This window comes from Mesorhizobium sp. M0771 (genome assembly GCF_040320155.1).
GTDB lineage: Bacteria > Pseudomonadota > Alphaproteobacteria > Rhizobiales > Rhizobiaceae > Mesorhizobium.
Genome location: NZ_JAMYPC010000003.1, coordinates 227,929 through 284,391, shown reverse-complemented (window position 1 = coordinate 284,391; position 56,463 = coordinate 227,929). Strand labels below are relative to the sequence as shown.

The window sequence follows — 56,463 nt, the reverse complement described above, 5'->3', positions numbered from 1 at the left end:
GCCGGTGCCGAAAAGTCCCAGGATTGGTCTTCAATGCGGTAGGTGCCGGAGCCGCTGGTCCAGTAGGTGATCTGGCCCATTTGCGGATGCTTGTGCGCGGCAACCTGGCCGAGATGAATGTTGCTGCGCGCAAGCACCGTCTCGACATGCAGGAAGCCGACATCAAGCGGCCGCACCGGCTCGCCATAGACAAAGAAATCAGGAATGGAATTGAGGCTCATGGCGCCGGAAAAAGTCCAATCGGTTTTGCCGTTACGTCCTAACCGATCCTTGCCAGGAGCGCTAGAGTTGATGCCATAAGTGGAGGAACATCATGCGATCGGAAGACTTTCGTGCCGACAATGGGCGCCCGTTCACCGGGGCCGAGTATCTGGAGAGCTTGCGCGACGGCCGCGAGGTCTACATCAACGGCGAGCGCATCGCCGATGTCACCACCCATCCGGCGATGCGCAATTCGGCGCGGTCGCTGGCGCGCCTCTATGATGCGCTGCACGATCCCAAGCGGCAGGGCACGCTGACCTCGCCTACCGATACCGGTTCGGGCGGCTACACCCACAAATATTTCCGCGTCGCCAAATCATCCGGCGAACTCGCGGCCCAGCAGACCGCGATCGCCGAGTGGTCACGCATGTCCTATGGCTGGATGGGCCGCACGCCCGATTACAAGGCGGCACTGATGAACACGCTCGGCGCCAATGCCGACTGGTACGGCCCGTTCAAGGACAATGCGCTCGCCTGGCACAAGCGTGCGCAGGAAGCCGTGCTGTTCATGAACCACGCCATCGTCAACCCGCCGATCGACCGCCACAAGCCGGCCGAACAGGTGAAGGATGTCTTCGTCCACATCACCAAGGAGACCGACGCCGGCATCTATGTCTCCGGCGCCAAGGTGGTGGCGACGTCCTCGGCGCTGACCCACTACAATTTCCTGGCGCAGAGTTCGGCGACGGTCACCGAAGATCCGTCGCTGTCGGTCATGTTCATCGTGCCGATGAATGCGCCGGGGGTAAAGATGTTCTGCCGCGTCTCCTATGAGCAGACGGCCAACACGGCGGCGGCTCCGTTCGACTATCCGTTGTCGTCGCGCTTCGACGAGAACGATGCCATCCTGGTGCTCGACAATGTCTTCATCCCCTGGGAGGACGTGCTGGTGCTGCGCGAGGCGCAGAAAATCCTGTCCTTCCATCCGGCTTCGGGCTTCATGCATGGCTATTGCTTCCAGGGCTGCACACGCTTTGCCGTCAAGCTCGACTTCCTCGCCGGCCTGCTGGCAAAGGCGCTGCGCGCCACCGGCGGCGATGCCTTCCGCGGCAACCAGGCGGCGCTGGGCGAGGTCATCGCGCTCAGGCACATGTTCTGGAGCTTTTCCAACGCCATGGCCTACAATCCGATCCCCTGGGCGAATGGCGCTGTCCTGCCCAACCTGGAAGCAGCCCTTGCCTACCGGACTTTCATGTCGGAAGCCTATCCGCGCGTCATCGACACGGTGCGCCGGGTGATCGCCTCCGGCTTGATCTACCTGCCGTCATCGGTGCGCGACTTCAACAATCCCGAGATCGACAAATACCTCGCGCAGTATGTGCGCGGTTCCAACGACATGGGCCATGTCGAGCGCATCAAGATCATGAAACTGTTGTGGGACGCGACCGGCACCGAGTTCGGCGGCCGCCACGCGCTCTACGAACTCAACTATGCCGGTGCGCCGGAAGAGGTGCGGCTGCAGGTGCTGAAGGGCGCCGAACGCGGCGGCCGGCTGAAGGCCATGGAAGAACTGGTCGACACCTGCATGGCCGACTATGACGAGAACGGCTGGACGGGAGATACCTGGCTCAATCCGCTCGCTTCTACGGCCGGGTGATGTCAGATGGCCACGCAGATTTCGAAGGCCGATTTCCGCGACGCCATGGCAAGGGTCTGCGCGCCGGTCAACATCGTCACGACAGATGGTCCGGCCGGGCGCGGCGGCTTCACCGCCACCGCCATGTGCAGTGTGTCGGACGAACCGCCGACACTGCTGGTGTGCATGAACGGCCGCTCGACGCAGGCCGCCATGTTCCTCGCCAACCGGCGCTTCTGCGTCAACGTGCTGACGCATGACCATATGCACCTAGCCGGCAAGTTCGCCGGCGCGACCAGGGACATGGAGGCACGCTATTCGGCGGCGCGCTGGCAAACGCTGGCCTCAGGCACGCCGGCGCTGTCCGATGCGATCGTCAATTTCGATTGCGAGATCGAGGATGTGCACATCGTCGGCACGCATAATGTCATGATCGGCCGCGTTATCGACGTCAGGCACGGCAGCGGCGGCTCGGCCTTGCTGTATGTCGACCGCAATTACACGCAGCCGACGCGGCTTGGCAGTTTTGGCGGCTGAGCGGGAGCAGTCAGTTCTCGCCGGCGATCAGGCTCTCCAGCAGATCGAGCAATTGCTCGAGCCTCTCATGTCCGAAGCGCTGTTCGATGTCGCGGTAGATGACGAGGCGTTCCGGCGACAAGGCATCGATAAGGGCGGAGCCCGCCGGGGCGATCGTCAGCACGACACGGCGGCCATCGCCTTCCGCCTTGTTGCGGGTGATGAATTTTCGGCCCTCGAGCGTCTTGATGATGCGTGTCAGGCTGGGCGGCAGCACCGAAGCGCGATCGGCAAGTTCCGTCGCCTCGACAGGGCCGGCCTCGCTCAGAACGCGCAGCACACGCCATTGCTGTTCGGTCACGTCATGCGCCGCCAGCATAGGGCGAAACCGCGCCATCACCACTTCGCGGGCATGGAGCAGCGCCATCGGCAGAGAACGACGGGTGTTTTCAGGCAGCAAGAAGCAGCGTCCCCAATGATGCGGGCGGTCGGCGGGACCGCACGCCAAAACCTGACCTTTCCATCCCGTATCGTCGCCTCAACTTGGATGCAAGTCTTGACTTCAGGGATGCTGCATGTAATTAACGCGTTAATTACAACAGTGGAACAATCCGGGGAACGAGACGCGGTGCCTCACTTTTCCATCGAGTATTCGGCCAACCTCGATGCCAAGGTCGACATGAGCGAATTGTGCGCGCTGGTGTTGCGCACCGTGCTCGGCACCGGGCTGTTTGAAACCGGCGCGGTGCGGGTGCGGGCCTTCCGTGCGGAAGCCTATGCCATCGCCGACAGCCTGCCGGAAAACGCTTTCCTCGACATGTCGTTTCGCATTGGAACCGGGCGCAGCGCCCAGGACAAGAAACGAACCGGGGAGGCGGTCTTCGCCGCGGTGAGCGAATACCTTGGCCCCCTGTTCGAGACCCCGCACTTCGCTCTTTCCCTGGAGATCAGGGAGATCGACCCGGTACTGAGCTGGAAGAAAAACGCAATCCATCCGCGACTGCGCGGCAAGTGACGGAAGCTGATATGTCCGACCTCGAAGGCAATCTGAAAAAGGCCGAGGCCTATCTGGCCCGTTTCAAGCGCGACGGCGTGCTGAACCAGATCGGCGGCGAAGCGGTGCCGGCGGTGGATGGCTCGACCTTCGAGAGCATGTCGCCGGTCGATCTCAAGCCGCTGGCCAAGGTCGCGCGTGGCAGTGCCGCCGATATCGACCGCGCCGCCAAGGCGGCAAAGGCGGCGTTCCCGGCCTGGGCCGCCATGCCGGGCGACGGGCGCAAGAAGCTGCTGCACAAGATAGCCGATGCGATCGAAGCGCGCGCCGAGGAGATCGCCTTCGTCGAGTGCATGGACACCGGCCAGGCGCTGAAATTCATGGCCAAGGCCGCGCTGCGCGGCGCCGAGAATTTCCGCTTCTTCGCCGACCGCGCGCCGGAAGCGCGCGACGGCGAGACGCTGCGCACGACAGGCCAGGTCAACATCACCACGCGCGTGCCGATCGGCCCGGTCGGCATCATCACGCCGTGGAACACGCCGTTCATGCTGTCGACATGGAAGATCGCGCCGGCGCTGGCGGCAGGCTGCACCGTCGTCCACAAGCCGGCCGAATTTTCGCCGCTGACCGCTCGCCTGCTGGTCGAGACCGCGGAGGAGGCCGGCCTGCCGAAAGGCGTGTGGAACCTGGTCAACGGCCTCGGCGAGCACGCCGGCAAGGCGCTGACCGAGCACCCTGACATCAAGGCGATCGGTTTTGTCGGTGAGAGCCGCACCGGCTCGATGATCATGAAACAAGGCGCCGATACGCTGAAGCGCGTGCATTTCGAACTGGGCGGGAAGAACCCGGTGATCGTCTTCGCCGACGCCGATCTCGAACGTGCGGCGGATGCGGCCGTGTTCATGATCTACTCGCTCAACGGCGAACGCTGCACCTCATCGTCGCGGCTTCTGGTCGAAGCCTCGGTCTACGACACATTCACGGATCTGGTTGCGGAGAAGGCAAAGCGCATCAAGGTTGGCCATCCGCTCGATCCCAAAACGGTTGTTGGTCCGCTGATCCATCCGGTGCACGAGGAAAAGGTGCTTTCCTATATCGAGATCGGCAAATCGGAAGGCGCGGTGGTAGCCGCCGGCGGCGACAAGTTCGCCGGTCCGGGCGGTGGCTGCTATGTCAGCCCGACGCTGTTTACCGGCGCCACCAACAGGATGCGCATTGCCCAGGAAGAGATTTTCGGGCCGGTGCTGACCGCCATTTCCTTCAAGGACGAGGCCGAAGCGCTGGCGCTGGCCAACGACACCCAATACGGCCTGACCGGCTATCTCTGGACGTCGGATGTCACCCGCGCCTTCCGCTTCACCGATGCGCTGGACGCCGGCATGATCTGGGTCAATTCGGAGAATGTGCGGCATTTGCCGACGCCGTTCGGCGGCGTCAAGAATTCCGGCATCGGCCGCGACGGCGGCGACCATTCCTTCGATTTCTACATGGAGACGAAGAACATCGCCTTCGCCACTTCAGCGCACACGATCCAGAAACTCGGCGGCTGACCGGAGGACATCGCATGCCACTGCCCAAACCAAACCTCTATCCCGCCTTCAACATCGTGCGCCTCAGCCATGTCGAACTGGCGGTCACCGACCTTGCGAAATCCCGCGCCTTCTATGTCGACACGCTTGGCCTGCAGGTTACCGACGAGACATCGGAAGCCATCTATCTAAGGGCGTTGGAAGAGCGCGGACACCACTGCATCGTGCTGAAGAAGGCCGGCAGCGCCGAAGCCCGCGATCTCGGCTTCAAGGTTTTTTCGGATGAGGATCTCGACAAGGCCGAGCATTTCTTCAAGGCAAAAGGCCTGCCGGTCGAGTGGGTCGAGCGACAGTACCAGTCGCGCACCTTCCGCACCCGCGACCCGCACGGCATTCCGCTCGAGTTCTTTGCCCAAATGGAAAGGCTGCCGCCGATTCATCAGAAATATGCGCTCTACAAGGGCGTGAAGCCGCTGCGCATCGACCACTTCAACTGCTTCTCGCCCAATGTCGACGAGTCCGTCGCCTTCTACAACGAGCTTGGCTTCCGCGTCACCGAATACACCGAGGATGCGAGTAGCGGAAAGCTGTGGGCGGCCTGGACGCACCGCAAGGGCGGCGTCCACGACATCGCCTTCACCAACGGTGTGGGTCCGCGCCTGCATCACGTCGCCTTTTGGGTGCCGACACCGCTCAACATCATCGACCTGCTCGACCTGATGGCGACGACGGGTTACCTCGCAAATATCGAGCGCGGCCCAGGCCGGCATGGCATTTCCAACGCCTTCTTCCTTTATGTCCGCGACCCGGACAATCACCGCATCGAGATCTATTGCTCGGACTACCAGACGGTCGATCCGGATCTGGAGCCGATCAAATGGGACCTCAAGGACCCGCAGCGCCAGACGCTATGGGGCGCGCCGGCGCCGAAAAGCTGGTTCGAGGAGGGCAGCACCTTTGCCGGCGCGGCCGCACGCCAACCGGATTTGACGGCGTCGCCGATCATCGCACCGTGACCACAGACGCGAACCTGACGGAGACCGGGATGACTGCACATGGGCGGCTCGCCACCTTCACCGTCGGCGGCAAGACGCGCTATGGCGTGGTCACAGATAAGGGCGTCGTCGACCTGTCGGCGCGGCACAGCCAGTGGCCGACGCTGCGCGAAGTGATCGAGGCCGGCGTGCTACGGCGGCTGGCGGAAGAGGCCGAAGCCCACGCCGTCGATTTTCCAGTCGGCGCCATCGCTTATGAAATCCCTGTGCCGTCGCCGGAAAAGATCATCTGCGTCGGCGTCAACTACCCGGACCGCAACGAAGAGTACAAGGACGGCCAGGCCGCGCCTTCCAACCCGTCGCTGTTCATCCGCTTCCCCCGCTCCTTCGTCGGCCACGACGCGCCGCTGGTGCGGCCGCCGGAATCGCCGCAGCTGGACTATGAGGGCGAGATCGTCATCGTCATCGGCAAGGGTGGACGACGCATCGCCGAGAGGGATGCGCTTGACCATATCGCGGCACTATCCCTGTGCAACGAAGGCACCATTCGCGATTGGGTACGGCACGCCAAGTTCAACGTCACGCAGGGCAAGAATTTCGACCGCACCGGCTCGCTCGGTCCGTGGCTGGTGCCGTTCACCGACGAGGCGCAGATTGCCGACATCGCGCTGACCACCCGCGTCAATGGCGAATTGCGCCAGCAGGACCGCACCAGCCGGATGATCTTCTCGTTCCGCAAGATCATCGCCTATGTCTCCACCTTCACCACGCTGGTGCCAGGCGATATCATCGTCACCGGTACGCCGACCGGCGCCGGCGCCCGCTTCGACCCGCCGATCTGGCTGAAGCCGGGCGACGTGATCGAAGTCGAAGCCGACGGCATCGGCGTGCTCCGCAACGGCGTCGTCGACGAGGCAGCATCGTGACCCCCGAGCAAGTTGAAGATGCCGCGGCAAGGCTGTTCGAAGCCGAGCGTTCGCGCCGCCAGATCCGTCTGTTCAGCCTCGACTTTCCCGACGCGACGATGGAGGATGCCTATCGCGTCCAGGCAGCGCTGGTGAAACGCAAGACCGATGCCGGGCTGACCCCGAAGGGCTGGAAGATCGGCCTGACATCGAAGGCGATGCAATATGCGCTCGCCATCGACACGCCGGATTCGGGCGTGCTGTTCGACGACATGTTCTTCAACGACGGCGCGACGATACCCGTCGGCCGCTTCATCCAGCCGCGCGTCGAGGCCGAGATAGCCTTCGTCATGAAGGCGCCGCTGAGGGGCCCAGGCGTGACCATCTTCGACGTGCTCAACGCCACCGATTATATCACGCCGGCGCTCGAAATCCTCGACACGCGCATCGAACGCGTCAATGCCGAGACAAAGAAGGCGCGCACTTTCTTCGATACGATTTCCGACAACGCCGCCAATGCCGGCATTGTCATCGGCGGCCGGCCGCAACGACCCGATGAAGCCGATATGCGCTGGATCGGCGCCATCGTCTCGCGCAATGCGGAGGTCGAGGAGACCGGGCTTGGCGCCGGCGTGCTCAACCATCCGGCGATGGGCATTGCCTGGCTGGCGGACAGGCTCGCCCGCTACGGCATGTCCATCGCGGCCGGCGAGGTGGTGCTGTCCGGATCGTTTGTGCGCCCGGTCGAGGCGCGGCCCGGCGATACCATCGTCGCCGACTTCGGCAGCTCGGGAACGGTCAGTATCCATTTCGCCAAGAGCTGACGGCTCTCATCGGCTCGTCAGTTGGGCTGTTCGCCGCGCAGGTAGTCAATCACCACATCGGCTGCGATGGTCGACATCCGCAAGCCGACATCCCTGGTGATGTCGCCTTCGACGCGGCTTTGCACCCAGCCAAGAAACGCGAAGGCACGCAAGGCGGCGAATAGAGGCAATGCGGCGATGTCCTGCGGGATCAGCGCACGCTCTTCCTGGTAGCCGTCAAGCAAAGCGGTTTCGATCAGCGGGTAGATCGCCTCCTCGCGGTTCTGGTAGAGGGCGACGGCAAGGTCGTACATGTGCCAGCCATGGCCGCAATCGTCGAAATCGATGATGCGCACCGCGCTGTCATGGATGAGCACATTTTCGCGCACCAGATCGGCGTGGATGATGCCGAAATTGCGCGCGCTGCGCTCATGTTCCGACAGCGCCTTCACTGCCTTGTCGCGCGCCTGCAAGACCAGCGCGCGGCGAGGACCATCGAGAAAGGGCGAGGTCTCGAACCGGCCCCAGACCGGGTTCGCACCGAAGAAGCCGTCGAAGTCCCAGGCATGGCGGACGAAGCCCGCGGGCGGCGTCCACGAGGCAGTGACATTGTGCATATGGGCGATGGTCCGCCCGATCGCCGTGAAGATCTGGACCGACTGGTCGGGCGTGTAGACCAGTGGCACGCCGCGTGCGCCCACGGCGCGCCCCTCCAGCCAACTCAGGCAATCGGCCTGCCGGGGCTGCGCCGAGGTGGCCGTGCTGACAAGCACGAACGGATCGCCGGCCTGTGTTGCGACGCAAGACGGCGTGGCGACGCCGGCGGATTGCAGGAAGCCCATCCATTGCAGTTCCGAACGCAGCGCGGCGTCCGTGTGGTAGCCGAGCCGGTGGATGCGCATGGCTGCCGGCTGGCCGTCCGGCAGCCGCACGCGGAAGACGGCGTTCTCGCGGTGCTTCAGAAGTTCCGGCTCAGAATTGCGGGCGCCCCAATGTTCGAGCGCACGCTTGGCGAGCTCCGTGACATCGGCTGCCGTTTCGGGCTCGGATTGGGTGCAAACAGAATTCACGCCGGCACTCCGCCGACTTCACCCAGCACCTCGTCCAGCAGGCCGATCAGGAAATCGGCATTGTCGCGCGAGAACGGCATGGGCGGGCGGATCTTGAGCACATTGCCGTGGATGCCGGTCTTGCCCATCAGCACGCCGCGATGACGCATGCGGTTGGCGACCTGCTCGGCAATGTCGGGCGCCGGTTCGCGCGTGTCGCGGTCGTGGACCAGTTCGGCGCCGAAGAACAGTCCGGCGCCCCTGACCTCGCCGATGCACTCATGCCGGTCGGCCAGCGGGCGCAGCAGGCCGAGCGCATAGGCGCCGACGTCTTGCGCGTTGGCGACAAGGTTTTCCTGTTCGATGACGTCGAGGACGGCATTGGCGACCGCGCAGGAGACCGGGTTGCCGCCAAAGGTGTTGAAGTAGCGGAAAGCGTCGCGGAAGGTCGCCAGTATCTCCTTGGTGGTGACCACGGCCGCGATCGGATGGCCATTGCCCATCGGCTTGCCCATGGTGACGATGTCGGGGACGAAGCCGGCGCGCTGATGGCCCCAGAAATGGCTGCCGGTGCGGCCGAAGCCGGGCTGCACTTCGTCGGCGATGACCAGACCACCGGCTTCGCGCACGGCCCCCAAGGCGTCGTCGAAAAATCCGGTGGGCAGAGCCGGGAAACCTTCATTGGCGAGCAGCGGACACAAGATGATGCCAGACAGGCCAATGCCATCCTGTGCGAGCGAGGCGATCGCTTGACGCACGGCGTCGCCAAAGGCCTTGCCATTGGCCATCGCATCGGGATGGCGATAGCTGTCGGGGGCCGGCACCAGCCTGACATGGGGGGCGCGGCCGCGGATCGGAGGCATGCGCGTGCTCAGCTGCGAAACCGCCGTCGTGTTGCCATGATAGGTGGCGTCGGTGGCGATGATGCCCATATTGCCGGAGGCGGCCTGCGCCATGCGCAGCGCGATGTCGTTGGCCTCGCTGCCGGTGCAGGTCAGGATTGCGGTGGCGAGGCTTGCATTGAAGGTCGCCGTCAGCCGCTCGACATAGTCGAGAATTGCGGTGTGCAGATAGCGTGTGTGGGTGTTGAGCAGGCTTGCCTGACGGCACAAGGCCTCGACCACATGCGGGTGGCAATGGCCGACATGGGCGACGTTGTTGTAGGCATCGAGATACTTGCGGCCGTCGGCATCGTAGAGCCAGACGCCTTCGCCGCGCACCAGGTGCACGGGCTCGTCGTAGAACAATTGCGATTTCGCGCCGAGCAGGCGGGCACGCCGCTTGACGAGCGCTTCCTCGCTCGGGTTCTTCTCAGATTGGGTCATTGCGTACCAAACTCCATTGCGTCAGCGGGTCCATCAGGCCCTCGACAGACCTGCATCGATGGCCTCGCCGATCTTTGCCACGTCGGCGGCGCCGATGATCAGCGGCGGCGACAGGATGATGTTGTTGCCGGACACGCGCAGCATGACGCCGGCGTCATAAGTGGCTTCCGAAACCACGGCCATGGTCTTCTTGTCCACCGGCTTTTTCGTCGTGCGATCGGAGACCAGCTCTAGCGCAGCCATCAGGCCCTTGTACCTGATGTCGCCGACGATCGCGTGCTTGGCTTTTAGCCCCTCCAGCATCGCCGCCAGCTCGATGCCGCGCGCGGCTGCGTTCTCGTCCAGGCGAAGCCGTTTGGTCTCGGCAAGTGCAGCCACCCCTGCCGCGCAGCCGACAGGATGGCCGGAATAGGTATAGCCATGACCGATCGCCCCGAAGCTGGTCTTGTCGGCCTCGAAGACGTCGGCGACCTTGGCGCCGATCAAGGTGGCGCCGAGCGGGAAATAGCCCGAGGTGATCGCCTTGGCGATGGTCATGAAATCCGGCTTCACGCCGGATAGCCGCGAACCCGACCAGGCGCCGGTGCGACCGAAGCCCGTGACCACCTCGTCGGCGATCAGCAGGATTTCGTGGCGGTCGCATATCTCGCGCACCAGCGGCATGAAGCTGTCATGCGGAACGATGACGCCGCCGGCGCCGAGAACCGGCTCCATGATGAAGGCGGCAATGGTGTCGCCGCCCTGGAAGGCGATCTCATCCTCCAGCGCTTTGGCGCACAGTTTGGCCAGCCGCGCCGGATCGGTCTCATCGAACGGATTGCGGAAGGTCCAGGGTGCGGGAATGTGGAAGACGCCGGGCATAAGCGGCTCATAGTTGCGGCGGAAATTGGCGTTGCCGTTGACTGACGCGCCACCGAAATGGGTGCCGTGATAGCCCTTCTTCAGCGCGAGGAATTTTGTCCGGTCGCCCTGGCCGCGGATCTTCCAGTATTGGCGGGCGAGCCGCAGTGCGGTTTCGACCGAATCCGAGCCGCCCGAGGTGAAGAAGGTCCGCACCATGCCTTCCGGTTCGAACCATTCGCTGAGTTCGTAAGCGAGCTCGATCGACGGGCCGGTCGACGTGCCGCGAAACCCGGAATAGTAGGGCAGGGCGCTGAGCTGGTCGGCGATGGCCTTCTTGATCGGGTCGCAGGAGTAGCCGAGATTGACGTTCCACAGTCCGCCAACCGCATCGAGCACGGTGTTGCCGTCGATGTCGGTGACCATCACGCCTTCGCCTTTCATGATCACCTTTGGCGGGTTGGCCCGCATCTCGGCCGGGTGTGCCATCGGATGCCAGATCGGCTTGGCGTTTTTCTCGGTGAGGAAATTGATGTCGCGCATCGCAAGGCTCCGCAAATGTCTCAGGAGATGAGGTCGAAATGGCCGAGGGCCTCGGCATAGGAAAGTGCCGGCCGCGCGACGTCGAAATGAACGGTGCGCATGCCGGCGGCACGGCCGCCATCGACATTGCGCTGCTGGTCGTCAACGAACACACAGGCGCCGGCAGGCAGGCCGAGCGCCTCGGTCACCAAGGCATAGGCGCGCGGATCGGGCTTGAGGATGCGGGTATAGGTGGCGTCGACGATGGTGTCGAACAGCTCGAGCAGCGGCAGCCGCTGACGGAAGCCGGCGCCATAGAACAGATCTAGCTCGTTGGACAGGATCGCCAGGCGAAATCCCGCCGCATGCACGGTCCGGATGGCGCGGACGGCTTCGGGCCGCACGATCTTTTCCGGCTCGGCTCCGCGTGCGCGCTGGACGAATGTCTCCATCGCCTGCCAGTCCTCGCCGACGAGCCGGCCGACTTCGCTGGTGCGGGTGCGCCAATAATCGCGCTCGCTGATCTCGTCGGCCTGCATGGAGCGCCACAGCGGATCTGAATCCGGGTCGAAAGGCCCGTGCCATTGCAGCGTTCCCGGCGCGAGGCCGAGCGCCTGTTCGGTCAAGGCATGGGTCTCGAAAAGGGTCCGGGTGACGACGCCGCCGAAATCGAGGACGAGCGCCTGGGCAGGAACAGCGCTCACGCAGCCACTCCCTTGGCCGGCATGCCGCGCGGGATGATGCCTTCCTCGACCCAGCGGTCGAAGATTTCGAGCGCCTTGCCGACGAACTCGTCGCTGTTGATGTGGGCGTCGATCTCGTGGAACTCGACGCCGGCGGGAATGGCCTTGCGCATCTCATCGGTGAACGCCGCGAGGGCTTCGGGTTCGTACAGCGGCTCGCCCTGCGCATCCCATTCCTGGATGCCGCCGGAGGGCAGGATGAAAGCGGAGCGCCCCTTCGACGCACCGAGCTTGGCGGCGATGGTCCTGGCGACTTCACGGCGGTCGGCGGCATCGACGGTGATCGAGCCGATCAACCTGTTATGAGCATGGAATGGCCGCTGCGCGAACTTTGTCGGCAGCGCCTGCCAGGTCGGCAAGTCGACCATGTCCACGGCGCCAGGGGCTGCGATCTGCGGAATGCCGCGGGCGCCGGCATTCTCCAGCCGGTCGGCGCCGGAGCTGACGACCGAACCGGCAAGATGATTGGTGATCTCCTGCAGGCTGAAGTCGAACACCGCGCAGAAATGGTCCTGGCTGGCGATCGATTCGAAGGCCCGGCCGCCCATCCCGGTGGTGTGAAAGACTGCGACGTCATAGCCGCGCCGCTCCAGCGCCGGCTTCAGCGTCTTCATATAGCGCAGGCAACTGCTGCCCAGCGAAGTCATGCCGATGGTCGGCCCGACCGCCGTGGCGGAAGCACGGGATGCAAGCACGATCTTCGCCGCACCGACGACCGCGCCGCAGGCCTGGGAAAGGACCAGCTTGCAGATGGTGTTGAGGCCGTAGAGCCCGCCTGCCCACAGGATCATCATCAGGTCGGGCGCGACACGCTCGGGCGGAATGAGGTGCGAGTAGGCGATGGTCGAGACGACGAATTTCGGCACGCCGAGCGGCAGGCACAGCGCGACATCGAGCGCCAAATCGGTTCCCATCGAACCACCGATGGCGATGAAGGCGTCGATCTCGCCGCGCTGGTGAAGCTGGCGCACCAGCTGAACGGCGCCGACGGCCATCAATGTCATGGCGGTGTTTTCGTCGCCGCTCGAGACGATTTCGGCCATCGTCACGCCAGCGGCCCGCGCAACGGCATGCTTGTCGTGATCGGGACTATAGGCGGGGGCGCCTAGCACGCTGACATCCATCATCACGGCGCGGCCACCGGATACCTCGATACACGCTTTCATGAACAGCAGTTCGTCGGTCTTGGTGTCGCCCGTGCCGATGACCAGGATTCGGGGCGTCGCCATATCTGCAGACATCAGGCCTGCCTCCTCAGGGTTTGCAGGTTTTCGCCATTGAGGCGCATCGAAATCTCCCGTGCCGCGGTCACAACCGCAAGCCCTCGTTCCACGATCGTAGCCGGTGTCGTCCTGGCCTTCGGGGCTGCCACCGCAATTGTCCCCAGCGCAAGACCATCGGCGGCCCGGATTGCAGCCGCGACGCCGATCACGCCGTCCTCATGGCCCTGGTCGCAGATCGAATAGCCGCGGTCGCGCGCCTCGCCGATCGACTTTGAAATGGCGGCCGGCTCGACGAGGGTATGATCGGTGAAGGCCTCAAGCGAACCTGTCAGGCATGCTTTCACGGTCGCGTTGTCGGCGAAAGCCAGATAGGCGATGCCGGAGGCGGTGGAATGCAGCGGCAGAAGCTGGCCGATATCGATGTTCACCCTGTTTGCCCAGCTTGAATGCTCGACATGGACGGTGATCAGTCTGTCGACGCCGAATTCCGACAGATGCACCGTCTCGGTTGTCGAACCCGCCAGATCCTGCGCCACGGGAATTGCCGTTTGCAGGAACGGGAAGCAGGCTTCGCGGATACGCGCCAGCCGCGACAGGCCGGCGCCGAGGCGATAGTGCCGCGTGCCGGCATCCTGCTCGACGAAACCATGGCCGCCAAGCGCCACCAGCCGCCGCCGCGTCGTCGCCTTGTCGAACGCACACCGCCGCGCGAGATCGGAAAGTCCGAACTCGGGCTCGTCCACCGTGAACAGCTCCAGAAGTGAAATCGCCTTGCCGACCGTACCCATCCAGCCTCCCGCTCGGATAGAAACTTAATGTGTGAATTAACTTGACAGGCATCGGCATTCTTTGCAAGTCTATATTCAAAATAAGGGTTCAAATAATGAACCGATGGCATTCAGGGAACAGGCCGAGCGGCCGCGAACCCAGGGGTTCGTAAAACTGGAGGGACAAATGTCAGCAGTTTCGGAACAGGCGCCCGTCAACAGGCTGCGCAAGAACAGTCTTGGCGTCGGCGCTATTACCTTCATGGTGATTTCGGCGGCGGCGCCGCTCACCGCGGTTGCCGGCGGCACGCCGCTCGGCATGCTTATGGGCAATGGGGCGGGCTTTGCCGGAACCTATCTTATCGTGACCGTGTTGCTGCTGCTGTTTGCGGTCGGCTACGTCGCCATGTCGCGCCATGTCGGCAATGCCGGCGCCTTCTATGCCTATGCCGCGCGCGGGCTCGGCGGTTTGCCGGCGGCGCAACCGCAATCATCGCGATCCTGTCCTACAACGCCATGCAGATCGGGGTCATGGGCCTGCTGGGGGCCGCGACCGCCGGCCTGTTCGCCGGCTGGGGCATCGACCTGCCCTGGTGGGTGTGGAGCTTCATCGCCGTCGCCATCGTCGCGGTGTTGGGCTACCGCCAGGTCGACCTGTCGGCCAAGATCCTGACGGTGCTGGTGCTGTGCGAATACATCGTGGTGCTGGTGCTAGACCTCGCCATCCTCAAGACCGGTGGCGACAGTGGTCTCTCGGCGGCGCCGTTCAGCTGGAGCCAGATCGTCAGCGGCTCGCCCGCCATCGCCATCCTGTTCTGTTTCGCCGCCTTCATTGGTTTCGAGGCGACGACGATCTACGCCGAGGAAGCCCGCGACCCCAAGGTGACGATTCCGCGCGCCACCTATTTCTCAGTGTTGCTGATCGGCGTCTTCTACATGGTCACGGCCTGGCTGATGGCGGTCGGCGCCGGCGTCGACAAATTGTTGCCCGCACTGCAGGCGCTTCAGGATCCGACGACTTTCCTGTTCGGCCTGTCCGACCGCTACGCCGGAACCATGCTGTCGCACGCCATGGGCATCCTGTTCGTGTCGAGCCTGTTTGCCGGCGTGCTGGCGTTCCACAACGCGGTTGCCCGCTACATCTACGTCTCGGGCCGCGAGAAGCTGTTGCCTGAAGCGATCGGCGTGACGCATTCAGTGCACCAGAGCCCGCATGTTGCTTCCGTCATCCAGAGCGTGTTGGCAGCGATCGTCATCGGACTGTTCGCGGTGCTCGGCCTCGATCCGGTTCTGGCGCTGTTTTCCTGGCTGACCAATGTCGCGACGCTGGGAGTCATCGTCATGATGGCGGTGGCCTCGCTCGCCGTGGTGATGTACTTCCGCGCCAACCCGTCGACGCAGGAGAATGCGCTGAAGACCACCATCCTGCCTGGGCTGGCCTTCATCGCTTTCGTCGTCATCATCTACCTGATCGTCATTAATTTCGGTGGCCTGTCGGGCGCCAGCGGCTCCCTCGGCGTGTTCCTGCCGGGGCTGGTGCTGATTGCCGCGGTGGTCGGCCTGCTGCTTGCCGGTGCGTTGAAGAGCCGGGATCCGGTTGCCTTCGAAAATCTCGGCGTGCCGCTGAAGGACTAGGACAAAGGACAAGGGGGTAGCGCGTTCGGCGCCGCCCCTTTCCATCGCAAAGGGAGTACCGGCGTTGAGCTTTGCCGAGAGCATCACCGTTGAGGCGTTGGAAGCCGATCCGTATCCGATCTATGCGGAACTGCGGCGCAGCGCGTCTGTCGCTTTCGTGCCGGCGGTCAATCTCTGGTTCGTCACCCGCTGGAAGGACGTCGAGACCGTCGCAAAGTCACCCGACATCTTCTCCGCCGTCGTCGGTACGTCTCCGGTCGAACGCTCGTTCGGCAAGCCGACCATCCTGACCACCGACGGCGAAACGCACAGACAGCTGCGCCAAGGCGTCGATCCGAAATACCGGCCGCGCACCGTCGCCGCCTATGCCGGCGATCTCGTACGGTCGATTGCCGAACCTTTTCTCGACCGGATCGCCGAACAAGGCTCCGCCGAGCTGATGGCGGATTATTTCGAGCCGGTGTCGACGCTCAGCCTGGCGCGCTCGCTTGGCCTTGCCGACATCGACATGCCGACGCTGCGCCGCTGGTTCTATGGCCTTGCGCAGGGCGCCATCAATTTCGAGAACGACCCGAAGCGGCAAGAGATCGCCGACGCGATCAGCGCCGAGGTCGGCGCAGCCATCCGGCCGACTCTGGATAGACTGGCGCGCGCACCCGACGACTCGGCGCTGTCGCATATGCTGCATGACGGCATGCCGGAAGGCACGACGCGGCCGATCGATTTCTTGATGCCAAGCATCAAGGTCATCCTGCTTGGCGGCATGCAGGAGCCCGGACATGGTGCCGGTTCGATCCTCGCCGGCCTGCTTGCGCATCCCGAACAATTGCGGCAGGTGCTCGCCGATCCCGAGACCTTTGTGCCCAGGGCTGTCGATGAAGGCTTGCGCTGGGTGGCGCCGATCGGCACCCAGACGCGGCAGACGACGCGGGCGGTCGAGCTTGGCGGCGTAACGATCCCTGCCGGCGCCGCGGTCGCTGCACTTGTCTCCTCGGCAAGCCGCGACGAGAGCCGCTTTGCCGATCCAGACCGCTTCGACATCAACCGCAGGGAAGGCAATCATGCCGCCTTCGGCTTTGGTCATCATTTCTGTTCGGGCCGGTTTTTCGCGCGCGAGCAGATGTGCCTTGCATTAAGGCTGCTGCTCCTGCGCTTCCCCGATCTCAGCCTGGTGCCGGGCAAGGTGCCGGTGTTTCGCGGCTGGGAATTCCGAGCGCCAACCACGTTGTATGTTTCCCTGGGAGTCCGCCACCAATGATCAGCCAGAATGCCATCGACGCTCTGCGCAAGACGGAGATCGGCGATCGGGGCTTGTTTATCGATGGCGTACAGGCCGCAGCGACGAGCGGCGCGACGCTGGCGGTGATTTCGCCGATCGACGGCCGCCCTTTTGCCAGCATCGCCGACGGCAATGCCGCCGACATCGATCGCGCGGTCCGATCGGCGCGAAAAGCATTCGAGAAGGGTTCATGGTCGCGCGCCGCCCCTGCCTTTCGCAAGAAGGTGCTGACGAAATTTGCCGAGCTGATCGAAGAACATGTCGACGAGCTGGTCGTGCTTGGCGTGCGCGACAACGGCACCGAGATCGGCATGGCCTACAAGGCCGAGCCACTGTCGGCGGCCGGCACCATCCGCTACTACGCCGAGGCGATCGACAAGGTCTATGGCGAGATCGCGCCGACGGCCGACAATGTGCTCGGGCTGATCCACAGGGAGCCACTCGGTGTCGTCGGCGTCATCGTGCCGTGGAACTTCCCGCTGATGATCGGTGCCTGGAAGATTGCGCCCGCACTGGCCACCGGCAACAGCGTCGTCGTCAAGCCGCCGGAGATCGCCTCGCTGACCTTGCTGCGGCTGGCCGAACTCGCAAGCGAGGCTGGACTTCCCGAAGGCGTGTTCAACGTCGTTACCGGTCATGGTGCTGTCGCCGGCGAAGCGATTGGCCTCCATATGGATGTCGACGCCATCGCCTTTACCGGATCGGGGCCGGTCGGCCGGCGGCTGCTCGAATACTCCGCCCGTTCCAATTTGAAGCGGGTCTTCCTCGAGCTTGGCGGCAAGTCGCCCAACATCGTCTTTGCCGACGCTCCGGACCTGAAGCAGGCGGCGGTCGTCTCGGCCAACGGCATCTTTCGCAATTCAGGCCAGGTCTGCGTTGCCGGCTCGCGTCTGCTCGTTCAGTCGTCGGTCTATGATCTTTTCATGGACGAACTTGTCTCGGCAACCACGCGGCTCAAGGTCGGCGACCCGCTCGATCTCGCCAGCGATATCGGTGCGGTATCGAGCGCCGAACAGCTGGACAAGAATCTCGGCTTCGTCGCCATGGCGCAAGCCGAAGGCGCCCGTCTCGTCGCCGGCGGCGAACGGATACTGACCGAGACCGGCGGCAGCTACATGGCGCCGACGATCTTCGAGAACGTGACGCAAGAGATGCAGTTGGCGCGCGAGGAGGTGTTCGGACCGGTGCTCGGCGTGATGCGCTTCGAGACCGAGGAGGAGGCGGTGCATCTCGCCAACTCCACTGTCTACGGGCTTGCCTCGGCGGTGTGGACCGCCAATCTTTCCACGGCCCATCGCATGGTGCGCGCCATCAACGCCGGTGTCGTCCACGTCAACACCTATGGCGGAGCCGATATCACCGTGCCGCTTGGCGGCGTCAAACAGTCCGGTTTCGGCCGTGACAAGTCGCTGCATGCGCTGGAGAAATTTGTCGACCTCAAGACCGCCTGGATTGCGCTCTGAGCCTCGCGGAAAGGCCAGCATATCTGCTCTTTTCGTCAAGCTTGGCCTCAGAACGCCACGCTGGTGCTGGTTGGCGGCGATCAGGTCGTCGCTATCGGCAAGCTCGACTAGCGTGGTGTCGCGGGTCCAGGCTTTGCGCGGAAAGCCGTGTTGCGACCGGCGGGTATCACAGCGTCCTACTCCGTTGTGCCGGCTTTTTTTCTGCGCCGATTGGTGTGCGACTGGGCGACGGCCATTCGTAATTCAGGTGTGACCTCCAAACGCGCATTCTCTGTCCCATGCGGGTCTTGCAGCCCCTGGACGTGGACGGTCGGGAATGGGAGCTCGATGCCCTGCTCCTTGAAGGCCTGGCGGAGGCGCAAAAAGAACCTGCCTTTCATGCTGAAGGCGCCTCCAGGTCTGGTCGTGACCTTGACCCTCAAGACGATGCCGTACTCGCCGAACTCCTGCACCCCCTGCATCTTGATCGGTTCGATCACCCAGTGTTTGAACTCCGGATCTTCCGCCAGTTCCAGGCCAATTCGCTTGATCAGTTTGCGAGCAAAGTCGATATCGGTGTCATAGCCAACGGTGATGTTGAATTTGTCGGTGACCCAGTCACGGCTCTGGTTCTGCACGGCGCCGAGTTCGCCGAAAGGTATCGTGAACAGCGGACCACGATGGTGGCGCAGCTTCACCGAGCGCAGCGAAAAGCTCTCCACCGTACCCCTGTAGCTGCCCGATGAAATGTATTCGCCGACACGGAAAGCATCGTCGAGCAGATAAAACACGCCAGAGATCACGTCCTTGACGATGGTTTGCGCGCCAAAACCCACGGCGACGCCGACGACGCCGGCGCCGGCGATCAGCGGGCCGATCTGGATGCCGATCGAAGCGAGCATCATCAGCACCGCCATCACGATGATCACTGCTAGCAGAATGTTCTGGATGATCGGCAACAGCGTGTGCAGCCGCGCCTGATGCGGATCGAGGGTGAGGATGTCTTCTTCGCTCACCACCGCTTGCGGTATCGCGACGCCCAGCTTTCGTTCGATCAAGGCTTTGATGATCGACCAGCCGAAATCGGCAGCAAGGGCAATGACCACGACGTTGATCAAGCCGCGCAATATGAGCATGGTGGTCGTATCGCTGCCGCGCATGGATTGCATGTCCAGGCCCAGTACGCGTGCGAGAAGGTAAGCCGCCGCGAGGATGAAAATCATCCGGATACCGCGATCGATGACAGCGATCGTCACCGCCGGGATCGTCGGCCGGCCGGCATCTTCCGAACCGGGCCGCAGGACGAAATTAACCCCGCGCTCTGTCAGCACAATTGCCAAAGGCAGGAAGAATGCGGTGAAGGTAAACCAGAAGAATGTGTAGAGGCCGGCAATGCGTTCGAGGAACAGAACGACGAAGTAAGCCGTCAACAACCATGTCACTGCCGTGTGACCGCTGTGGCGCGCGCCGTCTCGCTGCGTTCTTGGCCGACGCCAAATGGCCAGCAGGAAGAGCAACAGCAGGATGAAATCGGCGCCCACCGACAGGACCATCATTCCGTCCTGGTCTATGCCGAGACCCGGCAAGAGGACAAACGCGGCGGCGAAGAAGGCGAAAACGCCGACGATCCGGGGCAGCCAATAAGCCCAATGGTCAGCAGCTCCGTTGGTGATCGGCAGGGCACGAACCTCGATGGCGTGCTCGACCTCCATGAAAGAAGGGACGAGCGTGGCCATCACGTATAGGCGCACAGCCCACGTAAAGACCGCAGCCATCAGAAATGTCAGCACAATCTCGCGGATGAGCGCTGGCCAGTCGAACAGCATGAACGCACCGGCGCTGCCCAGCGCGAACGAGCCGATCATCATGCTGGAATAAAGCGTGCGGCCGCCGATCTTCTTGGCCCGCCCGATGGGCGTATCTCTGGGTTGCGCGATGATCCAAAGACGAAATGGACGGGTGAGCTTGTATATTGCCCAGGTGAGCGCCAGGCCGGCAGCGATAAAGATCGCAATCAGCACCAATATGCTGACGGGGCCCTTGCTGGACATATCGTCCATTGTCTGGGCCCGGACGCGCGCGAACTGGCCTGGCAGTGTGGGCACGGTTCGCACGATTTTCTCGATGTGATGCTTGATCCGATCGAGCGTCGAGGATGCCATTGTATTCATCTGGCCCGGTGCGGCCACGGCGTCGGCCGGCGGAGCGCCAGCCGCAGCAGGCGCTTCCGTTGATCCAGCGGCCGGATTTCGTTGCTCGGCCACCCAGGCCTTCACCGACGGATCGTCGAGAAGCTCGAACAGCTGTTTGACCTTGTCGGGCGCGACGGCGGCCGGTGACTGCGCCTGTGCCGGGCCAGCCAGCAGGAGGGCGATCCCAAGGACGAACGGCCCGGCAATCAGGGCAAACTTCGTCGTCAGGCCTCCGAGACGCCGTGCCGGGCGCGCCAGCTTGCTGGCTCCCAATCGTCGATTCATGAGCAGCATCGTGCGGTAACCTTCCGGTCAGATCGGCGAGCAAGGACAGCTATGTCCGTCGTTGCCCCCACCTTTAACAAGCCGATGTTGCGGTGCAAGTCTCATCGCACCTAGACCGTTGGGTAGGGCACCAGGCGACCGGCAAGGCTGTCATCACCAGTGCCAGCGTTGCGCTGCATTCCTTGTCCCGACCACCTAGACCGGGTCGTTGTCGGTCGGGGGTTGCTCCGCGGCGGGAGCCTGTGACCATGCCGCATTGCACAATTTTGCGACCTTGCCCACAATGCACGCATGGTCCGCAGCTCACTCGCCGTCCTGGTCATCGACGAAAACCGTATCCGCGCCGCGATCATCGAGGCAGGTTTGCGCGAGGCCGGCCATGAGCGGGTCACCGTCATCCACGACGTGACCGGCATTGCGCGGCGCATCGCCGAGATCGAGCCGGACGTCATCGTCATCGATCTGGAAAACCCGAACCGCGACATGCTGGAAAACATGTTCCAGCTGTCGCGTGCGGTGAAGCGGCCGATCGCCATGTTCGTCGACCGATCGGACCAGGCATCGATCGAAGCGGCGGTCGATGCCGGCGTTTCGGCCTATGTGGTCGACGGCCTCAGGCAAGAGCGCGTCAAGCCGATCCTGGACATGGCGGTCAGCCGCTTCAACGCTTTCTCGCGCATGGCGCGCGAGCTGGAAGAGGTTCGAGGGGAGCTTGAGAGCCGCAAGGTGATCGACCGTGCCAAGGGCATCCTGATGAAGTCGCGCGGCCTGACCGAAGAGGCCGCCTACACGCTGCTGCGCAAGACGGCGATGAACCAGAACCGCAAGATCGGCGACATTGCCCAGAGCCTGGTGACTGCCGCCGGGCTGCTCGGGCCGTCGGAGGACGAATGAGCATGAGCGCCGAGCACCAGATCACCGCCGGCTTCATGCCGCTCTTCGACAGTGCCGTGCTGGTTGCGGCGGGTGAGCTTGGATTTGCCGCACGCGAGGGCATTGATCTCACACTGCACCGCGAGACCTCCTGGGCCAACATCCGCGACCGCATCGCCATCGGCCATTTCCACCTGGCGCACATGCTGGGGCCGATGCCGCTCGCCTGCAATCTCGGGCTGACGCCGCTTGCTTCCGAGACCATCGTGCCGTTTTCGCTCGGGCTTGGCGGCAATTGCGTCACCATCTCCAACGCTGTCTGGGAAGGCATGGCGGCACACGGCGCCATACCCGATCTCGAGCCCGCGCGCGCGGGCGCAGCCCTCGGTGCCTTCATTCGCGACCGCGCCGGGGCTGGCGGCGATCCGCTGCGCTTTGCCGTGGTGCACCCGCATTCGGGGCATAATTACGAACTGCGCTACTGGCTTGCCGGGTGCGGCATCGATCCGGAGCGCGAGATCGAGATCGTCATCGTGCCACCGCCCTTCATGGCCGATGCGCTGGTCGCCGGGCGGATCGACGGCTACTGCGTCGGCGAGCCCTGGAACAGCGCCTCGGTCGCCGCCGGCACCGGCCATATCGTCACCATCAAGGCGCTGCTGTGGCGCAACAGTCCGGAGAAGGTGATCGGCGTGCGCAAGGCCTGGTCGCAGGAGAACCCGGTCGCGCTGGCAGCATTGCTGCGCGCGCTGCATCATTCGGCGCGCTGGTGCCAGGATCCGGGCAACCACGCCGAACTGGCTGGTGTGATGGCTCAAGCTGGCTTCCTCGGCCTGCCACCAGCTGTCCAGATGCCGATCCTGACCGGCCATCTTGAACTGGGCGGCGGCGCCGAACTGGATGTCGACGACTTCTTCCTGCCCTTCGACAAGGCGGCGAACTTTCCGTGGAAGAGCCATGCGCTGTGGTTCTATACGCAGATGGTGCGCTGGGGGCATGTCGAGCACACGCCGGAAAACCTTGCTATCGCCCGTGACTGCTACCGTCCGGACCTCTACCGCTCGGCGCTAAAGCCGCTTGGCGTTGCACTTCCCGGCGCCAATGCGAAGGTCGAGGGCGCGCTTAAGGTCGCCACGGCTGTCGGTGCGACTGGGGCAGGCTTGGTGCTTGGGCCGGACGGCTTCTTCGACGGTCAGACCTTCGACCCCGACGAGATCGACGGCTATATAGCGCGCCAGAAAGTCGCTCGCGCGGAAGCCTGATCATTCTCGCGCCATTCTTGTGCGTTGCACAAAAAATGTGCGTGCGATTGCTGTAATGAACAATCTTTGACCTGCTTGCGATGTCGCCTCGCGTGCCGGCGTCTGGCGCGTAATGTTGATTTCATTTAGGTTTTTCGTTTCACTCAGAACTGGCACGGTTCCTGCTTTGAATTAGCCAGACCCTTCGCGGGTCACGGAACAGGCGTCCAATGGCGGGCGCCACAGGCAAAGCTGCCGCTCAGGTCAACGACGCGATCCCGGATGTACGGACGCGCGAGGCCTGGACGGCGGCTTTTTTGTTTTGGGCCACTCGACGAAGCGTTCAACCGGAGATCACGATGAAAGAAAAAATAGGGAAATGGATCGGGACGGGAACATCGCTCAAGGATGTGACGCGCCGCGATTTTCTTGTCAGCAGCGCCATGACGGCCGGCCTGTTCGTGGCGGCCCGCAAGCTCTTCCCCTCGGGCGCCTATGCCGCCACGACCGCTCCGGAGGTCACCGGCGCCAAGCTCGGCTTCATCGCGCTGACCGACGCGGCGCCGCTGATGATCGCCAAGGAGAAGGGGCTGTTCGCCAAGTTCGGCATGCCCGACGTCGAGGTGATCAAGCAGGCCTCCTGGGGCGCGACGCGCGACAATCTGATGCTCGGCGGCGAAGCCAACGGCATCGACGGCGCTCACATCCTGACGCCGCTGCCCTATCTCATGCACACCGGCAAGGTGACGCAGAACAACCAGCCGATGCCGATGGCTATCGTGGCGCGGCTCAACTACGACTGCCAGGGCATTTCGGTTGCGCAGGAATACGCCGGCACCGGTGTCGGCCTCGACGCCTCCAAGCTGAAGGACGCCTTCGCCGCCAAGAAGGCGGCCGGCAAGGAAATCAAGGCCGCCATGACGTTCCCGGGCGGCACGCATGATTTGTGGCTGCGCTATTGGCTGGCCGCCGGCGGCATCGATCCCGACAAGGACGTCTCGACCATCGTCGTGCCGCCGCCGCAGATGGTCGCCAACATGAAAGTCGGCAACATGGACGTGTTCTGCGTTGGCGAACCGTGGAACGAACAGCTCGTCCACCAGGGCGTTGGTTTCACCGCCGCCACCACCGGCGAACTGTGGAAGGGTCATCCCGAAAAGGCGCTCGGCCTCCGCGCCGAATTCATCGACAAATACCCGAACGCCACCAAGGCGATCGTGATGGCCGTCATGGAGGCCCAGCAATGGTGTGAGGCCACGGAGAACAAGGACGAGATGGCCGCCATCATCGGCAAGCGGCAATGGATGAACGTGCCTGTCGCCGACATTATCGGCCGCCTCAAGGGCGACATCAACTACGGCAATGGCCGCGTGGCCACCGGCACTGACCTCTACATGAAATTCTGGAAGGGTGGCGTCTCCTATCCCTACAAGAGCCACGACAGCTGGTTCCTCGCCGAAAACATCCGTTGGGGAAAATTCGCGCCGACCACCGACATCAAGACGCTGGTCGATCAGGTCAATCGCGAGGATATCTGGCGCGAGGCGGCGAAGGATCTCGGCGTTGCCGCAGCCGATATTCCGGCCTCGTCGTCGCGCGGCGTCGAGACCTTCTTCGACGGCAAGATTTTCGACCCGGCCAACCCGTCGGCCTATCTCGACAGCCTGAAGATCAAGGCATCGGCTTGACCAGCGCAAACGGCGCGTTCCGCCGTTTGTCGCCCCAGCGCAACGGCGCTTCGCCGTTGTCGACCGCATCGACCCCGGAGTTATTGTCAGACATGTCCATCCAAGCCATTGAGGAAACCACGGTGAAGGCGTTCCCCGCGAAGCCTGCCGCGGTCATCGCTTTCACCGCCAGGGCGCGGCGCCGCTTCGACCCGATCGCGATCGCCGGCAGGCTGGCCACCGCCCTGGTGCCGCCGGTCATCGTTATCGCCTTCATGCTGGTCGTGTGGCAGATCGCCTGCTCGTCGCCGACCGCCAGCCTGCCGCCGCCCAGCCAGGTGTGGAACGAGGCCTATGACCTGATCGCGCATCCGTTCTTCAACAACGGCCCGCAGGATATCGGCCTTGCGTGGCGGGTGCTGATCTCTCTGCAGCGCGTCGCCATCGGCTTCGGCCTGGCGGCGATCGTCGGCGTCGCGCTCGGCGCCCTGGTCGGCCAGTCGATCTGGGCCATGCGTGGCCTCGATCCAGTGTTCCAGATACTGCGCACCGTGCCGCCGCTGGCCTGGTTGCCGCTGTCGCTGGCTGCTTTCCGCGATTCCAGCCCGTCGGCGCTGTTCGTTATCTTCATCACCTCGATCTGGCCGATCATCATCAACACCGCCGTCGGCGTGCGAAACATTCCGGAAGACTACCGCAACGTCTCGCGCATCCTGCGGCTCAACCAGTTCGAATTTTTCGTCAAGATCATGGTTCCGGCAGCTGCACCTTACATCTTCACCGGCCTCAGAATCGGCATCGGCCTGTCCTGGCTCGCCATCGTCGCCGCCGAAATGCTGACCGGCGGCGTCGGCATCGGCTTCTTCATCTGGGACGCCTGGAACTCGTCGCGGCTGCCCGACATCATCGTCGCGCTCGCCTATATCGGCGTCACCGGCTTCTGCCTCGACCGCCTGGTCGCTGCGGTCGGCGCTTTCGTCACCCGCGGCACAACGGCAAAGTGAGGAGAGGGCGATGACGGCCTATCTGAAGCTCGACCATATCGACAAATCCTTTGCCCGCGGCAGTCAGGTCAGCGAGGTGCTCAAGGACATCAGGCTGACCATCGACAAGGGCGAATTCGTCTCCATCATCGGCCATTCCGGCTGTGGCAAGTCGACCTTGCTCAATCTGATCGCCGGGCTGACCAAGGTTTCCGCCGGCGCCGTGCTGCTTGAAAACAAGGAGGTCGACAGCCCCGGACCCGAGCGCGCCGTGGTGTTCCAGAACCACAGCCTGCTGCCATGGCTCACCGTCTACGAAAACATCAGCCTGGCGGTGTCGAAAGTCTTTGGCCGTTCCAAGAGCAGGACCGAGCGACATGACTGGATCATGCGCAATCTCGATCTCGTGCAGATGGCCCATGCCAAGGACAAGCGGCCGGCCGAAATATCGGGCGGCATGAAGCAGCGCGTCGGCATTGCCCGGGCGCTTGCCATGGAGCCGAAGATCCTTTTGCTCGACGAGCCGTTCGGGGCACTCGACGCGCTGACGCGCGCCCATCTGCAGGATGCGGTTATGGACATCCATTCCAGGCTCGGCTCGACGACGATCATGATCACCCACGATGTCGACGAGGCGGTGCTGTTGTCCGACCGCATCGTCATGATGACCAACGGTCCGGCGGCGACAATCGGCGAGGTGCTTGCGGTGCCGCTGCTGCGGCCGCGTCGACGCGTCGAACTCTCTTCCGACCGCACCTTCCTGCGCTGCCGCGAAGCGGTGCTGAAGTTCCTCTATGAACGCCACCGCTTCGTCGAAGCCGCGGAGTAACGCCATGACCGAAAAACTCGTCATCATCGGCAACGGCATGGCCCCCGGGCGCATGCTGGAGCATCTGCTCGAACAGGCGCCGGGCCGCTACACCGTGACCATTTTCAACGCCGAGCCGCGGGTGAACTACGACCGCATCATGCTGTCGCCGGTTCTCTCCGGCGAAAAGGCCTATGAGGAAATCATCATCCACGGCGACGGCTGGTACATCGCCAACAACATCACCCTCTACAAAGGTCACAAGATCGTCGCCATCGACCGGGCGGCCAAGACAGTCACCTCCGATCACGGCGTCACCGAGCCTTACGACAAGCTCGTCATCGCCACCGGATCGGTGCCCTTTATCATTCCGGTGCCCGGCCATGATCTGCCGGGGGTGCTGACCTATCGCGACCTCGACGATGTTCAGGCCATGATGCTTGCCGCCCAGTCGCGCGCCAAGGCCGTGGTCATCGGCGGCGGCCTGCTCGGGCTGGAGGCGGCAGCAGGTTTGAACGCCCAAGGCATGGACGTCACCGTGCTGCATGTCATGCCGACATTGATGGAGCGTCAGCTCGATCCAGCCGCCGGCTATCTCCTGCAGCGCGCGGTGGAACAGCGCGGCATCAAGGTCATCACCAAGGCCAACACCCAGGCGATCACCGGCAACGGCAAGGTCGGGCAGGTGGAGCTTGCCGACGGCACTATTATCCCGGCAACGCTGGTGGTGATGGCGGTCGGCATCCGGCCGAATGCGGCGCTGGCCAGGGAGGCCGGCATAGCCGTCAATCGTGGTATTGTCGTCGATGCCGGCATGCGCAGCAACGACCCCGACATCTACGCGCTCGGCGAATGCGCCGAGGTCTACGGCCAGGTCTACGGGCTGGTCGCGCCGCTCTATGAGATGGCGCGCGTTGCCGCGAACCAGTTGGCCGGCAACGAGGCAGCGGCCTTCGTCCACATGGACACGCCGACCAAGCTCAAGGTCACCGGCATCGACCTGTTCTCGCTTGGCGACTTCGCCGAAGGCGAGGACCGCCAGGAGATCGTGCTGCGCGATGCCGCCGCCGGCGTCTACAAGCGCCTTGTGCTCAAGGACGACCGCATCATCGGCACCGTGCTTTATGGCGAGACGGCGGATGGGGCCTGGTTCAACGATCTCAAGAAGAAGCAGACCGACATATCGGAGATGCGCGACACGCTCATCTTCGGCCAGTCCTACCAGGGAGGTGCCCCGCTGGACCCTATGGCGGCCGTTGCAGCCTTGCCGGATGATGCGGAAATCTGCGGCTGCAACGGCGTTTGCAAGGGAAAGATCACCGGCGCGATCACGGCCAAGGGCCTGGCTTCGCTCGACGACGTGCGCGCCCACACCAAGGCATCGGCTTCCTGCGGTTCGTGCACCGGGCTGGTCGAGAAGCTGATGGTGCTGACCATCGGCGACAAATACAACCCGGCCGCCGTGCAACCGATGTGCGGCTGCACCACGCTCGGCCATGACGAGGTGCGCCGGCTGATCATCGCCAAGAGCCTGAAGACCATTCCCGCCGTCATGCAGGAGCTGGAATGGACGACCTCCTGCGGCTGCGCAAAATGTCGGCCGGCGCTCAACTACTACCTCGTCTGCGACTGGCCGAACGATTACGCCGACGACTATCAGTCGCGCTTCATCAACGAACGCGTCCACGCCAACATCCAGAAGGACGGCACCTATTCGGTGGTGCCGCGCATGTGGGGCGGCGTCACCAACGCCGCCGAACTGCGCGCCATCGCCGACGTCGTCGACAAGTTCGAGATACCGATGGTCAAGGTCACCGGCGGCCAGCGCATCGACATGCTGGGCATCCGCAAGGAGGATCTGCCGGCGGTGTGGGCCGATCTCGGCCAGGCCGGCTTCGTCTCAGGCCATGCTTACGCCAAGGGCCTGCGCACGGTGAAGACCTGTGTCGGCTCCGACTGGTGCCGCTTCGGCACGCAGGATTCGACCGGCCTCGGCATTCGCATCGAGAAATTCATGTGGGGCTCGTGGACCCCGGCCAAGGTCAAAATGGCGGTGTCGGGCTGTCCGCGCAACTGCGCCGAGGCGACCTGCAAGGATGTCGGCGTGATCTGTGTCGACAGTGGCTACGAGATCCATTTCGCCGGCGCCGCCGGCCTCGACATCAAGGGCACCGAAGTGCTTGGCCTGGTCAAGACCGAGGACGAGGCGCTGGAGCATATCGTGGCGCTGACGCAGATGTACCGCGAGCAGGGCCGCTATCTCGAGCGCATCTACAAATGGGCCAAGCGCATCGGCATCCCCGAGATCAAGCGCCAGATCATGGACGACGGTGCCAAGCGCAAGGCCTATTACGAACGCTTCGTCTTCAGCCAGAAATTCGCCCAAGTCGACCCGTGGTCGGAACGCGTCTCCGGCAAGGACAAGCACGAGTTCCGGCCAATGGCTTCTGTCGGGTTTGCGCAGGCTGCGGAGTGATTAAAATGGACTGGATCGCAATCGGCTCGCTCTCCGACATCCCCCGCCGCGGCGCGCGCTGCGTCGACACACCCGAGGGTAAGATCGCCGTCTTCCGCACGCAGGACGATCAGGTCTATGCCATCGACGACCATTGCCCGCACAAGGGTGGGCCGCTGAGCCAAGGCATCGTCCACGGCACCGCCGTCACCTGCCCCTTGCACAATTGGGTCATTTCGCTGGAGACGGGCAAGGCGCTCGGCGCCGACGAGGGCGTGGTGCGCACCATTCCTGTGCGGATCGAGGGCGAGCACCTGTTCATTGCGCTGAAAGCGCTGGCCAGCCGCGCGGCCTGAAGCATGGAACCTGGCGAAGCGCGCGAGGTGAGGACCACCTGCCCCTATTGCGGGGTAGGTTGCGGCGTGCTGGCGAAGGTAGCCCCCGGGCGGGGAGTGACAGGTCCCGGGGGCCCCCCCCCCCACCCCCAATTTGGGGTGCGGGGGGGGGGGGCGGGGCGGGGCGGGGGGGCGCGCGGGTCCTCTCCCCCCCCCCCCCCCCCCCCCCCCCCGACCATCCAGCCAATTTCGGTAGGCTCTGCTCGAAGGGTTCCGCGCTTGCCGAGACCATCGACCTCGACGGCAGGCTGCTCTACCCCGAAATCCACGGCCGCCATGCCGGCTGGGACGAGGCGCTCGATCTCGTCGCTTCGACCCTCTCGCAAACCATCGCCGAGCATGGTCCGGACTCCGTCGCCTTCTATGTCTCGGGCCAGTTGCTGACCGAAGACTATTATGTCGCCAACAAGCTGATGAAGGGCTTCATCGGCTCGGCCAACATCGACACCAATTCCCGCCTGTGCATGGCCTCGTCGGTTGCCGGCCACCGCCGCGCCTTCGGCTCCGACACCGTGCCGGGGACTTACGAGGATCTCGAGCTCGCCGACCTGATCGTGCTGGTCGGCTCCAATCTCGCCTGGTGCCATCCCGTGCTCTTCCAGCGCATCGCGACGGCCCGGGAAAAACGACCGGAGATGAAGGTCGTGCTGGTCGATCCTCGCCGCACCATGACCGCTGATATCGCCGACATGCACCTGGCGATCGCACCGGATGGCGACGTTGCTTTGTTCACCGGACTGCTCGCCTGGCTCGGCCGGCACAACGCGCTCGAGCGCGGCTATGTGACCGCACACACGACCGGCTTCGGCCAAGCTCTCTTCGCCGCATCGGCGCTCGACCTTGCCGGCATTGCCGCCGCCACCGGCCTGAGCGAGGACGAGCTCACCCGCTTCTACAACCTGTTCGCCGCGACTGCGAAAACCGTCACTGTCTACAGCCAGGGAGTGAACCAGTCGTCTTCGGGCACCGACAAGGTCAACGCCATCATCAACTGCCACCTCGCCACCGGCCGCATCGGCAAACCTGGGGCAGGGCCGTTTTCGGTGACCGGCCAGCCCAACGCCATGGGCGGCCGCGAGGTCGGCGGCATGGCCAACATGCTGGCTGCCCATATGGAGATCGATAACCCCGAGCACCGCGACCGCGTGCAGCGTTTCTGGAATGCGCCGGCCGTCGCCCAAAAGCCCGGTCTGAAGGCGGTCGAGATGTTTCAGGCGATCGCCGCCGGCCGCATCAAGGCACTGTGGATCATGGCCACCAACCCGGTCGATTCGATGCCGGATGCCGATGCCGTCGAGGCAGCGATCAAGGCCTGCCCGTTTGTCGTGGTTTCGGATGTGCTGGCGAGCACGGACACCGTGCGTCACGCCCATGTGCGGCTACCCGCCGCCGCCTGGGGCGAGAAGGACGGCACCGTGACCAATTCAGAGCGCCGCATCTCGCGCCAGCGCAGCTTTCTTGCGGTGCCCGGCGAGGCGCGGCCGGATTGGCAGATCATTGCCGAGGTGGGCAAGCGGATGGGGTTTGGCGAGGCGTTTGCGCATGTGACGCCGGCGGAGGTTTTCGCCGAACACGCCGCGCTGTCGGGTTTCGAGAATGACGGCGCGCGGGATTTCGATATCGGCGCTTATGGTGCGATCGATGCCGACGCCTATGAAGAATTGGCTCCGTTCCAATGGCCGGCGCCGAGCCCAGCCACCCCCCTCTGGCCTGCCGGCCATCTCCCCCGCAAGGGGGGAGATCAGCCGTCGCCTCGGCCTTCGCCAATTACCAACGATGCAGAAGATATGCCGGCGTCAAAGCTGCCAATCTCCCCCCTTGCGGGGGAGATGTCCGGCAGGACAGAGGGGGGTGTTCAAGCGGGACTTGACCCTTCCAGCACCCGCTTCTTCGCCAACGGCAATTTCTACAATCCCGACCGCAAGGCGCGCTTCATCGCCATTCGTCCCATCGTCGAGACACGCACCAGCCCGGACTATCCGCTGATCCTCAACACCGGCCGTGTTCGCGACCATTGGCACACGATGACCCGCACTGGCAAAAGCCCACGTCTCTCCCAGCACATGGCCGAGCCCTTCGTCGAGATCCACCCGGCGGATGCCACGCATCACGGCATTGGCGACGCCGACATCGTGCGCGTCTCCAGCCTGCGCGGGGATGTGCTGGTGCGCGCGCTGGTGACGGCACGCCAGCGCCGGGGGAGCGTGTTTGCGCCGATGCACTGGACCGATCAGTTTTCGGCAAAGGGCCGCCTCGACACGCTGACCGCGCCTCTGACCGATCCGGTTTCCGGCCAACCTGCGCTGAAACATGTCGGCGCCCGTATCGAGAAATTCGCCGCGAGAGCCTTCGGCTTCGCTGTGGTGCGCCGCAAGCCGGTGGCGCTCGCAGCAGATTACTGGGCCGTGGCCAAATGCAAGGGCGGCTGGCGGGTGGAGCTTGCCTTTGCCGGCGATGACATCGACTGGGCTGGTTTTGCTGGTTCGCTTTTCGATGTTCCCGTAGCCGACATGCTCGCCTATCACGACCGCGATACCGGCCAGCATCGCATTGCTGCCTTTGACGACCAGCACCTCGCCGGGGCTTTGTTTATCGCGTCGGGACCGGTGGCGGTTTCGCGGGGTTGGGCGGCACAGCAACTCCAGGAGGTTCACACCAGCCAGCGCGAACGCTTCAGGATCGTCGCCGGTCGCGCCGGCGCCGATCGGCCCGATGCGGGCGCGACCGTCTGCTCCTGTTTCAGCGTCGGGGTCAACCAGATCGTGGCGGCAGTGGCGGCCGGGTGCACGACAGTCGAAGCCGTAGGCGGCGCCCTGAAGGCCGGCACAAATTGCGGCTCCTGCCGGTCCGAGATCCGGGCGGTCATCCAGGCCAATCGGGTTCAGGCTGCGGAGTAGGTGCGGCTGGATCTGACGATATCCTCTTGGGCCACCATGGTCATCGATTGCGGAAGGTGGTGGCTGTCTAATCCAGCCGGTCGCGCAGGATGCTCCAGGGGAGCAGCATATTCGGTGCATAGCGCACGAGCTTGTGCAGCGGGATCGGCGCTGGCGGCGCGAAGGGGAGCGGCAGATCGCGGGCGTCCGTTCCGCTCGCCCAGTTGGCCAGCACCTTGCCCATTGCCGTGGTCATGGCGATGCCGCGGCCGTTGCAGGCGAAGCCTGCGATCAGGCCTGGGCCGAGGTCGATGAGACGCGGCAGGAAATCCGGCCCCACCGCCGCCACGCCTGTCCAGCTGTAGGCAAGCGGCGGCAGGTCAGGCAAATCGAGATGCCTGGCGAGCCGTCGCCAGATTGTTTGCGGCACCCGCGTCTCGGCGCCGGCTCCGACGACATGCATGCCGCCGCTGATCAGCCGGTTCTGGCCATCGCAGCGGCACGTGAACAGGTTGCGCCTGGTGTCGCCAACGCCCTGGCCGCCGGGCATCAGGCGCGCGCGTATGGCGCGCGACAGCGGCGCAGTGGCGATCTGGAAGACTTTCAGCGGGATATACGTCCGTGCCAGTGTCGGGTTCAGCTCTCCACCATAGGCGTTGGTGGCGACCAAGACCTTGCCCGCTCGCACAGTGCCGGACGCAGTCTTCAAGGCCCAGCCATCCGGCGTGCGGTCGATGGAAGTGACACGCGTCTGCTCGAAGATGCGTGCGCCAACCTTTTCCGCGGCGTCGGCCAGGCCGCGCGCATACTCGACCGGATTGAGGACGCCGCCCGAGTTGTCCATCCAACCGCCGGCGTAGCCGCCGATACCGGTGAGCGTCGTGACCGCCTTGGCATCGAGCGTTACGGTCGGCCTGCCCCGCGCCGCCCATTGCTCGGCGCGCGATCGCGTCTTTTCCAGCGCGGCGGACGAATGCGCCGGCTGGATCCAACCGTTCTGCACAGCGTCGCATTCGATGCCATGCCGCTTGATCAGGCCGAAGACGAGGTCAGCGCTTCCCGCGGCGAAATCGATCAGCCTCCCGCCGCGCTCGGGTCCGAGTTCGGCGATGATGTCGTCTGGATCCCGCTTGGCGAAGTTCGGAACGACGAAGCCGGCATTCCGGCCGGTCGCACCCCAAGCGATGAATTCGGCTTCGAGGACCGCGACCGAAAGCCCTTTCTCAGAGGCATGCAATGCCGTCGACAGGCCGGAAAAGCCGCCGCCCACAATCGCGAGATCGACGTCGAGTCCGCCTTGCAGCGCGCCCCGGTCGCGGCGGTTGCGGCTGACGGCATGCCAGAGCGAAACGCCATACGCTTGCTGCCGGATCATGGCATTCATGATCCGGCCTCGTTCTCGTTGGCCGCCGCCTTTGTCTGTGTGCCGGGCTTCGGTCGGCGCGGCCGGTCGCCGAACAATCCGTTAGGCCGGATCAGCAGGATGACGCAGAGCATGACGCCGATGGCGACGATCTGCAGTGAGGCCGCGCGTGCTTGCTGCTCGGGCGCAAACAGCACGCTGGTCAGCGTGCCCGACCCCGCCCATATCGCCCAGACCAGGATGCTGCCGGCAACGGCGCCGGCATTGCTGCCCGAGCCGCCGACGATCAGCATCACCCAGACCTGGAAGGTCAGGATCGGCAGATAGTTATCGGGCGCGATGAAGCCGGTGAAATGCGCCTGCAAAGCGCCGGCCAGCGCCATGATAGCGCCGCCGACGGCGAAGGCCTGGACGCGGTAGAAGCGCGCGCTCTTGCCCAGCGAAATCGCCGCTCGCTCGTCCTCGCGCAGCGCCTTGAGCACGCGGCCCCAGGGGCTGCGCGACAGGTGCTCCAGAGCGAGATAGGCGATCAGCGTCACAGCCGAAACGACGGCGAGGTTCGACAGGTTGAACAGCAGCGGCGTTTCGGCAAGGCCGCCGAACGGGCGCGGGATGAAACCGATGCCGAACGGGCCGCCGGTGAGTTTCTGCGCGTTGAGCGCGACCAGCTGCACGACGACGGCGACGCCGAAGGTGGTGATCGCCAGGTAGTCGGATCGCAGACGCAGCGTGGCCATGCCGGTAAGTGCTGCGGCGATACCGCCGACGACCATGGCGCCCGCCCAGCCGACCAGGATCGGCAGACCGAAGCCGCCGAAGCGCGCGGCATCGTCCGGGGTCGTCAGCAGCGCCGATGTATAGGCGCCGATGGCGACGAATCCGGCAAGGCCGACATTGAAAAGGCCAGTCAGCCCCCACTGCAGATTGAGCCCCAGTGTGACCAGCGAAAAGATCAGTGCGGTGGTCAGGAAGAAGGCGCCGTAGCCGAGCAGGTCCATCAGCGTTCCCTCACACCAAACAGGCCGATCGGCCGAACGAACAGCACCGCCATCAGGATGATGAAGGAGATTGCGGCGCGCCATTCGGCGCCGATCAGCTGCACCGCACCGGCTTCGGCAAGACCGATGATCAAGCCGCCGAGCACAGCGCCCGGAATGCTGCCGATGCCGCCGAGGATGGCTGCTGCAAACATCGGCAGCAGCATGTCGAAGCCCATGAACGGGCGGATCTGCACCAGAATGCCGATCATCACGCCGGCCACGCAGGCCAGCGCCCCGCCGATGATCCAGGTGACACGCACAACGGAGGCAACATCGATACCGACGATGCGGGCCAGCGCTGCATTCTGGCTCAGCGCCTGCATGGAGCGGCCGGTCTGCGTGCGTGTCATCAACAGATGCACGCCGAGCACCAGCACGGCGGTCAGCAGCAGAAGCGCGATCTGATCGGGCGTGATGCGGATGCCGAAGCCGACCGGCATGGCGATCTGGATCGCGCGGCTGAAATAGGTCGGCCGTGAGCTGAAGGTGAATTCGAGCAGGCTGCGCAGCGCCATCGAGGCGCCGAAGCTCGCCATCACCACGATGATGGCTTGCCCCTGCGAGCGAAGCCGCGAAAACAGCACCTTGTCGAGCAACAGCGCCAGCAGGGCGGTGAAAGTCATGCCGACAACCAGCGCAACCAGCAGCGGCCAGCCGAAAGACAGCGGTCCAATGGGCGCCACCTTGCCGAACATCGCGCCGATGGCGCTGACGACGGCGAGCGTCGCATAGGTGCCCCAGGCCATGAAGTCGCCATGGGCAAAATTCGAGAAGCGCAGGATCGAATAGGTCAGCGTCACGCCGATGGCGCCAAGTCCGATCATCGAGCCGGTCAGCAACCCATCGACGACAAATTGCAGGCTCATGCCGCGCCTTCCTTGCCGGCGTGAGACGGGCGTTGGCCGAGATAGAGTTCGGCGACGACAGGATCGTTCCACAATTCGGACGCCACACCCTCGTGCCGGTCCTTGCCTTCGACCAGCACATAGGCGCGGTCGCCGATGGCCAGCGCTGCCTTGGCGTTCTGTTCGACCAGCAGGATGGTGACGCCGGACCTGCGGATGCCGGCCAGCATCTCGAACACCATCGATACGAATTTCGGCGACAGGCCGGCCGACGGCTCGTCGAGCAGCAGCACCTTAGGATGGACGATCAGCGCACGTGCGACGGCGAGCATCTGCCGCTGTCCGCCCGACAGATTGCCGGCGGCGGTGCGGCGCTGGCGGACGAGGTCGGGGAAGGCCGCATACATTTCCTCGATGCGGGCAGGGATTTCGCGTCGCTCGAGGATGCCGCAGGCGACCTTCAGATTGTCCTCGACCGACATCAGCGGGAAGATGTTCTCCGTCTGCGGTACGAAGGCCAGGCCGAGCCGAACCATGGTGTGCGCGGGAGCGGCGGTGATGTCCTTGCCGTCCAGAAATACGGTGCCGCCGGTGATCGGGACAAGGCCGGCGATCGCCTTGATGAAGCTCGACTTGCCGGCGCCGTTGGGACCGAGCACGACGACGATCTCGCCCTTGCCGACGGTGATCGAGGCGCCGCGCACGATCGGCACGCCAAGCTCATAGCCGGCTTCGAGGTTGCGCACGTCGAGGACGGTCTCGTTCATGTGGCGCCCCCGAGATAAGCCTCGATGACGCGCGGGTCGCGGGCGACTTCCTCTGCCGTGCCTTCGCTGAGCAACTGGCCGCTCGCCATGACCAGCACGCGGTGGCAGAGCCGCGTCACCATGTCGATATTGTGCTCGATCAGCAGAAAGGTGATGCCGTGCGCGTTGATGTCGCGGATGCGGTCGATGATGATCTCGAGCAGCGTCGCGTTGACGCCGGCGGCCGGTTCGTCGAGCAGGATGATCGCCGGATCGGCCATCATGACGCGGGCGAGTTCGAGCAGCTTGCGCTGGCCGCCGGAAAGCACGCGTGCCGGCTCGTGCGCGAGATGGGTGAGAGTGACCAAATCCAGCAGCTCGAGTGCCTTTGCCCTGGCTGCTCTTTCCTGTGCCGCCACTCGCCACGGCGTGACGAAGTTGGCGAGCAATTTTTCGCCGGCTTGGCCCTGCGCCGCCAGCATGATGTTTTCGATCAGCGTCAGATTGGGCAGGGGGCGCGGGATCTGGAAGGTGCGGCCAAGACCACGGCCGATACGCAGATGAGCGGCTTCGCCGGAGACGCGCGTGCCATTGAGCAGGATATCGCCGCTGGTTGGCAATATGCTGCCCGCCAACAGATCGAACATCGTCGTCTTGCCGGCGCCATTCGGCCCGATCAGGCCGAGGATTTCGCCCGCTTTGACATCAAACGAGACATCGTTGACGGCGACAAGGCCGCCAAAACGCCTGACGACGTTTCGTGCCGTCAGAACTGGCGCACGGGTCTCCTGCCCTTGGCGCTCCGCTGCATCGCTCATCAAACCCTCTGGCCGAAGACGATCGTTGTCGCCTCCTGATTTTTGATTTGTGATCACACTTGCTTTGATCACGCTATTCGGCTTTAATTTCATTCGCAAGCCGAAAACGGGGCAAATGCCGGTAATGCAGAAGGCTGCCATCGAAAAGAACAACGAGACGATCGCAGCCCAGCTTACGCCGGTCGGCCGCGAGACGGTGCAGGATCGCGTCTATTCCGAGTTGCGCCGTGCTCTGATCGGTGGCCTTTTCGAGCCAAACCAGGTGCTGACCATCCGTGGTCTTGCCGATGCGCTGGTCACCTCGACCATGCCGGTACGCGAAGCGCTCGGCCGGCTGATCACGGAAAAGGCGCTGGAGGCGCTGCCCAACCGTTCCGTGCGCGTGCCGCCGATCACGCTGGAGCGCATCGACGACCTCCTGCGTGCCCGCTCCCTCATCGAAGGCGAAGCGATAGCGCTTGCCGCCAGGCGCATGAGCCCGCGCCAGATCGCATCGATCGAAGCCATGCTGGGCGAGTGGGACGAGATGCGGGCCCTGAAGCACAAGAAGGATATCGATCGCGAAGCGACGCTCAACCAGAGCTTCCATTTTGAGATCTACCGCTGCTGCGGCTCGGCTGTGCTGATCCCGATGATCGAAAGCCTCTGGCTTCAATCGGGTCCCTGCATCCGCGTCGCCATCTATGCCTTCTCCGAGGCAGGCGAGGTTGATACCGCCCACTATCATCGTCGAATTGTCGCGGCACTTGCCAAACAGGATGCGCAAGCGGCGCGCGAGGCGCTGGTAGCCGACATCAGCCGCCCCTTCGCCTTCCTGCGCGACAAACTTCAATCGGCGAAGGACTGACATGCCCAAGCCCGCCATCGGCATCACAGAACCACGCTCGAAGCTTTCCGTGACGGCGCTGCTATTGCCCGAAAAGGCGCCGGAGAATGCCGCCTTCCTGCTGGCGTATCTGGCGCAGCCACGCATCATCCCAGGCATCCATGCGATGTGGACAGGACCGGAAATCTCGTGCCCGGTTCCGTCAGCCGATCTCCACGGCCAGGCCTATGCCCAGTCTTTGCCACCGGAGAATGCAACGGTGACGCCGCAGCCCGGCGATATCGTGCTGTCCTATGTGCCGCCACGCGTGTGGGGCGGCAATCCCAATGCCATCTTCGATATCGGCCTGTACTACGGGCAGGGGGCGCGGCTGCTGTTCCCGATCGGCTGGCTGGCCGGCAGCGTGGTCGCGCAAGTGCTTGCCGGAGAGCGCGATCAGTTTGCCGCCGCCTGCGGCGTCATCCGCCGCAACGGCGCCTGTGACATCACCTTCAGCCTGGTGGAGGCCTGAATGGCCGACGACAGTTTCGAACTCTTCGATCTGCGCGTCGAAGCGGTCATCCCCGAGGGCAAGCCGGTCTATTGCGGCGCCAGGGCCGGCGACTATTTCGAACTCAAGGGCGAAATGCTCTCGCTGCCGGCAGGGCAGGGTTTTTCGATCTATTCGATCTCGGCCGTGTTGCCGCTCCTGGCGGCAAAGCAGCGCCCGACGCATGCAAATGACTGGATGACCTCGGATGCCGAGATCGCCTGTCCCGATCCCAATTGCGCCAGCCGGCTCCGCATCGTCAGGCTTGCCAAGCGGCGGTTCAGCCATGCCGAAACCACGGCCGTGCCGCTGCCGAAGGAGACCGACAAGGGATGACCGCCAGGACCATCGAACTCAGCCCCGGCTATGCGATCTCGCGAGTCATCCGCGGTGGCTGGCAGCTTGCCGGCGGGCATGGCGCCGTCGACCGCAGCCAGGCGGTGACCGACCTCATCGCCACTTTCGATGCCGGCATCTGGACCTATGACTGCGCCGACATCTACACCGGCGTCGAGGAACTGATCGGCGCCGCGCGCCTGCGGCTGGCCGGCGAGCGCGGTCTCGATGTTGCGGCCAGGATGAAGGTGCACACCAAGCTGGTGCCGGACCTCGAACGACTGGCAGGCATCAGCCGCGACTACATCAGGGGCATCGTCGATCAGTCGCTTCGCAGGCTCAAGACCGAGCGGATCGACCTCGTGCAGTTTCACTGGTGGGATTATGACCAGCCTCGTTACGTCGAGGCGATGGGTTGGCTCGACGAGCTTCGGCTGGAAGGCAAGGTGCGCAATCTCGGCACCACCAATTTCGATACGCCGAGGCTAGCCGAAATCCTCTCCGCGGGCATCCCGCTGGTCAGCCAGCAACTGCAATATTCAGTGCTCGACCAGCGGCCGGCAAACAGCCTTGCGGGCCTTGCCGCTAAGAACGGTGTCCGCTTCCTCTGCTACGGCTCGGTGGCGGGCGGCTTCCTCAGCGACAAATGGCTTGGCGTGGCCGAGCCCTCCACGCCGCTCGAAAACCGCTCGCTGGTCAAATACAAGCTGATCATCGACGACTTCGGCGGCTGGGAGCTGTTCCAGTCCCTGCTCAAGGCGCTGAAAGCGGTCGGCGATCGCCACGGCGTCGACATTGCCACCATCGCCTCGGCATGGGTGCTCGAGCAGCCGCAGGTCGCGGCCGTCATTGTCGGTGCGCGCAACCAGGCACATGCGCTGGCCAATACGAAAATCATGGACGTCGCGCTCGACGCCGACGATCGCGCGCGGATTGCTGCCGCCATCGCACAAGGCACCGGCCTCGCGGGCGATGTCTACGCGCTGGAGCGCGACCGTCATGGCCGCCACGGCTCGATCATGCATTACAACCTCAATGCGGGGAAGAAATGAGCGGAGAGCCTTCCCTTTTTTCGCGTGCCAGCGCTGAAATCATCGACCTGCATCGCTTCTTCGTCGACTGGTTTGTCGCCGCGCGAGCCGACGCTGTGGAGTTCGGCCGCTTCGAGGCTGTCATGGGCGAAGGCCTCACCATGGTGGCGCCGAATGGCCAGATCCTCGATCGCGACGCGGTCGTAGATCATGTCCGGACAAGCCGCGCCACTTGCGACGACGGTTTTGCCATATCGATCGAGGACATCAGGCCGGGTTGGCAGGACGCGGACACGATCGTCATCTTCTACATCGAGGCGCAACTGCGCGCCGGCAAACACAGTCGCCGGCAGTCCAGTGCGGTCTTCACCACCAGTTCATCGGCACCAAACGGCGTCGAATGGCGGCATCTGCATGAGACCTGGCTGCAGGCGCCGGAAGGCTGAACAGGCAAAAGTTCAAACAAGAAAAGGGGAACGGCAATGAAGAAGACGATACTTCAAATCACCACAGCACTGGCTCTCGTGACGATGGCCGGCGCCGCACACGCAGCGGACTGCAAGATCACCGTCGGCCTGGTCATGGAGCTCACCGGTCCGGCCGGCGAATACGGCCAGGCCGGCGCGAAGTCCGTCGAAATGGCCTTCCGCGACATCAATGAAGCCGGTGGCGTACGCGGCTGCGATCTCGCAACCGACACGCGCGACAGCCAGAGCCAGGGCAATATCGCGGTCGATGCCGCGACCCAGCTGGTACAGGTCAAGAAGGTGCCGGTGATCATCGGCGGCATCATCTCCTCGGTGTCGATCCCGATTTTGACCTCGGTCACCGGGCCGGCCAAGATCGTGCAGGTGTCGCCGGCTTCGTCCTCGCCGACGCTGACCGCCCTTGGCCGCGACGGCAAGACCAACGGCATCTTCTTCCGCACCATCACGTCGGATGCGCTGCAAGGCGTGGCCGCCGCCAAATACGCCATCGACAAGGGCTTCAAGAAACTGTCGATCATCCATGTCAACAACGACTTCGGCGTCAACATGGTGGCCGAATTCTCGCGTGCCTACAAAGCGCTCGGCGGCACCATCGTCTCCGACACGCCCTATAATGAAAAGCAGTCGAGCTATGCTTCGGAAGTGACGGCGGCGATGGGAGGCGAGCCGGACGGACTTTACCTCGTCAGCACGCCGGTCGACGGCGCAACGGTCGCCCGCACCTGGATATCGCAGGGCGGCGTGCAGAAATTCCTGCTCAATGACGGTATGAACAGCCCGGACTTCATCGAATCCGTCGGCGCCGATTATCTGAAGGATGCCTATGGTACCTCTTCCGGCACCAGCCCGACGGCATCCACCGACTATTTCCTGAAAAACTACAAGGAGTTTTCGGGCATCGAACCGTCGAACCCGGCAGCCGACCGTTCCTATGATGCCGGCGCCATTGTCGGCCTCGCCATTGCCATTGCCGGCTCCGAGGATCCAGCCAAGATCAAGGATGCCATGTACAAGGCGGTCGATCCTGCCGGCACACCGATCTATGCCGGCAAGGACGAGTTCGCCAAGGCGCTCGGCCTGATCAAGGACGGCAAGCCGATCCGCTATGAAGGCGTCATCGGTCCGGTCAGCTTCGACAAATATGGCGACATCACCGGTCCGTTCCGGCTGTGGAAGATCGTCGACGGCAAGGTGACGACCGACGGTGAAATGACAACCGACGACGTCAACGCGCTGCAGGCGAAATTGCAGTAGGCGCCGGTACATTGTCCGGCGCGATCTCCGTTCGATCTCTGGGAGATCGACGCCGGACAAGCAGTCCAACATCGGCGCTAGTTACGCGGTCAAGCGCGAAATCAGCCGGGTCAATATAACGACAGGCGGCTGGCCGGGCATGAAGACCTGCGGATTGGAGAGGGCGCCGACGATATGACCCACATAGTCTGATTTGTCGTAGCCGATTGACGATATCGGGTAGGCGTCGAAATTGGTCAGGGACACATTGTCGAAGCCATAGAGGCGGAAGCGGCTGGGCCGGTTATCGGGGAAATCCGCCCGGCAGACATCCAGAACACCCATGGCCATCGCGTCGGACGTACAAAAGACCGCATCGGGACAGCCGCGTCCCGTCAGGCCGGCGGCTGCCGCATAGCCCGACTCGTAGGAATAGTCTCCCTGGACCGTCTGCAGCAGTTCAATTCCATGATGCCGGAACGCTTCGAGGTAGTGGCCGATGCGCAGCTGTTCGACCCGCGAGGACGAACGGCCGGTCAGCAGGCTGGCCGTGCGCGCGCGCTTGGCCGCCGCATCCGCCACGGCCTCGGCGATGCCGACGCATTCATCGGGAATGACGGTGGGTGACAGATCGTCATGCAGTCCGTTCAGCATGATGACCAGGTCCGAGCGAAACATGCGCCGCACCGTCGCTGCATCGGCAAAGTCGGAGAACACCACGGCGGCATCGACATGATAGGCAACGCCATTGCGCAGAAAATCCTCGACCCCGTCCGCCGAGCCGATGCGGATGAGGATGACCTGCTTGCCGATCGACTGGATTGCGTCGAGCAGCCGGTCGAACAGGTCGAGATCTGAAAGGTCGTGAATGTGGTTGACCACGACGGCAACCAGATTGACGGTCTTGGTGGTCAGGCTTTGCGCCAGGAGATTGGGTTTGTAGCCTAGCTGCGCGGCGGCCTGCACGACACGTTCGCGTTTGTCCGCCGAGACCGGTCGCGGTCCGCTCGACAGCGCACGGCTGGCCGCGGCACGCGACACGCCTGCCAGCCGCGCGACATCGGCGATCGTTGCGACGGCGCCTCGAGTGTGCGCCGATCGGTTACCGGTAGTGGGTGTCACCACAGCGGGTTGAGCGCCGGCGGGTTGGAGTCCGGCCCCCACCACTTCTTGTAGGTCGTCTCATAGGTGCCCGACTGGATGAAGTCGGACACGAACATGTCGAGCCAGCGGACGAATTCGGGATCACCCTTGGCGACCGCGATGCCGATCGGATCGTTGGAATAGAGGCCAGGCAGCGTCACCAGGCTCGGTGTCTTGGTCGCGAGGTAATCGAGCAGCGAGGAATCCTCGATCGCCGCATCGACGCGCTTCTGTTGCAGCTGCAGAACCCCGTCGGGCGCGAACTGGTCGACATAGACGAGCTCTGCTTCCGGCACGGCCGCCTTGAGGAAGGTTTCGCCCGTGGTGCCGCGGCCGACGACAACCTTCTTGCCGGCGAGCCCCTTGAGGTCGGTTATCCCGGCATCCTTCTGGACGATGACGCGCAGCCCGGCCCGGTTGTAGGGGATGGTGAAGTTGACGGTCTTGGCCCGCTCGAGCGTTGCCGAGGTGTTTGCGACCGCGACATCGATCTGTCCCGACACCAGCATGGAAATACGGGCATCGCCCGAGACGTCGACGAACTCGACCGGCACCCCGAGCTTTTGCGCCAGCAGCGTCGCGACATCGACATCGTAGCCGACAGGGTTGTTTTGTGCATCGCGAAAGCCGATCGGCTCGCCGCCGAGCGATACGCCGATGCGAATGGTGCCGCGTGAGCGGATGTCGTCAATCATGCCGGCAAGGGCCGGAAAAGCCGAACCGGCCACGATGGCCAGCGCGGCGAAGGCACGCAGTACGGTTTTCATGGTTCCTCTCCTTATTTTCTAGTGACACGTTTTGCTGCCCGCAATTCGGGTGCGGGCATGGAATCCTTCCAGAGCCAGTAGCGGACCTCGCCCTCGCATCTGAAATTCACCACCTCGTGGTTCTGCTCGGCGTCGACGGCGTGGATGACCACTCCGGCCAGGAAGCCGGTGTCGAGTTCAGCCAGTTCCTCGACCGCCAGCGCGACCGCATCCGACAGGGATCGGCCAAGCTTCATGGCCAGCACGACGGTCCGTGCGGTGGCGCAGCGCATCGTCATCTCGCCGGTATGGGTGCACGCCGCCGCGCCATAGCGGCTGTCGGCGTAAAAGCCTGCGCCGGGAATGGGAGAATCGCCGAGCCGGCCCGGATATTTCCACGCCCAGCCCGAGGTCGAACTCGCGGCATGGACGCCGCGCCGCGCATCCGCCGACAGGAAGACGGTGGTGTCGCGGACCCGCTCGGGATCGGTGATAGTACGGCTGAGCGGCGCCAGATCGATATCGGGGAATTTCGCCAGCTGTTGCGGTGTGAGTTCCTGTTGCAGCCGCTCCCACCAGACGCGCTTGCTGTCCTCGAACAAGACTTCGTCTTCGGCAAAACCGATTTCGCTGGCAAAGCGCCGCGCCCCTTCGCCGGTCAGCATCACATGCGGCAGGCGCTTCATTACCTGCTGCGCCAGGGCAGCGACCGCCAAGGTCCTTGGCACGGCGCCGACTGAACCGACCTCTCTTGTATTGCCGTCCATGACGCCGGCGTCGAACTCCATCTCGCCCAGCATGTTCGGCCAGCCGCCATAACCGACGCTGCGAACCTTGACCTCTTTCTCCACCATGCCGATGCCGGCAACCATCGCGTCCAGGCTGACGGCGCCATCGCGCAGCATTTGCACCGAGGTTTCGAATCCCGGCCATGCTTCGTTGTTGGCTAACAGCAGCATTCCTAGTCCTTGCGCATCTTGGAGAGAAACTGCGCAACCCGCGGCTGCGCCCGGCCGCCGTCCGCGGCGAAGAAACGATCCGTTGGCAGATCGACCACCAGCCTGCCCTTGTCGAGGAAGACGATGCGGTTGGAAATCTCGCGCGCGAATTCGATCTCGTGGGTGACGAACAGCATCGTCGTGCCTTGCGCGGCGAGCTTTGCCAGGATGGCCAGCACCTCGGAAGTCATTTCCGGGTCGAGCGCGCTGGTCACTTCATCGAGCAGCAGATAGCGCGGCTGCATGGCGAGCGCCCGGCAGATGCCGACACGCTGGCGCTGCCCGCCCGACAACTGCGCCGGGTAGGCGTTGGCCCGATCGGCGAGGCCGACGGACTCGAGCAGCTTGCGCGCCAGCGCCTCGGCCTCAGGGCGCGGCATCTTCAGCACCTCGATCGGGGCGAGCGTAATGTTCTGAAGCGCGCTCATATGCGGATAGAGGTTGAACAGCTGGAAGACGGTGCCTGAGCGCTTGCGCGCCTCGGCCAGCTCCTTCGGCTTGCTGACATCGAAATCGTCGACCGTGATGCGGCCCGACTTCAGCTTTTCGAGGCCGTTGATGCAACGGATCAGTGTCGACTTGCCGGACCCCGACGACCCGAGGATCGAGACCACTTCGCCGGGCGCGATCGTCAGGTCGACGCCGTCCAGCACAGTGACCTCGCCGAACGCTTTGTGCACGTTTTCGATCTTGAGCATGTTAAAGCCCCCGCCAGGCGCTGTGCGCCCGCAGGCGGTTTTCAAGACGCTCGCCAAGCAGGGCGACCAGCTTTGCCGCGCCATAGTAGAGCAGCCCGACGACGGTCCAGACCACGAACGGCTTCAAGGTTCGCATGTTGAGGATGTGGCCAATCTTGGTCAGGTCGACGACGCCGATGACAGAAATCAGCGACGTCACCTGAAGCTGGTTGACCAGCAGCGCGACGAGCGGGCCGACCGCGAAGGCGGCAGCCTGGGGCGAAACGATATGGCGCAGGACCTGCCACCGGGTCAGGCCGAAGACACGCGCGGCCTCGACCTGCTCGCGTTCGATCGACTCGATCGCCGAGACCGCGATGACATAGACGAATGCCACGGTGTTCGCCGACAGAGTGATGGTCGCTGCGGTGACCGGCGTCACCCTTATATGCAACAGCGCCGGCAGGCCGAAGAACACCAGGAACAGCTGCACCAACACCGGCGAGTTCTTCAACAGCTCCGACAGGAAGGTGACGACCTGGGCCAGAACCGGCACACGGTAGAACCGCACCAGCGCCCAGCTCAGGCCAATCAGCAGTCCGATCAGAGAGGTGACGAGAAACAGCGCGACGTTGGTGCCGAGACCTTGCGCCAGCAGGATCAGGTCGTAGGAGGTGAAATCGCTGAACCGCATCAGCCGACCGCCTCCATCATGTCCCGATTGAGATGGCGGTGGAGCAGGGTGACGCCCAGCGAAACCAGATAAGTCAGGGCCGCATAGGCACAGAGCAGCACCACATAGACCTCGAAGGGCCGATAGGTCTGCGAGACCACGATCTGGGCTGAGCCGGTGAGATCGTTGAGCGTGATGGTCGAGAGGATCGAGGACGTAAGGATCATGTTGATGAGCACGGATCCGAGCGGTCGCACGGAGGTGCGCAGCGCAATCGGCAGCACGATGCGGGTAAAGATCTTGCGCCTGGACAGGCCGCTCACTTCAGCGGCGTCGATGATGCCCTGGTCGATGGCGAGGATGCCGGCTCGAATGATGTCGGAGGCATAGGCGCCGCCGGCAATGGAAAGCGCCACGACGCCGGTGGTGAAGGCGTCGATGTAAATGCCGAGCTCGGGCAGGCCGTAATAGAAGAAGAACAGCTGGACGATGAACGGCACATTGCGGAAGAGATCGACGTAGACGAAGGCGATCCGTCGAAGCAGTGCCGAGGCGGAGGTGCGTGCGATCGCCACCAACGCGCCCATGACGACGCTTCCCACCAGCGACAGCGCGCAAGCCGCCGCCGTAAGTTCGGCGCCGCGCGCCAGAAAACCCAGATGCGGGAGCAGAATGGACAGATCGAAATGCACCGGCGGTCCCCAGTGAAACCGGTTTCACTCTTTTGGCTTTCGCCTCGTCTGTCAAGATGCAGGGTCTGGTTGCCGGCCTGTGGATTGCATTCGTTGCGATGATTCCGGTTCGCCTCATGCGCGCTATGTCTCAAGCGCCGACAATTCGCCGCCGGCTTTCAACTCGACGACGCCGCCTATGCCAGCCGCGCGTCGCTGCGATGGCGGCTGGGGCGGCGCCCTCGGTTTTGCCGATCCCGGCGCCGGTGTCGGATTCGGCTACGTCACCAACCGCATGCTGGGTTTCGACGACTCCACGCCGCAAGGTGTTGATGATGCCGTTTACGACGAGCTCTGACGTAGGGGCGTTATGTGCGGATATTCGGGTTCCACATGGCGTCCGGCACGATCACCAGCTTGCCGACGAAGTCCTTGGCAATAAAGTCTGCCTGCGCCTTGTGAAAATCGGAGAGCCTGTAGACGCCGCCGACCAGCGGCCGGATTTTCTTCGCTTCGATGTATCCAATGATGCGGCGGAAGTCGGCGCGCGTGCCCTGGCTCGATCCGTGCAGTTGCAGCTGCTTGAGATACATGGTCCTGAGATCGAGCTGCACGACCGGGCCGGCGATGGCGCCGGCGGTGGTGTACCGGCCTTCAGGTCGCAGGATGCGCAGCAGGTCGTTGAAGATCGCGCCGCCGACGAGATCGGCGACCACATCGATCGGCTGGTCGCCAGTGGCTTCATTCACGGCGGCGGGAAGATCGGCAACCCCACGGGTAATGACCGCTTCGGCGCCGATGTCGCGCACCGCCTGCTCCTTGCCCTTGCCGACGACCGCATAGGGAATGGCGCCGCGCGCCCGCGCCAGCTGCACGATGCCGGAACCGACGCCGCCCGAGGCGCCGGTGACCAGCACGCGTTCGCCGGCTTTCAGCCCGGCGCGCTCCAGCATCTGTTCGCCGGTGAGGTAGGCGCAGCAGAAGGTGGCGAGTTCGACGTCGCTCATGTCAGTATCGACGAAATGCGCATTCTCGCCCGGCACCGTCTGGTACTCGGCGTACCCGCCGTCGCGACCGTGGCCCATATAGTCAATGTCGGCGAGGGAATCGTCGTCGCGGTTGTAGATCGAAAAATCGACCATTACCCGTTCGCCGATACGGCCCGGGGAAACGCCTTCGCCGACGGCAGCGATGGTGCCGACCGTGTCGGTGCCCTGGATGCGCGGGAAGGTAAGCGTGTTGCCTTGCCGCCGCCACGTCGACACGGCGGCAGCGTCCTCCTCCGTGCCATAGGCGCCCTGGCGTACCCAGACATCGGTGTTGTTCATACCGCAAGCGCTGACCTTAACCAGCACCTCGCCGGCGGCAGGCACAGGCACTTTCACATCGCTGCGATAGACGAGCTTTTCCGGTCCGCCATGCCCGGTGAGCAGCACGGCGGCCATGGTGGCGGGGAGGGTCTTGGTCATGGCATTCATGGGTCGATCTCAGAGATTGGAAAACACGCTGTTGACGGCATCGGCGGTTTTCGAAACGACGATGTCGGCTTCCTCACGCGTCAGGCAGAGCGGCGGCGCGAAGCCTAGTATGTCGCCCTGCGGCATGGCGCGGCCGATGACGCCGCTGGCGGCAAGTGCTGTCGCCACTTGCGGCCCGATCTTGAGCGAGGCGTCGAAGAACACCCGGTCGTCCTTGTCGGCGACAAATTCGACCGCCGCCAGCATGCCATCGCCGCGCACGTCGCCGACGTGTCTGTGCCCGCCGACAGCCTTGGTCAGTTCGGCGCGGAAATAAGCGCCGGTCTCACCGGCGTTCGTCACCAGGTCCAGTTCGTCGATCAGTTCGAGATTGGCGACACCTGCGGCGACGCAGATCGGATGCGCGGCATAGGTCCAGCCATGGCCGAGCGAACCGAGCTTGTCGGAGCCCTGCACCAGCACCTGCCACATCTTGTCGGCAACGATGACGCCCGACAGCGGCGCGTAGGCCGAGGTCAGCCCCTTGGCGATGGTGATGAGGTCTGGCTTGATGCCGTAATGGTCGGAGCCGAACATGGTGCCCAGACGGCCGAAGCCCGTCACCACCTCGTCGGCGACCAGCAGCACGTCATACTTCTTCAGCACCGCCTGGATCTTCTCCCAGTAGCCGGCCGGCGGCGGCACGATGCCGCCAGTACCGAGGATCGGCTCGCCGATGAAGGCGGCGACGGTTTCGGGACCTTCGGCCAGGATCATCTCTTCCAGTCTGTCGGCGCAATGCTGCGAGAACTGCTCCTCGCTCATCGAGCGGTCGGCGCGGCGGAAATAGTAGGGCGCTTCGGTGTGCAGGACCGGCGCGCGCGGCAGGTCGAAGGCGTTATGGAACAGGTCGAGCCCGGTCAGTGATCCCGTCATCACGCCCGAACCGTGATAGCCGCGCCAGCGCGAGATGATCTTCTTCTTCTCCGGCCGCCCAAGCACGTTGTTGTAGTACCAGATCAGCTTGATGTTGGTCTCGTTGGCATCCGAACCCGAGAGGCCGAAATAGACCCTCGACATGCCCTTCGGCGCGCGGTCGATGATCATCTTGGCCAGCGTGATCGAGGCCTCGGTCCCGTGGCCGACATAGGCGTGGTAGTAGGCGAGGTTCTTCGCCTGGGTGGCGATCGCGTCGGCGATCTTCTGGCGGCCATAGCCGACATTGACGCAATAGAGACCGGCAAAGGCATCGATGCTCTTCCTGCCATTGTTGTCCCAGACGGTGACGCCTTCGCCGCCGGCCATGATGCGGGTCGGCGATTCACCCCGCGCATGCGTGCCCATATGGGTCGAAGGATGGAAGAAGTGGTCGCGATCCCAGGCATTGAGTTCGTTGGATTGGTCGAGCATTTTTTGACTCCTTGAGAGATGGCCGGACGGACTTATGCGACGTCCAGGCAGAGGTACTTCAGATCGGCGAAAGCTTCGAGCCCATGGCGCGAGCCTTCGCGGCCGATGCCGGATTGCTTGACGCCGCCGAATGGGATCGGCGCGCCGGTGATCTTGACGCGGTTGATAGCGACCATGCCGTAGTCGAGCGCGCGGCCCAGGCGCTGCTGGCGGGCGCCGTTCTCGGTAACGACATAGGCAACCAGGCCATATTCTGTGGCGTTGGCACGGGCGATCACTTCGTCCTCACTGTCGAACGGCGTGACGGCGGCGACCGGCCCAAAGGTCTCCTCGCGCATGATCAGCGCTTCGTCGCTGACATCGGCCAGCAGCGTCGGCTGGTAGAACAGCGGCCCGGCCTGATGCCGCTTGCCGCCGGTGAGACAGCGCGCGCCACGAGCGATGGCATGGGCGACCTGCTCTTCGACCCTTGCGACGGCACGCTCATGCATCAGCGGCCCGATGTCGATCTTGTCGGTAAGGCCGTTGCCGGTGCGCAGCGCCTCGATACGCCTGGCAAAAGCGGCGCAGAAGCGATCGTAGATCGGGCGCTGGACATAGATGCGGTTGGCGGCGAGGCAGTCCTGGCCGGAGGTGGCGAATTTGGCATCGATGGCGATGCTCACCGCCTTGTCCAGATCGGTATCGGCAAAGACGATCAGCGGCGCGTGGCCCCCAAGCTCCATCACCAGCCGCTTCATCGTCGGCGCGCTTTGCGCCGCGATCAGCCGGCCGATCTCGGTCGAGCCGGTGAAGCTTATGGCGCGAACGCGCGGGTCTTCGCACATGCGGCCGACGATGGTTGCAGCCTTTCCGGTGATGACGTTGAAGACACCGGCGGGGATGCCGGCGCGCTCGCCAAGTTCCGCCAGCGCCAGCGCCGACAGCGGCGTCTCGGATGAAGGATGCGCGACGATGGTGCAGCCGGCGGCAAGGGCGGCCGCCGCCTTGCGGGTCAGCATCGCCGCCGGAAAATTCCAGGGCGTGACGACGCCGACAACGCCGAGCGGCTCTCGTCGCACCATCATTTCCGCTTTGGGCAGATGGCTGGTGACGCTCTCGGCGTTGAGGCGCTTTGCCTCTTCGGCATACCACTCGACGAAGGAGGCGGCGTAGTCGATTTCGCCAAACGAATCCTGCAGCGGCTTGCCCTGTTCCAGTGTCATCAGCAGGGCCAGATCATCCTTGGCTGCAACGATCAGCTCGAACCATTTTCGCAGAATTCTGGACCGCTCCTGCGGCAGCAGTGACCGCCAAGCCGGGAAGGCACGCGCGGCGGCACCGATTGCCCTTGTCGTTTGCTGCGCATCGAGCGCGGCGACAAACGCGACCGTCGCGCCTGTGGCCGGATCGGTGACTTCAAAGCTTTCGGCCGCTTCGCTCGCGGTCCAATGCCCATCGACATAGGCAAGCTCGCGCAGCAGCCGGCGGTCGGAGAGGCGGTCGAGCGCCTCATGGCGATGCGAGCGGGCAAAATGCGCGGACATGGTCGAGGCCTCCCGGTTCGGACGATGCGGGAAGACTATCCGTCACATGCAGACAGAGAGACTGTTTCGACGCCCTGAAGGAGAGAGACTCTCTCTATTGTGCCGTCCCGACAGACATTCTCTCCGGGCTTATGCCGACGCCGGCAGCAGATCGGCTATCGGCAGCACGATTTCGTCCTTCACCGTCTTGGTGACGATGTAGGTGAAGTAGCGGTCGATGCCGATCTCGCGCTCCAGCAGGTCGTCGACCAGCCGCTGATAGGCGTCGATGTCGCGCGTCATCACCTTGACCACATAGTCGACGCCGCCGCCCACCGACCAGCAGGCGACGATTTCGGGGATGTCGCGGATGACGCGTTCGAAGCGGTCGAAATCGGCCTGGCGATGGCTGGCCAGCGTCACCTCCATCAACACGGTGGCGACCGGCGCCACCACGCGCATGGCGATCCTGGCGTGGTAGCCCGAGACGATGCCTGCCTTCTCCAGCTTGCGCAGCCGCATCCAGCACGGCGTCGGCGACAGCCCGACCTGTTCGGCCAGCGCCAGCTTGGTGATGCGCCCGTCGCGCTGGATGGCGTCGAGTATCCTGAGGTCGACCGCGTCGAGTTTCGATGTCATCGGCGTCCGCTTTTTGTCGGCATCACCATGACGGCGCATTATTTCGATTGTCAATTGCACTGATTTCGATCTCTATTAAGTCATGACATTATGGCAACCCGACCCTGCGCTCATCCGCCGGCCAGCCTATCAAACGCTGGCCGACCAGTTCGCCCGCGCCATTCATGACGGGCGGCTGGCCAACGGCGCGCGGCTTCCAACGCATCGAAGGCTGGCAGACGATTTAAAACTGTCGGTGCAGACGGTCAGCCGCGCCTACGAAGAACTGATCCGGCGCGGCCTGATTTCGGGCGAGATCGGCCGTGGCAGCTTTGTCCAGACGCAGCGCCGCGACCCGGAGCCGCCCTATCTGCCGGAGCGCCTCGGCGAGGTCATCGATCTGTCAATCCTGAAGCCGGTCTGCGAGCCGATGCATTTGGAGCGGCTGAAGCAGGCGCTGGGCTGGCTGGCCGAAAACCTGCCATCCAGTTCGGCGTTGTCGTTCCGGCCCAACATGGTGTTCCCGCGTCACCGCGCGGTGGCTGTCGAATGGCTGAAACTGTGTGGGCTCGACACCTCCGCACAGAATATCAGCCTGACCAATGGCGCGACCGCCGGGATGACCGTGGCGCTGATGAGCGTTGCGCCGCCGGGATCGACTGTCGCCACCGAGGCTATCGGCCACCACACGCTGGTGCCGCTGGCGCGCTATCTCGGCTTCAACCTGGAAGGCCTGCCGATCGACGGCAATGGCCTGATCCCGGAGGCGTTGAACGAGGTCTGCCGGCTCACCGACATTCGCGCGGTATTCGTGCAACCGTCGGTGATCAACCCGACGGCGACGCTGATGGACGCTCGGCGGCGCGAAGAGATCGCCGCGGTCGCGCGCAAGCACGACATCGCCATCATCGAGAACGATGTGCTGGGTCCGCTGGTCGAGGACCGGCCGCCGCCGGTCGCCGCCTTTGCGCCGGAGCGCACGCTCTACGTCACTTCCTTCACCAAGATCACCGTACCTGGCCTGCGCATCGGCTATCTCGCGGCGCCCGACCGCTATGTCGCCGCCGTTGCCAACCGGCATCTGGTGTCGAACTGGATGGCGACGCCGCTGGTGGCCGAGATCGCCACCAAATGGGTGACCGACGGCACGGCGATGGAACTCGTTCGCTGGCAGCGCGCGGCATTGCGCCGCCGCCAGGACATCGCAGCCGAGGTGCTGGGCGGGGTTGGTTATCGCGCCAGGCGCGACGGGCTGCATGTCTGGTTGCAACTGCCCGCGGACCGTGCCGAGGAAAGCTTCGTCGCCCAGGCCCGCCTGCAAGGCGTGGCGATCGCGCCCGGCACCTCCTTCCGCATCTCGGATGCGCCCTGGCATCCGGCGGTGCGCATCTCGCTCGGCTCGACCACCGAGGGGGAACTGCGCGCCGGCCTCGGCGTTGTCACCAAGTTGCTGCTTGGCGATCCGGAGCATCTGCTGCTCGCAATCTAAGCGGGAATTGCTCTGGAATCATGCAGTGCCGGAAATATTGTCATGATTTTATTTTCCCAATTGACATGATTTGGCGCGTTCCGCATCGTTAAGGGCACAGGCTTCTCCAGCAGGGGAAATTCATTTGTCCTCACCCATCATCAAGGTCGACGCCATTTCGAAGAGCTTCGGCTCGTTCAAGGTACTGGACGGCCTGTCGATGCAGGTCATGCCCGGCGAGAAGCTGGCGCTGATCGGCCCGTCCGGCTCGGGCAAGACGACGATCCTGCGCATCCTGATGACGCTGGAGAAGATCGACGGCGGCCATATCCAGATCGATGGCGAGCAGCTCTACCACATGGAGCGCAATGGCCAGCTGCTGCCCGCCGACGAGCGGCACCTGACCAAGATGCGGCAGAAGATCGGCATGGTCTTCCAGCTGTTCAATCTGTTTCCGCACAAATGCGTCATGGATAACGTCACGCTGGCGCCGATGCTGACCAAGGGCACGCCTCGCGCCGCCGCTGAAAAGCGGGCCATGGAACTGCTCGACATGGTCGGCATGGCTGACAAGGCGAAGTCGATGCCGGCGCAGCTGTCCGGCGGCCAGAAGCAGCGCGTGGCGATTGCCCGTGCGCTGGCATTGTCGCCGAAGATCATGCTGTTCGACGAGGTGACGTCGGCCCTCGATCCGGAGCTGGTCGAGGAGGTGATGAATGTCATGCGCAAGCTCGCCGCAGAGACCGACATGACCATGCTGCTGGTCACCCACGAGATGGGCTTTGCCCACGACTTCGCCGACCGCGTGCTGTTCTTCGACCGCGGCAAGATCGTCGAAGAGGGCAAACCAGACGAGATTTTCCGCCATCCAAAGCAGGAGCGCACGCAAGGCTTCCTGAAGAAGATCATCGCGGCCGGACATCGTGTCTGACCGCTTTGCGGGGCGGAAGACCGCCCCAGACAAAACCAAGAAGACAACAAAGGAGTTGGGAACAATGAAGAAACTTGGCATTCTGGCCGGCGTCGCCGGTCTCGCACTGACGGCGGTGCTCGCCGCGTCGAGCACCGGTTCGGCCGATGACAGCAAGCTCGAGCAATTGAAGGCGCAGGGCTTTGCCCGCGTCGCGATCGCCAACGAGCCGCCCTATACGGCGGTCGCCGCCGACGGCAAAGTTTCGGGTGCGGCGCCCGACGTGGCGCGCGAGGTCTTCAAGCGTCTCGGTGTTGCCGACATCGTCGCTTCGATCTCCGAATATGGCGCGATGATCCCCGGCCTGCAGGCCGGCCGCTTCGACGTCGTCACCGCCGGCCTGTTCATGAAGCCGGAGCGTTGCGCGGCGGTCGTCTATTCCGAGCCGGTGCTGTGCGACGCCGAGGCGATGCTGGTGAAGAAGGGCAATCCGAAGGGCTTCAAGAGCTACGAGGACGTCGCCAAGGACACGTCAGCCACCATTGGCGCGCCCGGTGGCGGCACGGAGGAGAAGCTGGCGCTCAACGCCGGCGTGCCGCGCGAGCGCGTCATCGTCGTGCCGGACGGCCAGAGCGGCCTGAAGATGCTGCAGGACGGTCGCATCGATGCCTATTCGCTTCCCGTCCTGTCGATCAACGACCTCGTCAAGAAAGCCAACGATCCGAACCTCGAAGTCATCGCCCCGGTGGTCGGCGCGCCGGTCTATTGCGACGGCGCCGCCTTCAAGAAAGGCGATGAGGCCCTGCGCGACGCCTTCGATGTCGAGCTCGCCAAGCTGAAGAAATCCGGCGAGTTCGCCAAGATCGTCGAGCCCTACGGCTTCTCGGCCGCAGCCGCGATGTCGACCACGCGGGACAAGCTCTGCGCGGCGAAGTGATTTTTCCTTCTCCCCGTTCAACGGGGAGAAGGTGGCCCGAAGGGCCGGATGAGGGGCGGCGCCAAGTTCTGTTATGCTAGCGCTGCCCCTCATCTGCCTGCCCGTCCTCCGCAGCAGCTGCGCTGCAGCTTCGGAGGGTGGACTGGCATCTTCTCTCCGTGAACGGGGAGAAGGAAGCTAACCGCCAACGTTGGAACCCGAATGACCCAGTGGTCCGGCTACCTCGGCCTGATATTGCAGGGAGCGCTTGTCACCATCGAGCTGACGCTGATGGGGTCGGTGCTCGCCCTGATCATGGCCTTCCTCGCCGGCATGGGCCGCGTGTCGCGCTTCTTTGCGCTGCGCTGGCTGGCCACCGCCTATATAGAATTCTTCCGCGGCACCTCGATCTTCGTGCAGCTGTTCTTTGCCTATTTCGTGTTGCCGTTGATCGGCCTCGAACTGACCCCCCTGCAGGCGGGTGTGCTGGCGCTGGGCCTCAATGTCGGCGCCTATGCGGCCGAGGTGGTACGCGGCGCCATCCAGTCGGTCGGCCGCGAACAATATGAGGCCTGCATCGCGCTCAACCTCGGCCGCTGGCAAGGCATGCGCCATGTCATCCTGCCGCAGGCGCTGCTGGTCATGCTGCCGACCTTCGGCAACAATGCCATCGAACTGCTCAAGGCGACCTCCGTGGTGTCGCTGATCTCGCTCGCCGATCTCACCTTTCAGGCGCAGGTCGTGCGCTCGCAGACCGGTAACACGCTGGCGCCGTTCACCACCATCCTGATCATCTATTTCGCCCTGGCGCTGATCATCTCTTGGGGCGTGCGTTCATTGGAACGCCGCATGGCGCGCGGCCTCGACGGGGTGCGCGTCTGATGGATTGGGACTGGAACTTCGTCTGGGAGATCCTGCCGACGCTGATCCAGGGCGTGAAGATCACCATCCTGGCAACGCTGCTCGGCTCCGTGCTGGCCGCTGTCGTGGGTCTGGGCATCGCGCTAGCACGACGCTCGCCCAACAAGGCGCTGTCGCGCACCGTTGGTTGGGCGGCCGAATTCATCCGCGGCACGCCGCTTCTGGTGCAGCTCTATTTCATCTTCTACGTGCTGCCGGATTTCGGCATCCTGTTGCCGCCGCTGGTCGCCGGCGTCATCGGGCTCGGCCTGCACTACGGCACCTACACGGCGGAAGTCTATCGCGCCGGCATCGACAACGTGCCGCGCGGCCAGTGGGAGGCGGCCAAGGCCTGCAATCTGAGCGCCACGCAGACCTGGACCAACATCATCATTCCGCAAGCGATCCCACCGATGATCCCGGCGCTGGCCAATTATTTCATCGCGATGTTCAAGGAGACACCGCTGCTATCGGCAATCACCGTGCTGGAGCTGATGAACCAGGCAAAGAGCGTCGCCAACACCTACTATCGCTACATTGAGCCGATCACGCTGGTCGGCGCTTTCTTCCTCGTCATCAGCCTCTTCTCGGTCGTGCTGCTGCGCTGGCTGGAACATCGCTACGGCAAGATCGAAAGGTAATTCTCAAGATGAAACCGCTGCCCGAAATCAGGCTGATGCCGACAAGGCCGGCGCTCGATGCGCGCCCGCTGGAAAAGTGCGTCGGCCTGATCATCCTTGCCACCGACCACACCAGCGAACCGGATTTCCGCCGCATGGTGGCGAGCGAGCGCATCGGCGTCTATGTCGCGCGCATTCCCTACAAGAATCCGACGACGCCGGAAAACCTTCGCAAGATGCAGCCGGAGCTGGCGGCGGGCGCCGCGCTGATCCTGCCAGACGAGCCGCTCGACGCGATCTGCTACTCCTGCACCTCG

Annotated in this window: 53 protein-coding genes and 2 pseudogenes (2 of these 55 cut by a window edge); 31 read left to right on the top strand and 24 right to left on the bottom strand. The window is 63.9% G+C overall.

Annotated elements, in window-relative coordinates:
* Positions 1 to 221 carry the beginning of a helix-turn-helix domain-containing protein gene (locus NKI05_RS06765; protein ID WP_352792281.1) on the bottom strand. It extends 649 nt beyond the left edge of the window, so the window shows 221 of its 870 coding nt (coding positions 1-221); the start codon lies at positions 219 to 221; the stop codon falls past the left edge of the window.
* Between the two features lie 92 nt (positions 222 to 313).
* Between NKI05_RS06765 and NKI05_RS06760 the strand changes: the two genes are divergently transcribed.
* Together NKI05_RS06760 and NKI05_RS06755 are read left to right on the top strand one after the other, a co-directional pair.
* Positions 314 to 1,858: a 4-hydroxyphenylacetate 3-hydroxylase N-terminal domain-containing protein gene (locus NKI05_RS06760; RefSeq protein ID WP_023804440.1), complete on the top strand. Its 1,545-nt coding sequence runs from the start codon at positions 314 to 316 to the stop codon at positions 1,856 to 1,858.
* Between the two features lie 6 nt (positions 1,859 to 1,864).
* Positions 1,865 to 2,374 carry a flavin reductase gene (locus NKI05_RS06755; protein ID WP_023692271.1) on the top strand — a complete coding sequence of 170 codons (510 nt, stop codon included), beginning with the start codon at positions 1,865 to 1,867 and terminating at the stop codon, positions 2,372 to 2,374.
* Positions 2,375 to 2,384: 10 nt separating this feature from the next.
* Here the strand turns inward: NKI05_RS06755 and hpaR are convergent, their stop codons facing one another.
* Positions 2,385 to 2,780, bottom strand: coding sequence for a homoprotocatechuate degradation operon regulator HpaR (hpaR, locus tag NKI05_RS06750; protein WP_023695202.1), 396 nt, complete (start codon positions 2,778 to 2,780; stop codon positions 2,385 to 2,387).
* 201 nt (positions 2,781 to 2,981) lie between these two features.
* Here hpaR and NKI05_RS06745 point away from each other — a divergent pair, with 201 nt between their 5' ends.
* The 5 genes from NKI05_RS06745 to hpaH are packed head-to-tail and all read left to right on the top strand — an operon-like array spanning position 2,982 to position 7,600.
* Positions 2,982 to 3,368, top strand: a complete 387-nt coding sequence (locus tag NKI05_RS06745) for a 5-carboxymethyl-2-hydroxymuconate Delta-isomerase (RefSeq protein WP_023686935.1) — start codon at positions 2,982 to 2,984, stop codon at positions 3,366 to 3,368.
* 11 nt (positions 3,369 to 3,379) lie between these two features.
* Positions 3,380 to 4,897 carry a 5-carboxymethyl-2-hydroxymuconate semialdehyde dehydrogenase gene (gene hpaE, locus NKI05_RS06740; RefSeq protein ID WP_023815160.1) on the top strand — a complete coding sequence of 506 codons (1,518 nt, stop codon included), beginning with the start codon at positions 3,380 to 3,382 and terminating at the stop codon, positions 4,895 to 4,897.
* A gap of 14 nt (positions 4,898 to 4,911) precedes the next feature.
* On the top strand, positions 4,912 to 5,892 hold the full coding sequence (gene hpaD / locus NKI05_RS06735; RefSeq protein WP_023686936.1) for a 3,4-dihydroxyphenylacetate 2,3-dioxygenase: 981 nt from the start codon (positions 4,912 to 4,914) through the stop codon (positions 5,890 to 5,892).
* A 29-nt stretch (positions 5,893 to 5,921) separates the two neighbouring features.
* A complete protein-coding gene (locus NKI05_RS06730) occupies positions 5,922 to 6,797 on the top strand; it encodes a fumarylacetoacetate hydrolase family protein (protein WP_023815161.1) in 876 nt (291 codons plus the stop codon).
* Positions 6,791 to 7,600, top strand: coding sequence for a 2-oxo-hept-4-ene-1,7-dioate hydratase (gene hpaH, locus NKI05_RS06725; RefSeq protein WP_023818591.1), 810 nt, complete (start codon positions 6,791 to 6,793; stop codon positions 7,598 to 7,600). The genes NKI05_RS06730 and hpaH overlap by 7 nt, the downstream gene beginning before the upstream one ends.
* A 17-nt stretch (positions 7,601 to 7,617) precedes the next feature.
* On the opposite strand, the gene NKI05_RS06720 is transcribed toward hpaH, so the two are convergent.
* From NKI05_RS06720 to NKI05_RS06695, 6 genes are read right to left on the bottom strand one after another with little or no spacing between them, the layout of a single operon-like run.
* Positions 7,618 to 8,649 (bottom strand): phosphotransferase enzyme family protein, encoded by a 1,032-nt coding sequence (locus NKI05_RS06720; RefSeq protein ID WP_023682709.1) that lies wholly within the window; start codon positions 8,647 to 8,649, stop codon positions 7,618 to 7,620.
* Positions 8,646 to 9,953, bottom strand: a complete 1,308-nt coding sequence (locus NKI05_RS06715) for an aminotransferase class III-fold pyridoxal phosphate-dependent enzyme (RefSeq protein ID WP_023682708.1) — start codon at positions 9,951 to 9,953, stop codon at positions 8,646 to 8,648. The genes NKI05_RS06720 and NKI05_RS06715 overlap by 4 nt, the downstream gene beginning before the upstream one ends.
* 33 nt (positions 9,954 to 9,986) lie before the next feature.
* Entirely contained in the window at positions 9,987 to 11,336 is a 1,350-nt protein-coding gene (locus NKI05_RS06710; protein ID WP_023682707.1) for an aminotransferase class III-fold pyridoxal phosphate-dependent enzyme, read from the bottom strand.
* A 20-nt stretch (positions 11,337 to 11,356) separates the two neighbouring features.
* Complete coding sequence (locus NKI05_RS06705) at positions 11,357 to 12,019, bottom strand: HAD family hydrolase (protein WP_023682706.1); 663 nt, start codon at positions 12,017 to 12,019, stop codon at positions 11,357 to 11,359.
* Entirely contained in the window at positions 12,016 to 13,299 is a 1,284-nt protein-coding gene (locus tag NKI05_RS06700; protein ID WP_023682705.1) for a Tm-1-like ATP-binding domain-containing protein, read from the bottom strand. The genes NKI05_RS06705 and NKI05_RS06700 overlap by 4 nt, the downstream gene beginning before the upstream one ends.
* Entirely contained in the window at positions 13,299 to 14,069 is a 771-nt protein-coding gene (locus tag NKI05_RS06695; RefSeq protein ID WP_023682704.1) for an IclR family transcriptional regulator, read from the bottom strand. The genes NKI05_RS06700 and NKI05_RS06695 overlap by 1 nt, the downstream gene beginning before the upstream one ends.
* 166 nt (positions 14,070 to 14,235) lie before the next feature.
* Here NKI05_RS06695 and NKI05_RS06690 point away from each other — a divergent pair.
* The 3 genes and pseudogenes from NKI05_RS06690 to NKI05_RS06680 all read left to right on the top strand — a co-directional run bounded on the left by NKI05_RS06690 (position 14,236) and on the right by NKI05_RS06680 (position 18,425).
* Positions 14,236 to 15,683, top strand: a pseudogene (locus NKI05_RS06690) (APC family permease).
* 64 nt (positions 15,684 to 15,747) lie between these two features.
* Complete coding sequence (locus NKI05_RS06685; RefSeq protein ID WP_023682702.1) at positions 15,748 to 16,941, top strand: cytochrome P450; 1,194 nt, start codon at positions 15,748 to 15,750, stop codon at positions 16,939 to 16,941.
* Complete coding sequence (locus NKI05_RS06680) at positions 16,938 to 18,425, top strand: aldehyde dehydrogenase (RefSeq protein WP_023682701.1); 1,488 nt, start codon at positions 16,938 to 16,940, stop codon at positions 18,423 to 18,425. The genes NKI05_RS06685 and NKI05_RS06680 overlap by 4 nt, the downstream gene beginning before the upstream one ends.
* 176 nt (positions 18,426 to 18,601) lie before the next feature.
* Here NKI05_RS06680 and NKI05_RS06675 read toward each other — a convergent pair whose 3' ends face one another.
* Positions 18,602 to 20,890, bottom strand: a complete 2,289-nt coding sequence (locus NKI05_RS06675; protein ID WP_023714908.1) for a mechanosensitive ion channel family protein — start codon at positions 20,888 to 20,890, stop codon at positions 18,602 to 18,604.
* Positions 20,891 to 21,172: 282 nt separating this feature from the next.
* Between NKI05_RS06675 and NKI05_RS06670 the strand changes: the two genes are divergently transcribed.
* From NKI05_RS06670 to NKI05_RS06635, 8 genes and pseudogenes are all read left to right on the top strand, one after another.
* Positions 21,173 to 21,775, top strand: a complete 603-nt coding sequence (locus tag NKI05_RS06670) for an ANTAR domain-containing response regulator (RefSeq protein ID WP_023667842.1) — start codon at positions 21,173 to 21,175, stop codon at positions 21,773 to 21,775.
* Between the two features lie 2 nt (positions 21,776 to 21,777).
* Positions 21,778 to 23,016, top strand: a complete 1,239-nt coding sequence (locus tag NKI05_RS06665) for a CmpA/NrtA family ABC transporter substrate-binding protein (RefSeq protein ID WP_027050164.1) — start codon at positions 21,778 to 21,780, stop codon at positions 23,014 to 23,016.
* 338 nt (positions 23,017 to 23,354) lie between these two features.
* A complete protein-coding gene (locus NKI05_RS06660; protein ID WP_023667844.1) occupies positions 23,355 to 24,683 on the top strand; it encodes a CmpA/NrtA family ABC transporter substrate-binding protein in 1,329 nt (442 codons plus the stop codon).
* A 92-nt stretch (positions 24,684 to 24,775) separates the two neighbouring features.
* The gene (gene ntrB / locus NKI05_RS06655) at positions 24,776 to 25,666 is read left to right on the top strand and encodes a nitrate ABC transporter permease (protein WP_023747991.1); all 891 of its coding nucleotides are present in this window, start codon (positions 24,776 to 24,778) and stop codon (positions 25,664 to 25,666) included.
* A 10-nt stretch (positions 25,667 to 25,676) separates the two neighbouring features.
* Complete coding sequence (locus NKI05_RS06650; RefSeq protein WP_023751804.1) at positions 25,677 to 26,474, top strand: ABC transporter ATP-binding protein; 798 nt, start codon at positions 25,677 to 25,679, stop codon at positions 26,472 to 26,474.
* Between the two features lie 4 nt (positions 26,475 to 26,478).
* Entirely contained in the window at positions 26,479 to 28,929 is a 2,451-nt protein-coding gene (gene nirB, locus NKI05_RS06645; RefSeq protein ID WP_023686953.1) for a nitrite reductase large subunit NirB, read from the top strand.
* Between the two features lie 5 nt (positions 28,930 to 28,934).
* Positions 28,935 to 29,264, top strand: a complete 330-nt coding sequence (gene nirD / locus NKI05_RS06640; protein WP_023745647.1) for a nitrite reductase small subunit NirD — start codon at positions 28,935 to 28,937, stop codon at positions 29,262 to 29,264.
* A gap of 3 nt (positions 29,265 to 29,267) precedes the next feature.
* Positions 29,268 to 32,200: pseudogene (locus NKI05_RS06635) on the top strand (nitrate reductase).
* A gap of 67 nt (positions 32,201 to 32,267) precedes the next feature.
* Here the strand turns inward: NKI05_RS06635 and NKI05_RS06630 are convergent.
* From NKI05_RS06630 to NKI05_RS06610, 5 genes are read right to left on the bottom strand one after another with little or no spacing between them, the layout of a single operon-like run.
* Entirely contained in the window at positions 32,268 to 33,563 is a 1,296-nt protein-coding gene (locus tag NKI05_RS06630) for an NAD(P)/FAD-dependent oxidoreductase (RefSeq protein WP_023710024.1), read from the bottom strand.
* Entirely contained in the window at positions 33,560 to 34,543 is a 984-nt protein-coding gene (locus tag NKI05_RS06625) for a branched-chain amino acid ABC transporter permease (protein ID WP_023692250.1), read from the bottom strand. The genes NKI05_RS06630 and NKI05_RS06625 overlap by 4 nt, the downstream gene beginning before the upstream one ends.
* On the bottom strand, positions 34,540 to 35,448 hold the full coding sequence (locus NKI05_RS06620; protein WP_023745643.1) for a branched-chain amino acid ABC transporter permease: 909 nt from the start codon (positions 35,446 to 35,448) through the stop codon (positions 34,540 to 34,542). The genes NKI05_RS06625 and NKI05_RS06620 overlap by 4 nt, the downstream gene beginning before the upstream one ends.
* A complete protein-coding gene (locus NKI05_RS06615) occupies positions 35,445 to 36,194 on the bottom strand; it encodes a branched-chain amino acid ABC transporter ATP-binding protein (RefSeq protein WP_023692249.1) in 750 nt (249 codons plus the stop codon). Before NKI05_RS06615 ends, NKI05_RS06620 begins: the two co-directional genes overlap by 4 nt.
* Positions 36,191 to 36,991 (bottom strand): ABC transporter ATP-binding protein, encoded by an 801-nt coding sequence (locus tag NKI05_RS06610; protein WP_023692248.1) that lies wholly within the window; start codon positions 36,989 to 36,991, stop codon positions 36,191 to 36,193. Before NKI05_RS06610 ends, NKI05_RS06615 begins: the two co-directional genes overlap by 4 nt.
* Before the next feature lie 124 nt (positions 36,992 to 37,115).
* Here NKI05_RS06610 and NKI05_RS06605 point away from each other — a divergent pair, with 124 nt between their 5' ends.
* The 6 genes from NKI05_RS06605 to NKI05_RS06580 are packed head-to-tail and all read left to right on the top strand — an operon-like array spanning position 37,116 to position 41,455.
* Entirely contained in the window at positions 37,116 to 37,838 is a 723-nt protein-coding gene (locus NKI05_RS06605; RefSeq protein ID WP_023686960.1) for a GntR family transcriptional regulator, read from the top strand.
* Between the two features lies 1 nt (position 37,839).
* Entirely contained in the window at positions 37,840 to 38,328 is a 489-nt protein-coding gene (locus tag NKI05_RS06600) for a DUF3830 family protein (protein ID WP_023692247.1), read from the top strand.
* Positions 38,329 to 38,682, top strand: coding sequence for a TIGR04076 family protein (locus NKI05_RS06595; protein WP_023667858.1), 354 nt, complete (start codon positions 38,329 to 38,331; stop codon positions 38,680 to 38,682). It abuts the gene before it with no gap.
* Entirely contained in the window at positions 38,679 to 39,734 is a 1,056-nt protein-coding gene (locus NKI05_RS06590; protein WP_023699821.1) for an aldo/keto reductase, read from the top strand. Before NKI05_RS06595 ends, NKI05_RS06590 begins: the two co-directional genes overlap by 4 nt.
* The gene (locus NKI05_RS06585; protein WP_023667860.1) at positions 39,731 to 40,159 is read left to right on the top strand and encodes a hypothetical protein; all 429 of its coding nucleotides are present in this window, start codon (positions 39,731 to 39,733) and stop codon (positions 40,157 to 40,159) included. Before NKI05_RS06590 ends, NKI05_RS06585 begins: the two co-directional genes overlap by 4 nt.
* 36 nt (positions 40,160 to 40,195) lie before the next feature.
* On the top strand, positions 40,196 to 41,455 hold the full coding sequence (locus tag NKI05_RS06580) for an ABC transporter substrate-binding protein (protein WP_023692246.1): 1,260 nt from the start codon (positions 40,196 to 40,198) through the stop codon (positions 41,453 to 41,455).
* An 81-nt stretch (positions 41,456 to 41,536) separates the two neighbouring features.
* Here NKI05_RS06580 and NKI05_RS06575 read toward each other — a convergent pair whose 3' ends face one another.
* Genes NKI05_RS06575 through NKI05_RS06550 form a run of 6 tightly spaced genes read right to left on the bottom strand, consistent with a single transcriptional unit; the run spans position 41,537 to position 46,363 of the window.
* Complete coding sequence (locus NKI05_RS06575) at positions 41,537 to 42,559, bottom strand: LacI family DNA-binding transcriptional regulator (RefSeq protein WP_023815164.1); 1,023 nt, start codon at positions 42,557 to 42,559, stop codon at positions 41,537 to 41,539.
* Positions 42,553 to 43,344: a transporter substrate-binding domain-containing protein gene (locus NKI05_RS06570; RefSeq protein ID WP_023695228.1), complete on the bottom strand. Its 792-nt coding sequence runs from the start codon at positions 43,342 to 43,344 to the stop codon at positions 42,553 to 42,555. The genes NKI05_RS06575 and NKI05_RS06570 overlap by 7 nt, the downstream gene beginning before the upstream one ends.
* Before the next feature lie 11 nt (positions 43,345 to 43,355).
* On the bottom strand, positions 43,356 to 44,282 hold the full coding sequence (locus NKI05_RS06565; protein WP_023667864.1) for an isoaspartyl peptidase/L-asparaginase: 927 nt from the start codon (positions 44,280 to 44,282) through the stop codon (positions 43,356 to 43,358).
* A gap of 2 nt (positions 44,283 to 44,284) precedes the next feature.
* Positions 44,285 to 45,019 carry an amino acid ABC transporter ATP-binding protein gene (locus NKI05_RS06560; protein WP_023699816.1) on the bottom strand — a complete coding sequence of 245 codons (735 nt, stop codon included), beginning with the start codon at positions 45,017 to 45,019 and terminating at the stop codon, positions 44,285 to 44,287.
* Position 45,020: 1 nt separating this feature from the next.
* On the bottom strand, positions 45,021 to 45,692 hold the full coding sequence (locus NKI05_RS06555; RefSeq protein ID WP_023815165.1) for an amino acid ABC transporter permease: 672 nt from the start codon (positions 45,690 to 45,692) through the stop codon (positions 45,021 to 45,023).
* Positions 45,692 to 46,363 (bottom strand): amino acid ABC transporter permease, encoded by a 672-nt coding sequence (locus NKI05_RS06550; protein ID WP_352792280.1) that lies wholly within the window; start codon positions 46,361 to 46,363, stop codon positions 45,692 to 45,694. The genes NKI05_RS06555 and NKI05_RS06550 overlap by 1 nt, the downstream gene beginning before the upstream one ends.
* 178 nt (positions 46,364 to 46,541) lie before the next feature.
* Here NKI05_RS06550 and NKI05_RS06545 point away from each other — a divergent pair, with 178 nt between their 5' ends.
* Entirely contained in the window at positions 46,542 to 46,700 is a 159-nt protein-coding gene (locus NKI05_RS06545; RefSeq protein WP_196814892.1) for a hypothetical protein, read from the top strand.
* 10 nt (positions 46,701 to 46,710) lie between these two features.
* Here NKI05_RS06545 and NKI05_RS06540 read toward each other — a convergent pair whose 3' ends face one another.
* The 4 genes from NKI05_RS06540 to NKI05_RS06525 all read right to left on the bottom strand — a co-directional run bounded on the left by NKI05_RS06540 (position 46,711) and on the right by NKI05_RS06525 (position 51,353).
* Entirely contained in the window at positions 46,711 to 47,820 is a 1,110-nt protein-coding gene (locus NKI05_RS06540; RefSeq protein WP_023753982.1) for an alcohol dehydrogenase family protein, read from the bottom strand.
* A gap of 9 nt (positions 47,821 to 47,829) precedes the next feature.
* The gene (locus tag NKI05_RS06535) at positions 47,830 to 49,209 is read right to left on the bottom strand and encodes an aspartate aminotransferase family protein (protein WP_023682678.1); all 1,380 of its coding nucleotides are present in this window, start codon (positions 49,207 to 49,209) and stop codon (positions 47,830 to 47,832) included.
* Positions 49,210 to 49,241: 32 nt separating this feature from the next.
* Complete coding sequence (locus NKI05_RS06530; protein WP_352792279.1) at positions 49,242 to 50,735, bottom strand: NAD-dependent succinate-semialdehyde dehydrogenase; 1,494 nt, start codon at positions 50,733 to 50,735, stop codon at positions 49,242 to 49,244.
* Between the two features lie 129 nt (positions 50,736 to 50,864).
* On the bottom strand, positions 50,865 to 51,353 hold the full coding sequence (locus NKI05_RS06525; protein WP_023686966.1) for an Lrp/AsnC family transcriptional regulator: 489 nt from the start codon (positions 51,351 to 51,353) through the stop codon (positions 50,865 to 50,867).
* Between the two features lie 82 nt (positions 51,354 to 51,435).
* Here NKI05_RS06525 and ehuR point away from each other — a divergent pair, with 82 nt between their 5' ends.
* The 6 genes from ehuR to eutA form a co-directional block, all read left to right on the top strand.
* Complete coding sequence (ehuR, locus tag NKI05_RS06520) at positions 51,436 to 52,821, top strand: MocR-like ectoine utilization transcription factor EhuR (protein WP_023753984.1); 1,386 nt, start codon at positions 51,436 to 51,438, stop codon at positions 52,819 to 52,821.
* 124 nt (positions 52,822 to 52,945) lie between these two features.
* Entirely contained in the window at positions 52,946 to 53,731 is a 786-nt protein-coding gene (ehuA, locus tag NKI05_RS06515; RefSeq protein ID WP_023682675.1) for an ectoine/hydroxyectoine ABC transporter ATP-binding protein EhuA, read from the top strand.
* A 64-nt stretch (positions 53,732 to 53,795) separates the two neighbouring features.
* On the top strand, positions 53,796 to 54,647 hold the full coding sequence (ehuB, locus tag NKI05_RS06510; protein WP_023704762.1) for an ectoine/hydroxyectoine ABC transporter substrate-binding protein EhuB: 852 nt from the start codon (positions 53,796 to 53,798) through the stop codon (positions 54,645 to 54,647).
* A gap of 201 nt (positions 54,648 to 54,848) precedes the next feature.
* Complete coding sequence (gene ehuC / locus NKI05_RS06505; protein ID WP_023667875.1) at positions 54,849 to 55,508, top strand: ectoine/hydroxyectoine ABC transporter permease subunit EhuC; 660 nt, start codon at positions 54,849 to 54,851, stop codon at positions 55,506 to 55,508.
* Positions 55,508 to 56,167, top strand: a complete 660-nt coding sequence (gene ehuD, locus NKI05_RS06500) for an ectoine/hydroxyectoine ABC transporter permease subunit EhuD (RefSeq protein WP_023709687.1) — start codon at positions 55,508 to 55,510, stop codon at positions 56,165 to 56,167. Before ehuC ends, ehuD begins: the two co-directional genes overlap by 1 nt.
* Before the next feature lie 8 nt (positions 56,168 to 56,175).
* Positions 56,176 to 56,463: the start of an ectoine utilization protein EutA gene (eutA, locus tag NKI05_RS06495; RefSeq protein ID WP_352792278.1), read on the top strand. 492 nt of this gene lie beyond the right edge of the window; 288 of the gene's 780 nt are visible here — the first part of the coding sequence; the start codon lies at positions 56,176 to 56,178; its stop codon lies off the right edge, out of view.

Bases quoted from the DNA above. Each gene is read 5' to 3' on its own strand.
- NKI05_RS06760 (WP_023804440.1), top strand. From the start codon at position 314: ATGCGATCGGAAGACTTTCGTGCCGACAATGGGCGCCCGTTCACCGGG.
- NKI05_RS06755 (WP_023692271.1), top strand. From the start codon at position 1,865: ATGGCCACGCAGATTTCGAAGGCCGATTTCCGCGACGCCATGGCAAGG.
- hpaR (WP_023695202.1), bottom strand. From the start codon at position 2,780: ATGGCGCTGCTCCATGCCCGCGAAGTGGTGATGGCGCGGTTTCGCCCT.
- hpaE (WP_023815160.1), top strand. From the start codon at position 3,380: ATGTCCGACCTCGAAGGCAATCTGAAAAAGGCCGAGGCCTATCTGGCC.
- hpaD (WP_023686936.1), top strand. From the start codon at position 4,912: ATGCCACTGCCCAAACCAAACCTCTATCCCGCCTTCAACATCGTGCGC.
- NKI05_RS06730 (WP_023815161.1), top strand. From the start codon at position 5,922: ATGACTGCACATGGGCGGCTCGCCACCTTCACCGTCGGCGGCAAGACG.
- NKI05_RS06715 (WP_023682708.1), bottom strand. From the start codon at position 9,953: ATGACCCAATCTGAGAAGAACCCGAGCGAGGAAGCGCTCGTCAAGCGG.
- NKI05_RS06710 (WP_023682707.1), bottom strand. From the start codon at position 11,336: ATGCGCGACATCAATTTCCTCACCGAGAAAAACGCCAAGCCGATCTGG.
- NKI05_RS06700 (WP_023682705.1), bottom strand. From the start codon at position 13,299: ATGTCTGCAGATATGGCGACGCCCCGAATCCTGGTCATCGGCACGGGC.
- NKI05_RS06695 (WP_023682704.1), bottom strand. From the start codon at position 14,069: ATGGGTACGGTCGGCAAGGCGATTTCACTTCTGGAGCTGTTCACGGTG.
- NKI05_RS06680 (WP_023682701.1), top strand. From the start codon at position 16,938: ATGATCAGCCAGAATGCCATCGACGCTCTGCGCAAGACGGAGATCGGC.
- NKI05_RS06675 (WP_023714908.1), bottom strand. From the start codon at position 20,890: ATGCTGCTCATGAATCGACGATTGGGAGCCAGCAAGCTGGCGCGCCCG.
- NKI05_RS06670 (WP_023667842.1), top strand. From the start codon at position 21,173: ATGGTCCGCAGCTCACTCGCCGTCCTGGTCATCGACGAAAACCGTATC.
- NKI05_RS06665 (WP_027050164.1), top strand. From the start codon at position 21,778: ATGAGCGCCGAGCACCAGATCACCGCCGGCTTCATGCCGCTCTTCGAC.
- NKI05_RS06660 (WP_023667844.1), top strand. From the start codon at position 23,355: ATGAAAGAAAAAATAGGGAAATGGATCGGGACGGGAACATCGCTCAAG.
- ntrB (WP_023747991.1), top strand. From the start codon at position 24,776: ATGTCCATCCAAGCCATTGAGGAAACCACGGTGAAGGCGTTCCCCGCG.
- NKI05_RS06650 (WP_023751804.1), top strand. From the start codon at position 25,677: ATGACGGCCTATCTGAAGCTCGACCATATCGACAAATCCTTTGCCCGC.
- nirB (WP_023686953.1), top strand. From the start codon at position 26,479: ATGACCGAAAAACTCGTCATCATCGGCAACGGCATGGCCCCCGGGCGC.
- nirD (WP_023745647.1), top strand. From the start codon at position 28,935: ATGGACTGGATCGCAATCGGCTCGCTCTCCGACATCCCCCGCCGCGGC.
- NKI05_RS06630 (WP_023710024.1), bottom strand. From the start codon at position 33,563: ATGAATGCCATGATCCGGCAGCAAGCGTATGGCGTTTCGCTCTGGCAT.
- NKI05_RS06620 (WP_023745643.1), bottom strand. From the start codon at position 35,448: ATGAGCCTGCAATTTGTCGTCGATGGGTTGCTGACCGGCTCGATGATC.
- NKI05_RS06615 (WP_023692249.1), bottom strand. From the start codon at position 36,194: ATGAACGAGACCGTCCTCGACGTGCGCAACCTCGAAGCCGGCTATGAG.
- NKI05_RS06610 (WP_023692248.1), bottom strand. From the start codon at position 36,991: ATGAGCGATGCAGCGGAGCGCCAAGGGCAGGAGACCCGTGCGCCAGTT.
- NKI05_RS06605 (WP_023686960.1), top strand. From the start codon at position 37,116: ATGCAGAAGGCTGCCATCGAAAAGAACAACGAGACGATCGCAGCCCAG.
- NKI05_RS06600 (WP_023692247.1), top strand. From the start codon at position 37,840: ATGCCCAAGCCCGCCATCGGCATCACAGAACCACGCTCGAAGCTTTCC.
- NKI05_RS06595 (WP_023667858.1), top strand. From the start codon at position 38,329: ATGGCCGACGACAGTTTCGAACTCTTCGATCTGCGCGTCGAAGCGGTC.
- NKI05_RS06590 (WP_023699821.1), top strand. From the start codon at position 38,679: ATGACCGCCAGGACCATCGAACTCAGCCCCGGCTATGCGATCTCGCGA.
- NKI05_RS06585 (WP_023667860.1), top strand. From the start codon at position 39,731: ATGAGCGGAGAGCCTTCCCTTTTTTCGCGTGCCAGCGCTGAAATCATC.
- NKI05_RS06580 (WP_023692246.1), top strand. From the start codon at position 40,196: ATGAAGAAGACGATACTTCAAATCACCACAGCACTGGCTCTCGTGACG.
- NKI05_RS06570 (WP_023695228.1), bottom strand. From the start codon at position 43,344: ATGAAAACCGTACTGCGTGCCTTCGCCGCGCTGGCCATCGTGGCCGGT.
- NKI05_RS06565 (WP_023667864.1), bottom strand. From the start codon at position 44,282: ATGCTGCTGTTAGCCAACAACGAAGCATGGCCGGGATTCGAAACCTCG.
- NKI05_RS06560 (WP_023699816.1), bottom strand. From the start codon at position 45,019: ATGCTCAAGATCGAAAACGTGCACAAAGCGTTCGGCGAGGTCACTGTG.
- NKI05_RS06555 (WP_023815165.1), bottom strand. From the start codon at position 45,692: ATGCGGTTCAGCGATTTCACCTCCTACGACCTGATCCTGCTGGCGCAA.
- NKI05_RS06545 (WP_196814892.1), top strand. From the start codon at position 46,542: ATGCCAGCCGCGCGTCGCTGCGATGGCGGCTGGGGCGGCGCCCTCGGT.
- NKI05_RS06540 (WP_023753982.1), bottom strand. From the start codon at position 47,820: ATGAATGCCATGACCAAGACCCTCCCCGCCACCATGGCCGCCGTGCTG.
- NKI05_RS06535 (WP_023682678.1), bottom strand. From the start codon at position 49,209: ATGCTCGACCAATCCAACGAACTCAATGCCTGGGATCGCGACCACTTC.
- NKI05_RS06530 (WP_352792279.1), bottom strand. From the start codon at position 50,735: ATGTCCGCGCATTTTGCCCGCTCGCATCGCCATGAGGCGCTCGACCGC.
- NKI05_RS06525 (WP_023686966.1), bottom strand. From the start codon at position 51,353: ATGACATCGAAACTCGACGCGGTCGACCTCAGGATACTCGACGCCATC.
- ehuR (WP_023753984.1), top strand. From the start codon at position 51,436: ATGACATTATGGCAACCCGACCCTGCGCTCATCCGCCGGCCAGCCTAT.
- ehuB (WP_023704762.1), top strand. From the start codon at position 53,796: ATGAAGAAACTTGGCATTCTGGCCGGCGTCGCCGGTCTCGCACTGACG.
- ehuC (WP_023667875.1), top strand. From the start codon at position 54,849: ATGACCCAGTGGTCCGGCTACCTCGGCCTGATATTGCAGGGAGCGCTT.
- ehuD (WP_023709687.1), top strand. From the start codon at position 55,508: ATGGATTGGGACTGGAACTTCGTCTGGGAGATCCTGCCGACGCTGATC.